General features: G+C 65.1%; 53 protein-coding genes and 1 pseudogene. 32 read left to right on the forward strand and 22 right to left on the reverse strand.

What is annotated here, in order from left to right:
* Positions 1 to 101: 101 nt before the first annotated feature.
* A pseudogene (locus tag ABD654_RS10330) lies at positions 102 to 1,106 on the reverse strand (sodium-dependent transporter); the annotation flags it as partial.
* Positions 1,107 to 1,653: 547 nt separating this feature from the next.
* On the opposite strand from ABD654_RS10330, the gene ABD654_RS10335 reads away from it, so the two are divergent.
* Genes ABD654_RS10335 through aroQ form a run of 3 tightly spaced genes read left to right on the forward strand, consistent with a single transcriptional unit; the run spans position 1,654 to position 2,924 of the window.
* Positions 1,654 to 2,052: a fluoride efflux transporter FluC gene (locus ABD654_RS10335; protein WP_344704806.1), complete on the forward strand. Its 399-nt coding sequence runs from the start codon at positions 1,654 to 1,656 to the stop codon at positions 2,050 to 2,052.
* A complete protein-coding gene (locus ABD654_RS10340) occupies positions 2,049 to 2,432 on the forward strand; it encodes a fluoride efflux transporter FluC (RefSeq protein ID WP_344704807.1) in 384 nt (127 codons plus the stop codon). The genes ABD654_RS10335 and ABD654_RS10340 overlap by 4 nt, the downstream gene beginning before the upstream one ends.
* Before the next feature lie 39 nt (positions 2,433 to 2,471).
* Positions 2,472 to 2,924, forward strand: a complete 453-nt coding sequence (gene aroQ, locus ABD654_RS10345; protein ID WP_344704808.1) for a type II 3-dehydroquinate dehydratase — start codon at positions 2,472 to 2,474, stop codon at positions 2,922 to 2,924.
* On the opposite strand, the gene ABD654_RS10350 is transcribed toward aroQ, so the two are convergent.
* The 5 genes from ABD654_RS10350 to hemC all read right to left on the reverse strand — a co-directional run bounded on the left by ABD654_RS10350 (position 2,921) and on the right by hemC (position 9,223).
* The gene (locus tag ABD654_RS10350) at positions 2,921 to 4,819 is read right to left on the reverse strand and encodes an FUSC family protein (protein WP_344704937.1); all 1,899 of its coding nucleotides are present in this window, start codon (positions 4,817 to 4,819) and stop codon (positions 2,921 to 2,923) included. The genes aroQ and ABD654_RS10350 overlap by 4 nt on opposite strands.
* 112 nt (positions 4,820 to 4,931) lie before the next feature.
* Complete coding sequence (locus ABD654_RS10355) at positions 4,932 to 6,203, reverse strand: heme biosynthesis HemY N-terminal domain-containing protein (RefSeq protein ID WP_344704809.1); 1,272 nt, start codon at positions 6,201 to 6,203, stop codon at positions 4,932 to 4,934.
* Positions 6,200 to 7,489, reverse strand: a complete 1,290-nt coding sequence (locus ABD654_RS10360; protein WP_344704810.1) for a uroporphyrinogen-III C-methyltransferase — start codon at positions 7,487 to 7,489, stop codon at positions 6,200 to 6,202. Before ABD654_RS10360 ends, ABD654_RS10355 begins: the two co-directional genes overlap by 4 nt.
* 46 nt (positions 7,490 to 7,535) lie before the next feature.
* Complete coding sequence (locus ABD654_RS10365) at positions 7,536 to 8,279, reverse strand: uroporphyrinogen-III synthase (protein WP_344704811.1); 744 nt, start codon at positions 8,277 to 8,279, stop codon at positions 7,536 to 7,538.
* Between the two features lie 2 nt (positions 8,280 to 8,281).
* On the reverse strand, positions 8,282 to 9,223 hold the full coding sequence (hemC, locus tag ABD654_RS10370) for a hydroxymethylbilane synthase (protein WP_344704812.1): 942 nt from the start codon (positions 9,221 to 9,223) through the stop codon (positions 8,282 to 8,284).
* A gap of 340 nt (positions 9,224 to 9,563) precedes the next feature.
* On the opposite strand from hemC, the gene argH reads away from it, so the two are divergent.
* From argH to ABD654_RS10405, 7 genes are read left to right on the forward strand one after another with little or no spacing between them, the layout of a single operon-like run.
* A complete protein-coding gene (argH, locus tag ABD654_RS10375; RefSeq protein ID WP_344704813.1) occupies positions 9,564 to 10,967 on the forward strand; it encodes an argininosuccinate lyase in 1,404 nt (467 codons plus the stop codon).
* The gene (gene lptM, locus ABD654_RS10380) at positions 10,964 to 11,122 is read left to right on the forward strand and encodes an LPS translocon maturation chaperone LptM (RefSeq protein ID WP_344704814.1); all 159 of its coding nucleotides are present in this window, start codon (positions 10,964 to 10,966) and stop codon (positions 11,120 to 11,122) included. Before argH ends, lptM begins: the two co-directional genes overlap by 4 nt.
* A gap of 52 nt (positions 11,123 to 11,174) precedes the next feature.
* Positions 11,175 to 12,452, forward strand: coding sequence for a diaminopimelate decarboxylase (gene lysA, locus ABD654_RS10385; RefSeq protein WP_344704815.1), 1,278 nt, complete (start codon positions 11,175 to 11,177; stop codon positions 12,450 to 12,452).
* A complete protein-coding gene (dapF, locus tag ABD654_RS10390; protein ID WP_344704816.1) occupies positions 12,452 to 13,285 on the forward strand; it encodes a diaminopimelate epimerase in 834 nt (277 codons plus the stop codon). Before lysA ends, dapF begins: the two co-directional genes overlap by 1 nt.
* Before the next feature lie 55 nt (positions 13,286 to 13,340).
* The gene (locus ABD654_RS10395) at positions 13,341 to 14,069 is read left to right on the forward strand and encodes a DUF484 family protein (protein ID WP_344704817.1); all 729 of its coding nucleotides are present in this window, start codon (positions 13,341 to 13,343) and stop codon (positions 14,067 to 14,069) included.
* Positions 14,059 to 14,988: a tyrosine recombinase XerC gene (locus ABD654_RS10400; RefSeq protein WP_344704818.1), complete on the forward strand. Its 930-nt coding sequence runs from the start codon at positions 14,059 to 14,061 to the stop codon at positions 14,986 to 14,988. Before ABD654_RS10395 ends, ABD654_RS10400 begins: the two co-directional genes overlap by 11 nt.
* 17 nt (positions 14,989 to 15,005) lie before the next feature.
* Positions 15,006 to 15,740, forward strand: coding sequence for an HAD family hydrolase (locus ABD654_RS10405; protein ID WP_344704819.1), 735 nt, complete (start codon positions 15,006 to 15,008; stop codon positions 15,738 to 15,740).
* A gap of 28 nt (positions 15,741 to 15,768) precedes the next feature.
* Here the strand turns inward: ABD654_RS10405 and yihA are convergent, their stop codons facing one another.
* Positions 15,769 to 16,404, reverse strand: a complete 636-nt coding sequence (yihA, locus tag ABD654_RS10410) for a ribosome biogenesis GTP-binding protein YihA/YsxC (protein ID WP_344704820.1) — start codon at positions 16,402 to 16,404, stop codon at positions 15,769 to 15,771.
* A 299-nt stretch (positions 16,405 to 16,703) separates the two neighbouring features.
* On the opposite strand from yihA, the gene ABD654_RS10415 reads away from it, so the two are divergent.
* The 5 genes from ABD654_RS10415 (at position 16,704) to dtd (ending at position 20,338) form a co-directional block, all read left to right on the forward strand.
* Entirely contained in the window at positions 16,704 to 17,336 is a 633-nt protein-coding gene (locus tag ABD654_RS10415; protein ID WP_344704821.1) for a c-type cytochrome, read from the forward strand.
* 56 nt (positions 17,337 to 17,392) lie between these two features.
* Positions 17,393 to 18,046 carry a thiol:disulfide interchange protein DsbA/DsbL gene (locus tag ABD654_RS10420; RefSeq protein WP_344704822.1) on the forward strand — a complete coding sequence of 218 codons (654 nt, stop codon included), beginning with the start codon at positions 17,393 to 17,395 and terminating at the stop codon, positions 18,044 to 18,046.
* 45 nt (positions 18,047 to 18,091) lie between these two features.
* On the forward strand, positions 18,092 to 18,895 hold the full coding sequence (locus tag ABD654_RS10425; RefSeq protein ID WP_344704823.1) for an endonuclease/exonuclease/phosphatase family protein: 804 nt from the start codon (positions 18,092 to 18,094) through the stop codon (positions 18,893 to 18,895).
* A 135-nt stretch (positions 18,896 to 19,030) separates the two neighbouring features.
* Positions 19,031 to 19,861, forward strand: coding sequence for a bifunctional hydroxymethylpyrimidine kinase/phosphomethylpyrimidine kinase (thiD, locus tag ABD654_RS10430; RefSeq protein ID WP_344704824.1), 831 nt, complete (start codon positions 19,031 to 19,033; stop codon positions 19,859 to 19,861).
* A gap of 27 nt (positions 19,862 to 19,888) precedes the next feature.
* Positions 19,889 to 20,338 (forward strand): D-aminoacyl-tRNA deacylase, encoded by a 450-nt coding sequence (gene dtd / locus ABD654_RS10435; RefSeq protein WP_344704825.1) that lies wholly within the window; start codon positions 19,889 to 19,891, stop codon positions 20,336 to 20,338.
* A gap of 18 nt (positions 20,339 to 20,356) precedes the next feature.
* Here dtd and ABD654_RS10440 read toward each other — a convergent pair whose 3' ends face one another.
* Positions 20,357 to 22,327: an ABC-F family ATP-binding cassette domain-containing protein gene (locus ABD654_RS10440; RefSeq protein ID WP_344704826.1), complete on the reverse strand. Its 1,971-nt coding sequence runs from the start codon at positions 22,325 to 22,327 to the stop codon at positions 20,357 to 20,359.
* Between the two features lie 48 nt (positions 22,328 to 22,375).
* Here ABD654_RS10440 and ABD654_RS10445 point away from each other — a divergent pair, with 48 nt between their 5' ends.
* The 3 genes from ABD654_RS10445 (at position 22,376) to ABD654_RS10455 (ending at position 24,991) form a co-directional block, all read left to right on the forward strand.
* The gene (locus ABD654_RS10445; protein WP_344704827.1) at positions 22,376 to 22,891 is read left to right on the forward strand and encodes a TIGR02444 family protein; all 516 of its coding nucleotides are present in this window, start codon (positions 22,376 to 22,378) and stop codon (positions 22,889 to 22,891) included.
* 150 nt (positions 22,892 to 23,041) lie between these two features.
* Positions 23,042 to 23,623 carry a TRAP transporter small permease gene (locus ABD654_RS10450; RefSeq protein WP_344704828.1) on the forward strand — a complete coding sequence of 194 codons (582 nt, stop codon included), beginning with the start codon at positions 23,042 to 23,044 and terminating at the stop codon, positions 23,621 to 23,623.
* 84 nt (positions 23,624 to 23,707) lie between these two features.
* Positions 23,708 to 24,991 (forward strand): TRAP transporter large permease, encoded by a 1,284-nt coding sequence (locus ABD654_RS10455; protein WP_344704829.1) that lies wholly within the window; start codon positions 23,708 to 23,710, stop codon positions 24,989 to 24,991.
* A 125-nt stretch (positions 24,992 to 25,116) separates the two neighbouring features.
* Here ABD654_RS10455 and dctP read toward each other — a convergent pair whose 3' ends face one another.
* The gene (gene dctP / locus ABD654_RS10460) at positions 25,117 to 26,151 is read right to left on the reverse strand and encodes a TRAP transporter substrate-binding protein DctP (RefSeq protein ID WP_344704830.1); all 1,035 of its coding nucleotides are present in this window, start codon (positions 26,149 to 26,151) and stop codon (positions 25,117 to 25,119) included.
* Between the two features lie 188 nt (positions 26,152 to 26,339).
* Here dctP and bamJ point away from each other — a divergent pair, with 188 nt between their 5' ends.
* Entirely contained in the window at positions 26,340 to 27,017 is a 678-nt protein-coding gene (gene bamJ, locus ABD654_RS10465; protein WP_344704831.1) for a BamJ family beta-barrel-assembly machinery protein, read from the forward strand.
* A gap of 20 nt (positions 27,018 to 27,037) precedes the next feature.
* Positions 27,038 to 28,009 carry a PHB depolymerase family esterase gene (locus ABD654_RS10470; RefSeq protein WP_344704832.1) on the forward strand — a complete coding sequence of 324 codons (972 nt, stop codon included), beginning with the start codon at positions 27,038 to 27,040 and terminating at the stop codon, positions 28,007 to 28,009.
* 28 nt (positions 28,010 to 28,037) lie between these two features.
* Here ABD654_RS10470 and ABD654_RS10475 read toward each other — a convergent pair whose 3' ends face one another.
* Positions 28,038 to 28,544, reverse strand: coding sequence for a hypothetical protein (locus ABD654_RS10475; protein WP_344704833.1), 507 nt, complete (start codon positions 28,542 to 28,544; stop codon positions 28,038 to 28,040).
* Between the two features lie 210 nt (positions 28,545 to 28,754).
* Between ABD654_RS10475 and ABD654_RS10480 the strand changes: the two genes are divergently transcribed.
* Positions 28,755 to 29,657 carry an AEC family transporter gene (locus tag ABD654_RS10480; protein ID WP_344704938.1) on the forward strand — a complete coding sequence of 301 codons (903 nt, stop codon included), beginning with the start codon at positions 28,755 to 28,757 and terminating at the stop codon, positions 29,655 to 29,657.
* A gap of 222 nt (positions 29,658 to 29,879) precedes the next feature.
* On the opposite strand, the gene trmB is transcribed toward ABD654_RS10480, so the two are convergent.
* Genes trmB through thiS form a run of 3 tightly spaced genes read right to left on the reverse strand, consistent with a single transcriptional unit; the run spans position 29,880 to position 31,672 of the window.
* Complete coding sequence (trmB, locus tag ABD654_RS10485; RefSeq protein ID WP_344704834.1) at positions 29,880 to 30,629, reverse strand: tRNA (guanosine(46)-N7)-methyltransferase TrmB; 750 nt, start codon at positions 30,627 to 30,629, stop codon at positions 29,880 to 29,882.
* A gap of 17 nt (positions 30,630 to 30,646) precedes the next feature.
* On the reverse strand, positions 30,647 to 31,441 hold the full coding sequence (locus ABD654_RS10490) for a thiazole synthase (protein ID WP_344704835.1): 795 nt from the start codon (positions 31,439 to 31,441) through the stop codon (positions 30,647 to 30,649).
* 21 nt (positions 31,442 to 31,462) lie between these two features.
* The gene (gene thiS / locus ABD654_RS10495) at positions 31,463 to 31,672 is read right to left on the reverse strand and encodes a sulfur carrier protein ThiS (protein ID WP_344704836.1); all 210 of its coding nucleotides are present in this window, start codon (positions 31,670 to 31,672) and stop codon (positions 31,463 to 31,465) included.
* Between the two features lie 216 nt (positions 31,673 to 31,888).
* On the opposite strand from thiS, the gene ABD654_RS10500 reads away from it, so the two are divergent.
* Positions 31,889 to 32,248 carry a DUF423 domain-containing protein gene (locus ABD654_RS10500; protein WP_344704837.1) on the forward strand — a complete coding sequence of 120 codons (360 nt, stop codon included), beginning with the start codon at positions 31,889 to 31,891 and terminating at the stop codon, positions 32,246 to 32,248.
* A 51-nt stretch (positions 32,249 to 32,299) separates the two neighbouring features.
* On the opposite strand, the gene ABD654_RS10505 is transcribed toward ABD654_RS10500, so the two are convergent.
* Positions 32,300 to 34,480, reverse strand: coding sequence for a malate synthase G (locus ABD654_RS10505; RefSeq protein WP_344704838.1), 2,181 nt, complete (start codon positions 34,478 to 34,480; stop codon positions 32,300 to 32,302).
* 309 nt (positions 34,481 to 34,789) lie between these two features.
* Here ABD654_RS10505 and ABD654_RS10510 point away from each other — a divergent pair, with 309 nt between their 5' ends.
* Both ABD654_RS10510 and ABD654_RS10515 read left to right on the forward strand, forming a co-directional pair.
* Positions 34,790 to 35,794: an alpha/beta hydrolase gene (locus ABD654_RS10510; protein WP_344704839.1), complete on the forward strand. Its 1,005-nt coding sequence runs from the start codon at positions 34,790 to 34,792 to the stop codon at positions 35,792 to 35,794.
* 112 nt (positions 35,795 to 35,906) lie between these two features.
* Complete coding sequence (locus ABD654_RS10515; protein ID WP_344704840.1) at positions 35,907 to 36,575, forward strand: TetR family transcriptional regulator C-terminal domain-containing protein; 669 nt, start codon at positions 35,907 to 35,909, stop codon at positions 36,573 to 36,575.
* Here the strand turns inward: ABD654_RS10515 and ABD654_RS10520 are convergent.
* The 3 genes from ABD654_RS10520 to ABD654_RS10530 all read right to left on the reverse strand — a co-directional run bounded on the left by ABD654_RS10520 (position 36,572) and on the right by ABD654_RS10530 (position 40,105).
* On the reverse strand, positions 36,572 to 37,954 hold the full coding sequence (locus ABD654_RS10520) for an NCS2 family permease (RefSeq protein ID WP_344704841.1): 1,383 nt from the start codon (positions 37,952 to 37,954) through the stop codon (positions 36,572 to 36,574). The genes ABD654_RS10515 and ABD654_RS10520 overlap by 4 nt on opposite strands.
* A gap of 110 nt (positions 37,955 to 38,064) precedes the next feature.
* A complete protein-coding gene (locus ABD654_RS10525) occupies positions 38,065 to 39,576 on the reverse strand; it encodes a YifB family Mg chelatase-like AAA ATPase (protein ID WP_344704842.1) in 1,512 nt (503 codons plus the stop codon).
* A 178-nt stretch (positions 39,577 to 39,754) separates the two neighbouring features.
* A complete protein-coding gene (locus tag ABD654_RS10530; RefSeq protein WP_344704843.1) occupies positions 39,755 to 40,105 on the reverse strand; it encodes an accessory factor UbiK family protein in 351 nt (116 codons plus the stop codon).
* 229 nt (positions 40,106 to 40,334) lie between these two features.
* Here ABD654_RS10530 and ABD654_RS10535 point away from each other — a divergent pair, with 229 nt between their 5' ends.
* The 3 genes from ABD654_RS10535 to ABD654_RS10545 all read left to right on the forward strand — a co-directional run bounded on the left by ABD654_RS10535 (position 40,335) and on the right by ABD654_RS10545 (position 42,227).
* On the forward strand, positions 40,335 to 40,673 hold the full coding sequence (locus ABD654_RS10535) for a P-II family nitrogen regulator (RefSeq protein WP_344704844.1): 339 nt from the start codon (positions 40,335 to 40,337) through the stop codon (positions 40,671 to 40,673).
* Positions 40,674 to 40,802: 129 nt separating this feature from the next.
* Positions 40,803 to 41,231, forward strand: coding sequence for a host attachment protein (locus ABD654_RS10540; protein ID WP_344704845.1), 429 nt, complete (start codon positions 40,803 to 40,805; stop codon positions 41,229 to 41,231).
* Between the two features lie 219 nt (positions 41,232 to 41,450).
* The gene (locus ABD654_RS10545; protein ID WP_344704846.1) at positions 41,451 to 42,227 is read left to right on the forward strand and encodes a ferredoxin--NADP reductase; all 777 of its coding nucleotides are present in this window, start codon (positions 41,451 to 41,453) and stop codon (positions 42,225 to 42,227) included.
* Positions 42,228 to 42,289: 62 nt separating this feature from the next.
* Here ABD654_RS10545 and hemE read toward each other — a convergent pair whose 3' ends face one another.
* Positions 42,290 to 43,402 (reverse strand): uroporphyrinogen decarboxylase, encoded by a 1,113-nt coding sequence (gene hemE / locus ABD654_RS10550; RefSeq protein ID WP_344704847.1) that lies wholly within the window; start codon positions 43,400 to 43,402, stop codon positions 42,290 to 42,292.
* A gap of 278 nt (positions 43,403 to 43,680) precedes the next feature.
* Here hemE and ribA point away from each other — a divergent pair, with 278 nt between their 5' ends.
* Positions 43,681 to 44,316, forward strand: coding sequence for a GTP cyclohydrolase II (ribA, locus tag ABD654_RS10555; RefSeq protein ID WP_344704848.1), 636 nt, complete (start codon positions 43,681 to 43,683; stop codon positions 44,314 to 44,316).
* Positions 44,317 to 44,336: 20 nt separating this feature from the next.
* Here the strand turns inward: ribA and djlA are convergent, their stop codons facing one another.
* From djlA to xseB, 4 genes are all read right to left on the reverse strand, one after another.
* Positions 44,337 to 45,098, reverse strand: coding sequence for a co-chaperone DjlA (djlA, locus tag ABD654_RS10560; protein ID WP_344704849.1), 762 nt, complete (start codon positions 45,096 to 45,098; stop codon positions 44,337 to 44,339).
* An 80-nt stretch (positions 45,099 to 45,178) separates the two neighbouring features.
* On the reverse strand, positions 45,179 to 47,101 hold the full coding sequence (gene dxs, locus ABD654_RS10565) for a 1-deoxy-D-xylulose-5-phosphate synthase (protein WP_425552763.1): 1,923 nt from the start codon (positions 47,099 to 47,101) through the stop codon (positions 45,179 to 45,181).
* Positions 47,102 to 47,229: 128 nt separating this feature from the next.
* The gene (locus ABD654_RS10570; protein WP_344704851.1) at positions 47,230 to 48,123 is read right to left on the reverse strand and encodes a farnesyl diphosphate synthase; all 894 of its coding nucleotides are present in this window, start codon (positions 48,121 to 48,123) and stop codon (positions 47,230 to 47,232) included.
* Positions 48,117 to 48,410, reverse strand: coding sequence for an exodeoxyribonuclease VII small subunit (gene xseB, locus ABD654_RS10575; RefSeq protein ID WP_344704852.1), 294 nt, complete (start codon positions 48,408 to 48,410; stop codon positions 48,117 to 48,119). Before xseB ends, ABD654_RS10570 begins: the two co-directional genes overlap by 7 nt.
* Positions 48,411 to 48,671: 261 nt before the next feature.
* On the opposite strand from xseB, the gene serA reads away from it, so the two are divergent.
* The 4 genes from serA to ABD654_RS10595 all read left to right on the forward strand — a co-directional run bounded on the left by serA (position 48,672) and on the right by ABD654_RS10595 (position 54,527).
* On the forward strand, positions 48,672 to 49,907 hold the full coding sequence (serA, locus tag ABD654_RS10580) for a phosphoglycerate dehydrogenase (RefSeq protein ID WP_344704853.1): 1,236 nt from the start codon (positions 48,672 to 48,674) through the stop codon (positions 49,905 to 49,907).
* 156 nt (positions 49,908 to 50,063) lie between these two features.
* Positions 50,064 to 51,065 carry an oxygen-dependent tRNA uridine(34) hydroxylase TrhO gene (gene trhO, locus ABD654_RS10585; protein ID WP_344704854.1) on the forward strand — a complete coding sequence of 334 codons (1,002 nt, stop codon included), beginning with the start codon at positions 50,064 to 50,066 and terminating at the stop codon, positions 51,063 to 51,065.
* Between the two features lie 152 nt (positions 51,066 to 51,217).
* The gene (locus tag ABD654_RS10590) at positions 51,218 to 52,057 is read left to right on the forward strand and encodes an IclR family transcriptional regulator (RefSeq protein ID WP_344704855.1); all 840 of its coding nucleotides are present in this window, start codon (positions 51,218 to 51,220) and stop codon (positions 52,055 to 52,057) included.
* 97 nt (positions 52,058 to 52,154) lie between these two features.
* A complete protein-coding gene (locus ABD654_RS10595) occupies positions 52,155 to 54,527 on the forward strand; it encodes a mechanosensitive ion channel domain-containing protein (protein WP_344704856.1) in 2,373 nt (790 codons plus the stop codon).
* Positions 54,528 to 54,591: the final 64 nt, after the last annotated feature.

Below are 54,591 nucleotides of genomic sequence, written 5' to 3' on the forward strand. Positions count from 1 at the left end.
TCTGATGGTCATGTTGCCTGCTGGGTGGGGGAGTCGAATGACGGTACTATGCCTGAAGGAACAGCGGGTTGGCGAGTCTCACCCGACGCCACCTGAATAGTTACTTCGACGGTAGGTTCAAGCAGCGAAATCGCCGAGGTCAGCGCGGCAAAGGTCAGCAGCAAAAAGAAGATCAGCCCCAGCACGGTGCCGCCGGCCATGTTGCCAAACGCCAGCGGCAGGGTGACAAAAATAAGCCCCGGCCCTTCGCCCGGGCTCAGCCCGTTGGCAAATACGATAGGAAAGATGGCAAGCCCGGCGAGCAGGGCAATCACGGTATCGAGGATGATCACCGTGCGCGCGGTGCTGATCAAATTGACGTCCTGGCCCAGGTAGGAGCCGTAGGCCATCATGATGCCCATGCCCAGCGACAGGGTGAAAAACGCCTGGCCCATGGCGGCCAGCACCACCCCGCCGCTCAGCGCGCTCCAGTCAGGGCGGAACATGAACGCCACGGCCTCGCCGAAGTGCCCGGTGGTCATGCCGTAGCCCACCAGCACCAGCATGAGAATCACCAGCGCCGGCATCATCGAGCGCACAGCGCTTTCCAGGCCCTTGGTGACGCCCCGGGCGACGATGGCGATGACCAGCACCATAAAGGCGGTGTGCCAGCCCAATAGCTCTCCCGGGCTTGCCAGCATGGCGCTGAACATACCGCCGATGCTGTCTGCGTCGCCGCCGCTGAAGGTGCCAATCACCGAGCCCAGCGTATAGTTGAGCGACCAGCCGCCGATGACGCTATAAAACGATAGAATCAGAAAGGCGGCCAGCACCCCGCTGACGCCGATTCCCAGCCAGGCGGCAGGCTTGCCGTTCTGGCGTGCCTGCTCGGCCATGGTGTCAATGGGGTTTTTCTGCCCCCGGCGGCCAATCAGCCATTCTGCGACCAGTATCGGCAGGCCGACCAGCGCTACGCAGGCCAGATAGACCAGCACGAAGGCAGCGCCGCCGTTTTCCCCGACCATGTAAGAAAAGCGCCAGATGTTCCCAAGGCCTACGGCCGATCCCGCAGCCGCAAGCACAAAGGTCATGCGCGATGACCACTGTGCGTGAGCGAGTTTTGCCATACATCACCTGTTATTCCATGCGTTGTCGTAATTGCGTTTGTGTAATCGCGTTTGCGTACTTGCGCTATCGTCATTGCGTTTATTGTCGCCGCGCTATGGCAATGGGCGTGGTGCCCAAGGCGGATCGCGTATCCGTTTTGAAGACGAACGCGCCCAACACGCCGTGCTGCGAAGATCGTGCAATTTATCCGATCAGTACAGACTGTACCAGCTGGGCATGGCAAAACGCGCGTTGATGGGCCATTTTATGCACCTCACACAAAGCAGGCCGGGGTTTTCCCCTGAACTATCCACAGGCTGCCAGCCCTTGATGAGCCGGCAACGCCGCCGCTGCCGTTCAGCCGGCCGGCTGCGTGGAAAGCCCGTGAAACCGGCTTTTCCGATATATCATGGTATAAAAACCGGCAACGGCGCCAGCGCCGGGCCGTTTTCCCGGGCGCATCGATATGGCCGGGTTAAACAAGTTATCAACAGAATGTCAAGACGCGTCTTGCTTGTGGATAACCTTTTGCAAAAGGCGTAATGCCGGCCCGTTCAAGGAGTCTGTATGTTCAGCACCACGCTACTGATGGGCGTTATGGCGGGCGGCGCCCTGGGAGGCGCGCTGCGCGCTTTTATGGCCAGGGCGGGGGCGCGCTACTGGGGCGACGCCCTGCCCTGGGGGACGCTTGTGGCTAACTATACGGCGGCGCTTGTGCTGGGGGCGCTGGCCGGCGGCATGGCACAAAGCCAGGCGGCCGGCCTTTTCTGGGCCTTTGCGGCCACCGGGGCGCTGGGCGGGCTGTCCACGGTGTCGTCACTTGCCCAGCAGGCGCTTTCGCTGTGGCAGGAAAGCCGCCGCCGGGCGGCGTGTGCCTACCTCGCGCTTAGCGCAGGCGGCGGTATCGTTCTGGCGGCGCTGGGCTATACGCTGGGCGATGCCGTCGCTCTGGGAGGCGGCGTATGACGGCGCTGCGCTTTTATCTGAGCGTGGCCGCGGGCAGCGCGCTGGGCGCGGGCGCACGCTATGCGATCACGCTGGCAGCGGCGGCGATGATCGGCTCAGCGTTTTGGTTGGCAACGCTTGGCGTCAATCTGGCCGGTGCGGCGTTGATGACCGCCTACTCCACCCGGGCTGCGCAGTCGCCGGGCGGCGCGCTGGCGCGCTGGCACGCCTTCTGGACCACGGGCTTTTGCGGCGGCTTTACCACCTTTTCCCTGTTCAGCGTGGATGCCGTGGTGCTCTGGCAGCGCGGACAGCCGGGGCTTGCGCTGGGCTACGTGGCGGCAAGCGTTGCCGGCTGGCTGGCGGCCGCGCGGCTGGGCCAGCGGCTGGCCCGGAGTTGAAACCTGAATGTCCCCACCGCTATTACAAGGAGAATGACCATGTCGGATTCGCTCAAGGTGCTGGTACTGCACGGCCCCAACCTGAACCTGCTGGGCACGCGCCAGCCGGAGATTTACGGCAGCGAAACCCTGGCCGACGTCAACCGCGCCCTTGAGCGTCGGGCCGAGGCGGCCGGCGCGGTGCTTACGCACCGGCAAAGCAATCACGAGGGCGAGCTGATCGACGCTATTCAGGCGGCCCGCAGCGACGGCACTGCCGCTATCATCATCAATCCGGCGGCCTATACCCACACGTCGGTGGCAATTCTGGACGCGCTCAACGCCTTTGACGGCACGGTCATCGAGGTGCATCTGTCCAACGTGCACAAGCGTGAGGCGTTTCGCCAGCACTCCTACGTCTCGTTACGCGCCGACGGGGTGATCGCGGGGCTCGGCAGCCAGGGCTATTACGCCGCGCTGCAGGCCGTGGTGGCCGAACACGGCAGCGCCTAGCGTTGAAAGCGCAACGCTCGGCGGCGCAGGGCGGCGGTGTCGTCAAGGGCGTGGCGCAGCTGGGCCGCAAGGCCGGCCAGGGCGGAGTCTTGCTTCTCCGACGGCAGTTCGGCAAGGGCCCGGGTAACGCCGTCGGGTGCCCGACGCAGGTGGCGCAGCGCTTCCAGCAGCTGCCGGGCGGTTCGATGCTCGGCGTCGGTGAGGGCCGCGGTCTGCAGCAGCGTGCGCAGCCGGATCACACCGTCGGCCAGATTAAGCATTCCCAGCGTGCCGGCATGGCCGGCGCTGCCGCTTTCCTGTGCCCGTCCCACGTGGATCATCAGGCGCAGCAGGCGGCGATACATGCGCCCGTACCAGCCGTCATCCGGCGGCGGGCTGTTGTGCCGGCCGCACAGGCGCTCGATGTCGCGCAGCATCTCCCACGCAAGGTGGCCGGCGCGGCGCCCGGGGTCCCGGGGCAGCAGCCGGTAGGCCAGCGCCACCAGGGCAATGCTGGCGATCAGCGAGCCGGCGTCCTGAAGCACGCTGCCCAAAGCGGTGGGGGCCTGCAGAAACGGCTGGCTGGCGAGCATGAAGCACATGTTGCCGTCCAGCGCCGGTATTTTGGTGATGCGGCTGGCCCGGGCCAGGCCGCCAAACAGCATGAAGGGGGCCAGCATCAGCAGGATATCCCCGAGCCCCTGGGCGTGGGGCATCAGCCACAGCCGAAACGCCGCCGCCAGGCTGACGCCGACGATAATGCCCTGCAGCATGCGCGGTGCAAGCGCCTGGGGCACGTCCATGCTCGACAGCACCATGGTAAAAGTGCATAGCCCCATGGCCGGCAGCCAGGCGTTGTCCCACCCCGAATAGGCCACCAGCAGCCCGGCGAACAGCGTCACCACGCCGCCGGCGGCGCCGGCAATCAGCGCCGAAGGGGTATCCCGGCGCGTGGGCAGGGTAATGCGCGGCGGGCGGCGCGAAGGATGCGGTTCGAGCCAGGCAGCCGCGGCGTTTTCGGCATCGACCAGCTGGTCGAGCAGCCGCGCCAGCCGCGGCGAGAACGCCTGAGCCTGACGGGCGGCATGCTCAAGCGCCGCGCTCGCACTTGCGTGCCGGGCAGGCCTGTCGAGGGCGTCGGCGGCGCTTTCCAGCGCGTCTCTGAGCGGTGCCGGCAGGGGCTGCCGGCCGGTGAGCCGGGCCATGGCCAGCAGGCTTAGCGTGGCGGCAACGAAGGCGCCGCTGACCTGCGCCCCGGAGGAGCCCCGCAGAGGGCCGGCGTGGCTGGGAGCCAGCTGCTGCTCCAGCCGGGTCAGGGACAAAAGCAGCTCATCGTCTGCCGGCCGGGACTCGTCCCGGGCCAGCTGCCTGAGCGCCTCGCCGCCCAGGCGGCGGACTCGGCCGAGCAGCTCGCGCCGGGGCGGCGCGGGGAGCAAAACCATGCCCATGGCCATCACACAGACAACGCCGATCAGCGTGCAGACCACCCGCGCCAGGGCAATGGCCGCGCTGGCGCTGCCGGCGGCGAGACTGGGCAACAGCACCACGCTTGCCGTGAGTCCGGCCATGAGCGCGGCGTAGCCGAACGAGGCTCGGGTCAGGTGGGTGAGTGCCGCACAGCCGCCGGCCCAGCCGGCCAGCAGGGCGAGCGCCAGCGCCAGCGGCAGGGGAGCGGCGAGCAGCGCAAACCCCACCGCGGCGCCGGCAAGCGTACCCAGCAGGCGGTAGACCCCGCGCTCCAACAGCAGCCCCCGGGAGGGCTGCGCTACGATCCACACCGCCATGGGCGCCCAGAAGGCGTTGGGCAGGTGAAAAAGCGAGGCAATGGCAAAAGACGCCAGCGCCATGGCGGCAGTGCTGGCGCCGAAAACGGCGGCTTGGCGGGTCAGGCCCAGGGCCTGGGCGATACGGGTCATGGTGAGCACGGCGGTCGTTTGGCGTTGCAAGCGGTGAACGGCGTACGGGGCCGAACGTAAAAGGGCGCCCGCAGGCGCCCGTCAGGGTAGAAACAAAGCCGGCAAGGCGGCATCAGGCGCTTTTTGCGCCCTTGGCGTCTTGTTTGTCGGCCGCGTCGTCTTTGCGCTGCTCCGCACTGGGCTGGGGCAGCGACGGTAGCGACTGGGCCAGCATGTCGACGCTGTGGCGGTAGTAGAGCTGGCTTTTGTTGTGATCGCCAAGGCTTGCGTAGAGCCGCGCCAGTTCGGCACAGACCATGCCGTTGGGGCGCTGGCGCTGGCTGGTCTCGAAGTACTCCTGAGCCTTGGCCCAGGCGCCGGTGCGCAGCGAAAGCCGCCCGCAGGTGAGCAGCAGCTCCGGATCGTTGGGGCGTTCCTTGAGCCAGTCTTCGGCCTTGGCCAGCTGGCGGCGGGGATCGACGTTGAGCAGACCGTAGCGCTTGACCAGCCGCGCGTCCCAGTGGTGGTCCAGCGAGTAGCTGAGCAGGCGCTCGGCAATGGTGTCTTCGCCGGCGTGCACCAGTGCTTCGGTGTACAGCACGATCAGCTCGGTATTGGCGCGCAGGTAGTCGGGCATGTCGGCCCAGAGGCTGCGCACGCGCTCGATATCGCCGGGGTTTTTGGCCTCGAAAACAATCAGCTCGCGGTAGGCACGGCTTTCCAGCTGCTCGCGCTCGGCGGTGGAAATCAGCTTTTGCCGGGCCAGCCGCGGGATCAGCCGGCGCAGGCCGTCCCAGTCGTTGACGCTTAGATGCACCTGCTTGAGCATCTTGAGCACCTGGGGGTGGTTGGCAAGCTTTTTATCCAGCCGGTTGAGAATCGCCAGGGCTTCCTCGGGCTGCTGACGGTCGATCATCAGCTGGGCCTGCATCAGGCCGATGGCCGCATCGGCGCCGTCGGTGGTGAGCTGGGCCTGGTTGAGATGCTCCTGGGAGGTTTCGTAGCGGCCCTGGTAGTGCGCGGCGAGTGCGGCCGAGAGGTGGTTGACCAGCGGCGTGCTGGAATCGGCAGCGGCGTGGGAAAGGGTTTTCTCCGCTTTTTTCCAGCGCCCCTCGGTCAGCGCCACCAGTCCGCGCACGGTATGTTTCATGGCGCGGCGGTTACGCGCCCGGCCGCTCCAGCGGCGAAAGCGCCCTACCGGGCGCACAATGCCGCCGAGCAGGCGCAGCGCAAAGTGCAGGGCAATAAACGCGCCGAGCAGCACGACCAGGCCAAACCAGAACGACGTCTGCACCGAGGTGTCGCCGACGCGAATCAGCCAGTAGCCGGGCACCGACATCATCAAATGGCCAAACAGGGCGCCGACGGCCAGCCCGGCTACGATCAGCAATACGAGCTTTCTCATGCGTCACCTCCGCCGGCGCGGCGCGCGTTGAACCGCTTGTCGATGAACTCGGCAAGGGCTTGCTGGGAGCCGCTGATGTCGGGCAGTTCCGGTGTGATCTGCTTTTGCTTGAGTTCCTTGAAGCGTGCCATCACGCTTTGGGTATCGGCGCGGTCGGTGTCGAAGTAGCCGTTAATCAATTCAAGCGCGTCATCGATGCTGCCGGTATAGAGCGTTTCTTCCTGCTTGAGCAGGGCCAGCTGGGCCTGCTCGGTGATCAGCCGCAGGCTCTGGCGCAGGTAGGCCTCTTGCTTGGGGGTCACCAGCGCTTCCAGGGCGTCGTCGTGCTTGCGCACGACCACCAGATCCTTGAGCTCTTGGCCAAAGCGGGCGAGCTGGCGCTGGAAGGTGCCGCTGGGGGCTTGCTGCATGCCGGATTCGACTTTTTGCGCCTCAACGTCCTGATCCAGACGCAGCGTCTGAATGCGCTCCTGCTGGGCATCCAGTGCCAGATAAAGCCCGCTTACGTCCACGTCAGGCACGGCCTGTAGCGCGGACAGATCGCGGGCGATCTCGCGGCGTACCGCGGTCAGCGCAGGGTTGTCGGCATCTTTCAGGCGCGCATCGGCCGAGCGCAGCAGCGCGGCGGCGCCCTGTACGTCGCCTTCCAGCTGCAGGCGCTGGTTGGCCAGGCGCAGCAGGTAGGCGGCCTCGGCGTGGAGCCAGTCGCGCGCGTCGGTGTCCTGCTCCTGGGAGAGCTGGGTGAGCACTTTATCCAGGGTTTTGTTCACGCTTTGGCGGTAGTCGGAGAACTCGCTGCGTAGCGAGCCCAGGGCGCTTTCAAGCGACTGATCGCGGTCTTTTTCACCGCTTTCCAGGCGCGCTGCCAGCGCATCAACGCGCTGCTGGGAGGCGCGGCCGTCGACGCTTGCGGCCAGCGTGTCAAGGCGCTGCTGCTGGCCTTGCAGCCGCTGCCAGCCCTGCCAGGCCAGCAGCGCCAGGGCCGCGGCGACGATCAGCGCCAGCACAATGGCGGCGGTGCCTTTAGCGCTGCCACCGCCGCTTTGTGCCGGCGCGTTGCCGGCGCCGGGTGGCTTGCCGGGCTTCGAGGCGGCGGCTTTACCGTCGGCGCCGGACGCTGCCCTGCCGGCGTTTTTGGCCGGCTTGGCACCGCTTTCCGGCGGCTTGGTGTTTTTGGCCGGCTTGGCGCCGCTTTTATTGCTGCCCTTGCCGGCGGCGGCATCGTCGCGCTTGGCGTTGGCGGCCGCCTTCGGCACATCGCTTTGCTCGTTGTCGTGTTGGTTCATGTATGGCTAGCCTTTGTGAGAATCCTTGGTCGACATCGGCGCCCGGTCAGGAAACGCGCGCGAGCGCGGCGGTCAGTGCGGGCGGTGTTGCCCCCGGCGCCACCGTGGTGGCGGTAAAGCCCAGCGTGTCAGCCAGTGTAGCCAAACGTTGGCTGGACACGATTAGCGGTTGGTGCAAGGCGCTCGGTGAGCACCATGGTGCCAGATGTTGCAGCATTTCGCCGCTGGTGACGATCAGCGCCCGATAATCGCCGGCGTCAAGCCGCCGGCGCGCGCCGGCCGGCGGTGGGCGGTACTCGCGGCGATAGACTTCGCTGCGGGTCACCCGGGCGCCGCGCTCGGCCAGCGTTTCGGTCATCATGATGCGCCCGCCTTCGCCGGCGATCAGCAGGACTTTTTCGCCGTCCAGCCGGCGCAGCGAAGGCAGCGTGAGCAGCGCCTCGCTGGTGTCCTCACCGGCGTCCGGCGGCGGGGTACGTACGCGCACGCCGAGCCGTGCGTGCAGCGCCTCGGCGGTGGCGGTGCCGACACTATAGTAGCCGATGCCTACGGGCAGCTGCGGCCAGTAGCGATCCAGCGCCTCGGCCAGGCAGTGGGCGGCAAAGGGGCTGACCACGATGATTTTGCCGTACTGGTCGATATTCAGCCAGATGCTGCGCTGGCCGGGCGTTTCAATGAGCGGAACAAGCTCCATGATGGGCAGCTTCTCCACCGCATGGCCGTGTTCGCGCAGCGAACAGGCCAGCGCGTCGCCGCGCTCGCCGGGCCGGGTGATCAGCACCGGCTGCATGGTCACTGGCGGCCGTATACGTCGGCAAGAATATCGCCGGCGCCCTGGTCGAGCAGGTCGTCGGCCACGCGAATACCCAGCGCTTCGGGCTCGTGCATGGAGCCCCGGCCTTCGGCGCGCAGCACCTCGGTACCTTCGGGGTTGCCCACCAGGCCGCGCAGCCACAGGGTTTCGGCGTCCTTGTCGAGAATCGCGTGGCCACCGATGGGTACCTGGCAGCCGCCGTCCAGGCGGGTGTTCATGGCGCGCTCGGCGCGCACCCGGGTGGCGGTGTCGGCGTCGTCAAGCGGGGTCAAAAGGCTGATCATTTCCGGGTCGTGCAGGCGGCACTCGATGCCCAACGCCCCCTGGCCGCAGGCGGGCAGGCAGACTTCCGGCGGCAGCGCCTGCGCGATGCGCGCTTCAAGCCCCAGACGGATCAGCCCGGAGCTTGCCAGAATAATGGCGTCGAACTCGCCGGCGTCGAGCTTGCCCAGACGGGTCTGGACGTTGCCGCGCAGGTTGAGAATCTCCAGGTCCGGACGCGCTTCGCGCAGCTGCAGGCCCCGGCGCAGGCTGGCCGTGCCCACTCGGGCGCCTTCGGGCAGCTCGTCGACGCGGTGATAGTGGTTGGAGACAAAGGCATCGGTAGGATCGGAGCCGTCGAGAATGACCGAAAGCCCCAGGCCTTCGGGAAAGCTCATGGGCACGTCTTTCATCGAGTGCACGGCAATGTCGGCGCGGCCGTCGAGCATGGCCTCTTCCAGCTCCTTGACGAACAGCCCCTTGCCGCCGATTTTGGCCAGCGGCGTATCGATGATCTTGTCGCCCTTGGTGGAAATGGCCACCAGCTCGACTTCCAGCTCCGGATAGGTGGCGATCAGACGGTCGCGCACATGCTCGGCTTGCCACATGGCCAGTTGGCTTTTGCGTGTGGCGATACGCAGCTTGGTAATGGATGGCACGTTATTCTCCCTTGGGCCGGCAAGCGGCCATATAAACGGTGATGAGCGCTATCATAAAGCACCTGAGCGGTTAGGAAAAATCGCGGCCCGGGCGTGCGCGTGGCCCTGACGACTCTGGTACACTTTTGCGCTGCCGGTACACACAAGCAAGCCTCTATTATACCTTTGCCTATATACTATCTTTGCCCGGCTGTATTCTCTGCCCGGCTGTATCGTTTTCTCTGCCCGGCTGTATCGTTTTGCCCGGTGAACCGTGGCCGTATGCCACGCTGGCGGCGCCCCGGCCGTGCCGCCGATACGGATGCTGTGATTTTATCTGCTTATCTAAGGGACGTCTGCCATGAGTCAAGCCACCAACCAGTCCTGGGGCGGTCGCTTCAGCGAGCCCACCGACGCTTTCGTCGAGCGCTTTACCGCCTCGGTCGACTTTGACCGGCGCCTGGCCCGTCAGGATATTCAGGGCTCCATTGCCCATGCCACCATGCTGGCCCGGGTAGGCGTGCTCAGCCGCGACGAGCGCGAAGCCATCGTGACCGGACTCAACGAAATCCGCGACGAGATCGAGCGCGGCGAGTTTGCCTGGTCGGTGCCGCTGGAAGACGTCCACATGAACATCGAAGCGCGGCTGACCGAAAAAATCGGCATTACCGGCAAGAAGCTGCACACCGGCCGCTCGCGCAACGACCAGGTGGCCACCGATATTCGCCTTTATCTGCGCGACGCCATCGATACGATCGAAGCCGAGCTGATCCGCCTGCGCGAAGGCCTGGTCGAGCTTGCCGACCGCCAGGCCGACACCATCATGCCCGGCTTTACCCATCTGCAGACCGCCCAGCCGGTGACCTTCGGCCACCATCTTCTGGCGTGGCAGGAAATGCTCGCCCGGGATCACGATCGTCTGCTCGACTGCCGCCGGCGGATGAACGTGCTGCCGCTGGGGGCGGCGGCGCTGGCCGGCACCACCTATCCCATCGACCGCCACGTGACCGCGGACCTGCTGGGCTTTGAGCGCCCGGCGGAGAACTCGCTGGACGCGGTGAGCGATCGCGATTTCGCCATCGAATTCGCTGGCTTTGCCAGCATTTTGCTGATGCATATGTCGCGGATGAGCGAGGAGCTGGTGCTGTGGAGCAGCGCCCAGTTTGACTTTATCGATCTGCCGGACCGGTTCTGCACCGGCTCGTCGATCATGCCGCAGAAGAAAAATCCCGACGTGCCGGAGCTGGTACGCGGCAAGTCCGGCCGGGTCTACGGCCATCTGGTCAGCCTGTTGACGCTGATGAAATCCCAGCCGCTGGCCTACAACAAGGACAACCAGGAAGACAAAGAGCCGCTTTTTGACACCGCCACCACGGTGCTCGACTGCCTCAAGGCGTTCGCCGACATGGTGCCGGCCATTGAGCCCAAGGCGGCCCACATGTTTGAAGCCGCCCGCCAGGGCTTTTCCACCGCCACCGATCTCGCCGACTATCTGGTACGCAAGGGGGTTGCCTTCCGCGACGCCCACGACATCGTCGGCCAGTCCGTGGCCTACGGCCTGCAGCAGGAAAAAGACCTCTCGGAGATGACCCTGGGCGAGCTCAAGCGCTTTTCCAGCGTCATCGAGCCGGACGTGTTCGATGTGCTGACGCTTGAGGGCTCGGTGGCGGCGCGCAACCACATCGGCGGTACCGCGCCGGATCAGGTCCGCGCCGCGGCCGCCCGCGCCCGGGCCACGCTGGTCGAAATCAAGGCCACCACATGAGGCGCATGACCGCCAGGGCGCCGAGTGTTGCCGCGCTGCTGCTGAGCCTTTCTGTCATGCTGGCCGGCTGCGGCCAGAAAGGCCCGCTGTATCTGCCGGAAGACGGTGCCGCCGAGCCAGCGACCGACAAGACACCTGCCGCCGAGCGCGAATAAACCACGTCCCGGGGCCGGTTGCCTGCCGCCGCCCGGGCTCAAGAGGACGTCAATGGATCATTTCAATTACCGAGACGGCGCGCTGTTCGCCGAAAACGTGGCGCTTTCGCGCATTGCCGAAGAGCACGGCACGCCCTGCTACGTGTATTCCCGCGCCACTCTGGAGCGCCACTACCGCGCCTATACCCAGGCGCTGGGCGAGCACCCGCACCTGATCTGCTACGCGGTCAAGGCCAACGCCAACCTGGCGGTGCTCAACGTGCTGGCGCGGCTGGGCGCGGGGTTTGATATTGTCTCGGTGGGCGAGCTTGAGCGCGTTTTGCAGGCCGGCGGCGACCCGGCCAAGGTGGTGTTTTCCGGCGTGGCCAAGCAGCCCGCCGAGCTTGCGCGCGCTCTGGAAGTCGGTATCAAGTGCTTCAACGTTGAATCTCGCCCGGAGCTTGAGCAGCTCAATGCCGTGGCCGGCGAGCTTGGGGTTACCGCACCGGTGTCGCTTCGGGTCAACCCCGACGTGGACGCCGGCACCCATCCGTACATTTCCACCGGCCTGAAAGACAACAAGTTCGGCATTGCCATCGGCGATGCGCCGGCCGTCTACGCCCGGGCCGCTGAGCTTGCCCACCTGAACGTAGTGGGGCTGGATTGCCATATCGGCTCCCAGCTCACCGAAACCGCGCCGTTTCTCGACGCCCTCGACCGTTTGCTGCTGCTGATGGAGCGGCTGCGCGAAGACGGCATCGAGCTTTCGCATCTGGATCTCGGCGGCGGGCTGGGCGTGACCTACCGCGACGAAACCCCGCCGCACCCGTCGGACTACGCCCGCCAGCTGCTCGAACGGCTGGCGCGCTGGGACGGCGCGGAAAACCTCACGCTGCTGTTCGAGCCGGGGCGCTCGATCGCCGCCAACGCCGGCGTGCTGCTGACCCGGGTGGCGTTTTTAAAGCCCGGCGAAAGCAAAAACTTCGCCATTGTCGATGCCGCCATGAACGACCAGCTGCGCCCGGCGCTTTATGATGCCTGGCAAGCCATTGTGCCGGTGGATGCGCGCAAGGAGCGGGAGTCCGCGGTGTACGACGTGGTCGGGCCGGTGTGTGAAACCGGCGACTTTCTGGGCAAGGAGCGCAAACTGGCCGTGGCCGCCGGTGACCTTTTGGCCATGCGCTCGGCCGGGGCCTACGGCTTTGTCATGGCGTCGAACTACAACAGCCGCCCGCGCCCGGCCGAGGTGATGGTCGACGGCGACGCCTGCCACCTGGTGCGCCGGCGCGAGCGGATGGAAGACCTGTGGGCCGGCGAGGCGCTTTTGCCCGAGCGCGGAGCGTCGCGCTGATGCTTGTGCACTTCACCAAGATGCACGGGCTGGGCAACGACTTTGTGATGATCGACCTGATCACCCAGCGCGCCCGCATCGACGCCGCCCAGGTGCGCCGCCTGGCGGACCGGCGCTTCGGCATCGGCTTTGACCAGCTGCTGGTGGTGGAGCCGCCGCGCGACCCGGACATGGACTTTCGCTACCGCATCTACAACGCCGACGGCAGCGAAGCGGAGAACTGCGGCAACGGCGCGCGCTGCTTCGCCCGCTTTGTGCGCGACCAGCGGCTGACCCACAAGCGCGAGATCCGCGTGGAAACCGCCGGCGGCCCGCTGATGCTGGCCGTGCAGCACGACGGCCGGGTGCGGGTGGACATGGGCCAGCCGCGCTTTACGCCCTCGGCGCTGCCCTTTGACGCCCCGGGCGACCGGCCGCTGCACGCGCTGGAGGTGGACGGCGCGCGTTTGGAAATCGGCGTGGTATCCATGGGCAACCCCCACGCGGTGCTGCAGGTGGCCGACGTGGACAGCGCACCGGTGGCCGAGCTCGGGCCGCTGATCGAGGCGCATCCGCGTTTTGCCTGCAACGTCAACGCCGGCTTTATGGAAGTGGTCGCGCCGGACTATATTCGCCTGCGCGTATTCGAGCGCGGCACCGGCGAGACGTGGGCCTGCGGCACCGGGGCCTGCGCGGCGGTAGCCACCGGCATTCGCCAAGGGCTTTTGAAAAGCCCGGTGACGGTGGCGCTGCCCGGCGGCGAGCTGTCCGTCGAGTGGGCCGGCCCTGACGCGTCGCTGGTGATGGTCGGCCCCGCCGAGCGCGTGTTCGACGGCCGCGTGGCGCTGCGCTGAGGGCATGCCCGACGGCCGGGCAGGGCTTTACTGGTTTGACAGGGAGAATATGGCGATGACCCGGACCCCGGAACCCCGCAAAACGCTGGAACCGGATCAGGTGGCGTTCTGGCTGGCGCGCCACCCCGACTTTTTCGTCGGCCGCGAGGGGCTGTTGCAGCAGCTCAAGGTGCCGCACCCGCACATCGACGGCGCGGTATCGCTGCTCGAGCGGCTGGTGCTGGATTTGCGCACCCGGGCCGAGCGCGCCGAAGGCCGGCTCGATCACCTGCTGGACACCGCCCGCCACACCGAAAGCCAGTACCGGCGGCTGCGCGATACCCTGCTGGTGCTGCTGGAAGCACCCGACCGGGACGCGCTGGCCCAGGCGCTGGCCACCCAAATGAGCGAGCGCTTTGCCACCCCGGCGGTAGCGCTGTGGTGCGCCCCCGAGCTCAGCGACGCCGAACCGGCCATGCCCCAGCCGCCGCGCCAGGTGCTGGATCACCACGCCGGCACCCGGCTCAACGCGCTGCTCGACGGCCGCACCAGCCGCTGTGCCCGGCTGGGGCTGAGCGACTGGAAGCGCCTGATCCCCCACGCGCCGGCCCCCGAAAAGCCCGGCTCCTGCGCGATTACCCGGCTTGCCGCCGGCGATACGCTGGGGTATCTCGTGCTGGCAAGCCCCGACGCCGAGCAGTACCGTGCGAGCATGGATACCCAGTTCAGCGAGTATCTGGGCGACGTGGTGGCCCGGCTGCTGACCCGGCTGGGGCCGGTGGAAAAGGCCTGGCATGAGCGCTGAAGACGTGAGCGCCGAGGCGGAAGGCCGCTCGTCGCTGAACGACGGTATCGCAGCCTTTCTGGCCGACCTTGGCCGGCACGCAAGCCCGGCGACCGTGGACGCCTACCGCCGGGATTTGGCCGCGTTCGAAGCGTTCGCCCGGCGGCGTGAGGCCAGCGCTGTCAAACAGATCGACACCGCCCTTGCCCGGGGCTTTTTATCCGCCGAACGCACCCGCGGGCTGGCCCCGCGCAGCCTCGCCCGCCGCCGTGCGGCGCTGTCGCGGTTTTGTCAGTACGCCGTGGCCGAAGGCCTGCTGGCAGATAACCCGGTGACGCTTCTGCGCACCCCCAAACAGCCCGATCATCTGCCGCGCCCGGTAGACGTGGACGTGCTGGCGCGCTTTCTCGACACCCCTCACGACGGCTCGGCGCTGGCGCGGCGCGACCAGGCGGTGCTGGAGCTTTTCTATACCGCCGGGCTGCGCCTGGCCGAGCTTGCCGCGCTGGACACGGGCGATATCAAGGCCACGCACGCCCGGGTGCTGGGCAAGGGCGGCAAGCCTCGGCAGGTGCCGGTGGGCCGGCGCGCCGGCGAGGCGCTGGATGCGTGGTACCGCGTGCGCGGCGAGCTTGCCGCGGCGGGGGAGACGGCGCTGTTTGTCAGCCGCCGGGGCGGGCGGCTTGGCCACCGGGCGATTCAAAAGCGCCTGGCGCGTCTTGCCCTTGAGCGCGGCCTGCCCGAGCACCTGCACCCCCACCGGCTGCGCCACTCCTTCGCCAGCCACCTGCTGGAGTCCAGCCAGGACCTGCGCGCGGTGCAAGAACTTCTGGGCCACGCCAACCTGTCCACCACCCAGGTGTATACCCGGCTGGACTGGCAGCACCTGGCAGAAAGCTACGACGCCGCCCACCCCCGGGCGAGGCGGCGCGATACTTGAGCAAAAAGGCCGGTTTCATGCTTGATGCGATGACCTTTGATCTGGACGATACCCTGTGGGACAACGCCGGTGTGATGGCGCGCACCGAGCACGGCCACTATCGCTGGCTGCGCGAAGCCCTTGCCGCCTGGTGCCGGGCCCGGGGCGAGCCGGAACGGATGCCGAGCCATGAAAACGGCTTGGCCGACTACGCCGAACGCCGCCGGCGGCTGGCCCGGGAAGTGCCCGAGCGAGGCGGGGACTTTACCTGGCTGCGCCTGCGCGCGCTGGAAGAGCAGCTGCAAGCCTGCGGGCTCAACCGCAGCGCGGCGCTGATGTGGGCCGGGGCGGCGATGAACGAGTTTCACCGCCTGCGCCTGGGCGTAACCCCGCACCCGGAGGCCGATGCGCTGCTTGAAGCGCTGGGCCGGCGCTATCGGCTGGCGGCGATCACCAACGGCAACATCCAGCTGGCCCGTCAGCCGCTTGCGCATCGTTTTCCCGTGGCGATTGCCGCCGGCGAGCTGCTGATCCCCAAGCCTGACCCGCGCGCGTTTCTTACCGCGCTTGAGCGCCTTGATGCTGCGCCTGCGCGCGCCATGCACGTAGGCGATTCCTGGGAAGAGGATATTCTTCCGGCCGCCGAGCTTGGCATGTACGCCGCCTGGGTGTCCGAGCGCGATGACCGGGCGCTGCCTGCTGGGGTGGCGCGCATTGCGCATATCAAAGAGCTGCCGGAGCTGCTTGAGTGGCGAGAAAGGCGCGGCAGGTAAAGGCGCTGCGCGGCCCGCCCGGCCTTAGTTAGAGCATGGCGTCCGGGTGGGCTCCCAGCCACTGATCCAGCCGGTGGGAAAGCGTGTCCAGGCCGTCTTTTTTCAGCGCCGAAAACAGCTGCACTGTCACCAGGTCTTCCCATTCAAACAGCTGGCGGCGGACTTTTTGCAGGGTGGCCTTGGCCGGGCCTTTTTTCAGCTTGTCGGCCTTGGTCAACAGAATATGCACCGCCAGGTCACGCTCGTCGGCCAGCTCCAGCAGCAGCTGGTCAAACTCGGTAAGCGGATGGCGTACGTCCATCAGCAGCACCAGGCCACGCAGGCTCTGGCGACGGCGCAGGTAGTCGGAAAGGTGCGCCTGCCACTCGCGCTTGACCGCTTCCGGTACTTTGGCATAGCCGTAGCCGGGCAGGTCAATTAGCCGCAGGGCATCGTTGCCCATCAGGCTAAAGCTGTTGATAAGCTGAGTGCGCCCGGGCGTGCGCGAGGTGCGCGCCAGGGCCTTTTGCCGCGTCAGGGTGTTGATGGCGCTGGACTTGCCGGCGTTGGAGCGCCCGGCAAAGGCCACCTCGGCGCCGCTGTCCGGCGGGCACTGGGCAAGGGTCGGGGCGCTTTTCATAAAGTGCGCGGTGGCGTAGTTCAGCGTCTGGGGCGATGCGGGCATGGTGTGGGTCCTGGGAAACGGTCTCCGGCAAAAAGCCGGCAAGCGGTGGTGATACAGGCGACGAATCCGCCGATCACAGGCGTATCGCCGGCGGTCAGCACGTTTTAGGATAGTTGTCAGCGTGAACGCGCATTCCCGCAGCCTGGGGGATTCGTTATACTCGGGCGAGTTTATACCTGCGCTCCGGGGCGCTAGTCTAGCACTGTGCGTCCGTCTTGGTGCACGGCCGACTCCGGGGAGCGCCCAGGGCATATTCGCCATCGATCAACGGGATTACACAACGAGATAATGGAAGCGCAATGAGAAAGTTACTGGCAAGCCTGGCAATTATCATGGGTGCCGCGGGCACCGCTCATGCACAGTCGGCAGAGCTCTCCGCCAATGCCGACGCGGCGGCAGGCGAGGAGATGGCGCAAGCGTGCGCAGCCTGCCACGGGGACGGCGGCGTAAGCCAGATGGGCATGTTCCCCAATCTCGCCGGCCAGCAGGCGTCCTATCTGGCCAAACAGATCATGGATATTCGCGACGGTGATCGCGTGGTCGCCCAGATGGCCGGTCAGGTAGACAACTATTCCGATCAGGACGCCTGGGACGTAGCGGCGTACTTCGCCAAGCAGACGCCCAGCCGCGGCCAGGCCGACGACGCCGATTCCGAAATGCTGGAACGGGGGCAAAACCTGTACCGGGCGGGGGATCTAAGCCAGGGTATTCCCGCCTGTGCGGCTTGCCACACGCCCACCGGTAAGGGCATCGGCAGCGCGGTGTATCCGGCGCTTTCCGGCCAGCATCCGCAGTACGTGGTCTCGACGCTTAGCGACTTTGCCGCCGGTGAGCGTGCCAACGATCCGGGGGCTGTGATGCGCAACATCGCCGACAAGATGCGCGACAGCGATATGGAAGCGGTGGCCAACTACGTGCTGGGCCTGCACTGATTGCTTGGCCGCGCCGCCACGGCGGGCGAACGGCTTTTTTCAAGGAGAATCAGCGTATGTTCAAATCCGCTATCGTGGCGCTGGCAGGCTTGGGCCTGTCGGCGGCCGTCAGCGCGCAAACCCTGACCGAGGGTGAGGACTACACGCGGCTGGAAACGCCGGTCACGACCCAGGCGGCAGACGACCAGATTGAGGTGACCGAGGTGTTCTGGTTCGGCTGCCCGCACTGCTATCGTCTGCAGCCGGCGGTGACCGAGTGGTACTCGACCCTGCCCGACGACGTTGTGGTCGTGCAGCAGCCGGCCACCATGGGCGGGGCCTGGAACGTGCATGCCGGGGCGTTTTATGCCGCCCAGGCGCTGGGCATCGAAGACGAGCTGCACGCAGATTTCTTCGACGCCCTCCATGAGCAGGGCCGTGAACTGACCGATACCGACACGCTCGCTGCGTTTTTTTCCAACTACGGCGTCAGCCAGGACGCGGCTCGCAAGGCGCTTGATTCCTTCGGCGTGAAAGCCCAGGTCAACAAGGCCCACGCTCGGCTGCGCAACATGCGCCTGAAAGGCGTGCCGGCGCTGGTGGTCGACGGACGCTACGTCGTTACGCCGCAAAGCGCCGGCAGCCTTGCCAACATGCCCAAGGTGGCCGAGGCGCTGATCCAGCGCACGCGAAAAGAGCAAGGCGGCGGTAGCGACAGCGACGACGCGTAGCGGCGCCCGGGCCAACGTTATTTTCTCAAACAGGCGGTCATACCCATGTCGGATACTCTCACCTCACCGTTGAGCAGCGGCCATTTGCGGCTGCTGACGTTCAACCTTCAGGTGGGTATCCAGACCTCGGCGTATCACCACTATTTCACGCGGGGCTGGCAGCATTTGCTGCCGCATCCGCACCGAACCCGCAGGCTTGCGCTGATGAGCCGGGTGCTGAGCCGCTATGACGTAGTGGGGCTGCAGGAAGCCGACGGCGGCAGCTTTCGCTCCAACAGCGTCAACCAGGTGGAATACCTTGCCGCCCAGGCGGGGTTTGCGCACCACTATCAGCAGCTCAATCGCAATCTGGGCCGCGTGGCCCAGCACAGCAACGGGCTGCTTTCGCGGCTGGCGCCGGACGCCGTGGAGGAGCATCGCCTGCCGGGTATGCTGCCCGGGCGCGGGGCGATACACGCGCGTTTCGGCACAGGGCCCGAAGCGCTGCACATTTTTGTTGCCCATCTGGCACTCAGCCAGCGCGGGCGCAGCCGCCAGTTCGACTACCTCAGTGAGATCATCCGGCCGCTGCGCCATGTGGTGGTGATGGGGGATCTGAACACTACGCCGGAGCAGATCCACGCCCACAAGCGGTTTCGCACCTCTCTGGATCTGCATCCGGTCAAGCCGCTTTTAAGCTATCCGGCCTGGCAGCCGCGCCGAGCGCTGGATCATATTCTGGTCTCGCGCAGCATGGAGGCAACCGAGGTGCGCGTGCTGAACCATCTGTTTTCCGACCATCTCCCCATCGCGGTAGATCTGCCGCTGCCGCTTGCCTGCCTGGATGTGATACGCAACGCCCGGGCCTGATCCCTCGATTGATAATGCCACGAGACTTCGCTATGCCCCGACCCACCCTGCCTCCTTGGCTGAGCGCCGCTGGACCGGTGATCAGCGCCGGCTCGCGCCCTTGCTTTTTCGTCCCTTTGTTCATCAAGGAGCGTCATGTCTAGCCCCTCTTTCATCCCCCGCGTGCTGACCGTTGCCGGGTCGGACCCGTCCGGCGGTGCCGGCATCCAGGCCGATCTGAAGGCGTTTTCGGCGCTGGGCGGCTACGGCGCCAGCGTAATAACCGCGCTGACCGCCCAGAACACCCAGGGCGTGCGCGGCGTTCACCCGGTACCGGCGGCGTTTATTGCCCAGCAGCTGGAGGCCGTGCTCGATGACATTCGCCTTGACGCGGTAAAGATCGGCATGGTGGCAAGCCTTGAGGTGGCCGAAGTCATTGCCGAGGCGCTGCGTGCGCGCCGCCCGCGCTGGATCGTGCTCGACCCGGTGATGGTCGCCAAAAGCGGCGATGTGCTGGTGGACGATGCCGGCATTCGCGCGGTGCGCGACGTGCTGGTGCCGCTGGCTGATGTGATCACTCCCAACCTGCCCGAAGCCGCCGTGCTGCTGGATGCGCCCACGCCCACGACGACCGCGGAAATGGCGTCGCTGGTGAAGCCGCTGACGGCGCTGGGCGCGCCCTATGCGCTGCTCAAGGGCGGGCATCTGAAAGGCGAGCAGTGCTCGGATCTTCTGGCCACGCCGGCGCGCTACGAGTGGCTATCCGCGCTGCGGGTGGCCACGCACAACCTGCACGGCACCGGCTGCTCGCTGTCCTCGGCCATTGCCGCCACCCTTGCCCGCCTGCCGGCCGCCAGCACGGACGCCGACGCCGTGGCCGCCATTGGCAAGGCCAAGCGCTGGCTGCACGCAGCGCTTGAGGCAAGCGAGCGGCTGAACGTGGGCCAGGGTTGCGGCCCGGTGCATCATTTTCATGCCTGGTGGTAGGCGCTATTCGCTCAAGGAGAGCGGCCCATGAAAGCATTGATTCAGCGCGTGCGCCGCGCAAGCGTTGAGATTGACGATGAAGCCGGACGCCGCACGGCAGGCGCTATCGGTAGCGGGCTGCTGGCGCTTGTCGGCGTGGAGAAAGGCGACACCGAGCAAAGCGCCGATAAGCTTTTGCACAAGCTTTTGCACTACCGGGTGTTCAGCGACGAGGCCGGCAAGATGAACTGCAACGTGCAGCAGGTCGAAGGCGAGCTTTTGCTGGTATCGCAGTTCACCCTGGCGGCGGACACCCGCAAGGGCCTGCGGCCGAGCTTTTCCAGCGCCGCGCCGCCCGCTGACGGCGAACGCCTGTTTGACTATCTGGTGGCGCAGGCGCGCCGCCATTCGCTTGCGGTGGCCACCGGCGAGTTCGGCGCGAACATGCAGGTGGCGCTGGTCAACGACGGGCCGGTGACGTTTTTGCTGGAAAGCTGACGTTGCCTTGCGGTTGCGCTACGCGCCGCTGTTCTCAAGCGCTTCCTCTGCTTCCAGCCACGCCTGCTCGGCGGCGTTGAGCCGGCTCTGGGCCTTGGCCTGCTCGGCCAGCGTCTGTTCCAGCTCGGCCTTGCGCGCGGCGTCGGTGTAAAGTGCAGGGTCGGCCAGGGTTTGTTCCAGCGCGGCCAGCGAGCGCTGTTCTTTCTCTACGGCTTTTTCTGCCCGGTCGCGCTGCTTTTTCAGCGGGCGCAGCTTTTCGCGCGCCTCGGCGGCGGCCTTGCGCGCCGCTTTTCGCTCATCGGCGGTGGCGCCGGCGGAGGCGGCCGGCTCGGAGCGGGTTTCCGCTCGGGGGGCCGGCTCGGCCTTGGCGCTCTGGCTTTTACGTTTGGCCTCCCGGCGCTGGGCGTCCAGGCGGGTTTTCAGCCAGACGTGATAGTCGTCCAGATCGCCGTCGAAGGGCTCGACTCGCTGATCGGCGACGACCCAGAAGTCGTCCACGCTTGCGCGCAGCAGGTGGCGGTCGTGAGAGACGATGATCACGGTGCCGTCAAAGCCGGCGATGGCCTGGGTCAGCGCCTCGCGCATTTCCAGATCCAGGTGGTTGGTGGGCTCGTCGAGCAGCAAAAGGTTGGGTTTTTGCCAGGCGATCAGCGCAAGCGCCAGCCGGGCTTTTTCGCCGCCGGAGAAGTTGCCCACGGTGGCGAAGGCATCGTCGCCTTTAAAGCCAAAGCCGCCGATGAAGTTGCGGATGGCCTGATCGCTCGCCGTGGGCGACAGGCGCTGCACGTGAACAAACGGCGTGGCGCCGGTATCCAGCCCTTCGAGCTGGTGCTGGGCGAAGTAGCCGATGGACAGGTGCTCGCCGGGCACGCGCTCGCCGCCGAGCAGGGCAAGCTCGCCGGTGAGTGATTTGATCAGGGTGGACTTGCCCGCGCCGTTGGGGCCCAAAAGGCCAATGCGGCTGCCGGGCAGCAGCGTGAGGTTGACGTGGTCAAGCTGGGTGCGCTCGCCTGAGTCGGTGACGTAGCCCAGCCTGGCCTGATCCAGCACCAAAAGCGGGTGGGAGGTCTTGTCTGCGGCGGGCAGAGTGAAGTGAAACGGCGAATCCACGTGGGCCACGGCGATGTCTTCCATGCGTTCGAGCATCTTCACCCGGCTCTGGGCCTGGCGGGCCTTGGTGGCCTTGGCCTTGAAACGGGCGATGAAGCGCTCGATCTCTTCGCGCCGGGCCTGCTGTTTTTCAGCTTCGGCCTGCTGCAGGGCGAGTTTTTCGGCCCGGGTGCGCTCAAAGCGCGAATAGTTGCCGCGGTAGAGCTCCACCGTTTTATGGTGCATGTGGACGATGTGATCGCACACCGCGTCTAAAAAATCGCGGTCGTGAGAGATCAGCAGCAGCGTGCCCGGGTAGCGCTTGAGCCACTGTTCCAGCCACAAAAGGGCGTCGAGGTCCAGGTGGTTGGTGGGTTCGTCAAGCAGCAAAAGATCCGACGGCATGAACAGCGTGCGCGCAAGGTTGACGCGCATGCGCCAGCCGCCGGAAAAGTCCGAAAGCGGCCGGTCCAGATCAGCCTGAACAAACCCCAGCCCCACCAGCAGCTGGGCGGCCCGGGCCTCGGCGGTGTAGCCGTCGAGGGTGTCGATCATGCCGTGCAGCTCGGCTTCGCGATGGGCATCAGCGGCGGCCTGTGCGGCTGCCAGCTCGGCCTCGACCCGGCGCAGGGCGTGATCGCCGTCCAGCACGTAGTCGAGAATCGAACGCTCAAGCGCCTGGATTTCCTGGGCCATGTGGGCAATGCGCTGGCCGCCGCTGATGACCACCTCGCCCTGATCGGTGCCGATTTCACCCAGCAGCAGCTTGAAAAGGCTGGTTTTACCCGTGCCGTTAGCGCCGATGATGCCGGCCTTGATGCCGTCGTGCAGGGTCAGCTCGGCGCCGTCCAACAGCGTTTGCGTACCGCGTTGCAGCGCGACTTCGCGCAGTGCGATCATGCGTTCTCCCGTAACCGATTGGCGTGTTTTGTGAATAGGGCAACCATGATGGCCGATTCTACCCGATTGACCGGCGTTCAGCAGGATGCGCTGTGGGCGTTTGCGCGGGATTTTTATGCGCGCCCCGGCGTGGCCGGCCGCCTGCTCTTTTTGCAGGATGAGGCCGGCATGGACGTGTGCGTGCTGCTGTGGCGTTTGTGGCTGTGCGAACGCGGCCTGATGCCTGCCGCCTGTGCCGAGCGCGACCTGGATGGCCTTCATGCCTGGCAGCGTGACTATACTCGCCCGCTGCGCGAGCGCCGCCGCTGGCTGAAGCCGGCGGCGGCCAGTGATCCGGCGCTTGCCCGGCTGCGCCAGACCCTCAAGGACGCCGAATTGCAGGCGGAAAAGCAGGCGCTTGCCCGGCTGCAGGCCATGGCCTGCAGGCCCGGCGGGGTAGTCAAAGCGAGCGCAGGAGAGCCCGTTTCCTGGCTGGCCCCGGGCATGGCGCTGACCCCGGCACAGCGTGAAGCGCTGGAGGCATTGGCCGAAGGGCTTGAGGCCTGCGGCGCGCAATCGCGTTGAAGCACCTGCCCGGGTACGCTACCGTTAAAACGTAGAGTGAGGATTTTTCGTGTTTGCCGCGCTATGTCCCAACGGTGGCCGTCGGCAGCCGTTTCAAACATCTGCCGACATTGATGCCGCGCTTTGGCGGCAAACCAGAAGGTAGCTTCCATGACCGATAAGCCTGCAACGCAACACTTGTCACAAAGCGGCCTGCTGCGCGCGCTAAGCGCGCTCGATACGGCGCTGGGCGCCGTGGAGAAATGGATCATTACCGTTTGTATCCTGGGCATGGCGCTTTTGATGAGCACCCACGTGGTCAGCAACCTGGTGTTTCAAACCGGTATACCCGGCACCTACGAGGTGACCGAAATGCTGATCGTCATCATCACCTTCGTTGGCGTGAGCTATGCCGCGCGCCATGCACGCCATATCAGCATGTCGGCCATTTACGAGCAGCTCAGCGGCCGGGTACGCAAAGGGCTTTTGATCATTATTTGCCTTGGCAGCGCGGCACTGATGTTTTACTTCGCGTATCAATCGGTGGGCTATGTGACGACGCTGCACGACCGGGGGCGCACAAGTTCATCGCTGCATATTCCGCTGTGGATGGTCTACACCGCGCTGCCCGTCGGCTTTTCGCTGGCCGGCGTGCAGTATGTGTTGACCGCCGTGCGCAACATGATCAGTGGGGATATCTATCGCAACTTCCGCGAAAAGGAAGGGTTTGCCGAAACGCCGGTGGAAGAGTAACGCGGCGGTCGTCTACCGAAGACAGCTGCTGCCACGCTGTTTGGCAACCGATATGGAATCAATAACAACACTGAGGATACGCGCATGCTAGCCGGACTGGGTATTTTAATGCTGGTGCTGCTGCTGATGGGCTTCCCGATGATGGTGCCGCTGGCGGTGGGCACGTTTTACATGATGTTCACCGACATGACCTTTTTCGGGCCGGATCAGGCGGTGAGCTGGATGATCAACGGCGTCGGCAGCTGGGTGCTGGCGGCGGTGCCGATGTTTATTTTTGCCGCCGATATCTTGACCAAAGGGCATACGGCCAACCGCCTGCTCGACGTGGTGGATGCCTTCACTCGGCATATTCGCGGCGGTTTGCCGATCACCACGGCGGCCTCCTGTGCGCTGTTTGGCGCCGTATCAGGGTCTACCCAGGCAACGGTGGTGGCCATGGGTGGCCCCATGCGCCCGCGGCTTTTGGCCAAGGGCTATACCGATAGCTTTACGCTTGCGCTGATCATCAACGCAAGCGACATTGCGCTGCTGATTCCGCCGAGCATCGGCTTTATCATCTACGGCGTGGTGATGAAGGAATCCATCGGTGATCTGTTTCTGGCCGGCGTGCTTCCCGGCGTGATGATCCTGATGCTGTTTTCCGTTTACTGCTACATCGATGCCCGCCTCAAGGGTATCGAGCCCGAAACGCGTACGAGCTGGGCCGAGCGCGCCACGGCGATTCGCAAAGTGCTGTTGCCGATGGGCTTTCCGGTGCTGGTGGTCGGCGGTATATACGGCGGCTTTTTCAGCGCGGTAGAAGCCTCGGCGGTGGCCGTGGCCTACGCGCTGGTGCTGGAAGTTATCATCTATCGCCAGGTTTCCATCCGTGACCTGGGAGGGTTGGCGCTGTCGACCGGCATGATCACCGCGGTGGTGTTCATTCTGGTGGCGATCGGCGCGGCGTTTTCCCAGACGCTGGGCACCGCCGGCGTGCCCGAGCAGGTGCTGGGCCCGCTGATTGACGGCATAGGCGATAACCAGCTGCTGGCGCTGATGCTGATTGCCGCGGCGTTTTTCATCGGCTGCATGTTCGTCGACCCCATCGTGGTGATTTTGATTCTGGTGCCGATCTTCAAGCCGCTTATTGTCTCTACCGGGCTTGATCCGGTACATGTGGGCGTTATCGTCACGCTGCAGGCGGCGATCGGTTCGGCCACGCCGCCGTTTGGCTGTGACATCTTCACCGCGATTGCCGTATTTCGCCGGCCGTATATGGACGTGATTCGCGGCACGCCGCCGTTTATCGTGATTATGCTGCTGGCCACCATACTGCTTATTCTCTTCCCGCAGATCTCGCTGCTGCTGCCCTCGCTGGGCGGCGAGTAACGCGCACCCAGGCCCGCCGGGTAACATGGCAGGCCTGGGTGCGGGGCCAATACCGGCGCAAAAAAGCCGAGCGGAACGCTCGGCTTTCTATTGCGCAGGCTGCATGGCTTTCAGGCTGCGTGGCTTTACTGCTCGCTGCTTTCTTCGCCTTCGGCGCTGTCAAACGCTGTCAGCAGCTTGTCCAGCGCTTCGCCGCCGCGTTCACCGACGTCGTCGACAAAGCTTTGGCGTACCGGCTTGGCCAGCTTGCGGAACTCGTCGCGCTGCTCTTCGGTGAGCTCGATGATTTCGATGTCGCTTTTGTCCTTGATGGTCTGCAGGCGCTCGGAGTTGAACTGCTCCTGGATGCGGTAGCCCTTCTCGACGAGCTCGTCGGTCACGGCATCAAGCATGGACTGCTGATCGTCGCTGAGGTCTTCGTACCAGTTTTCGTTGGCCATGAGCGTGGCAACGAACTGGGCCTGCTTGGCAAAGATCATGTAGTCCTGCACTTCGTAAAAGCCCATTTCCTCGTGGGCGAATACCGGCTGAATGTTGCCTTCTGCCTGGCCTTGCTGCAGCGCGCTGTAAAGCTCGCCGTAGGCAATGGAGATCGGCGCTGCGCCGTAGGCTTTGTAGCCTTCACGCAGTAGGCTGTTATCCATTACGCGAATCTGCAGGCTTTCCATGTCCTCGGGCTTGTTGATGGCCTTGTTGGTCGTCCACACCTGGTAGCCTTCCGCGAGCTCGGCAAGCGGCACCAGGCCACGCTGGCGAAACGATGCTTGCCAGGCGTCGCTTTTGAGAAATGCGTCGGAGTTGAGCACCTCGGCCGTTTTCATCTGGTCGGCCGGCATGACGAAGTTAAGGCTCAGCAGCTGGCTTTCCGGTACGGTGCCGCCCAGCGCCCCGGAGCCGAAGCCCAGCTGAATAGCGCCGCTTTGTACGGCGTCGTAAAGCGCGGTATACGAGGAGCCCCAGGTGCCGTAGGGCAGCAGGTTGACGGTAATGTCACCGCCGGATTTTTCTTCGATGAGCTTTTTGAACTCCACGGCATAGCCGTGCTGCACGCTGCCTTCGATTTCTTCCAAGCCAAAACGCCATGTTTCCGCGTTTGCCGCGGCGGCGGCGCTGAGCAGGCCACATGCGGTAATACCGACAACCAGTTTGTGCAGTTTCATGATGTGCTCCTTTTTGTAATGACATGTGTAGAGAAGAGGAATCCTGCCGCTGTGTCAAGGCTGCGGCATCGGGCTGTGCCGGTGCGTCAGGCGCGCAGATGCGCTGGACGGACTGCCCTGTTAAGGTAGCGTGGAGCGCGTACTTTCCGTGTAGTTGCCCTCTACGTTGCAATAAAAAAGGTGCCCCGATGAAAACATTGCTAACCGCTATTCCGTTTGCCGCCCTGGTAGCGGCACCGCTGGCGCTTGCCGCGCCGCAGACAGACGACGAGCGTCTGGCGTATAGCCTTGGCGTCACCCTGGGAAAAAGCATGCATGCCGATATCGAAGAGCTGGATATCGATACCTTCAGCCAAGGGATGCGCGATGTCTTCGAGGGCAGCGAGCTGGCCCTTGGCGAAGACGAAATGAAAGAGGCGCTGGCGGCCTTTCAGCAAAACGCTATGCAGGCCCGCCAGCAGGAAGCCGCCGCGCTGGCAGCGGAAAATCTTGAGCAGGGCGAAGCCTTCCTGAAAGAAAACGCCGAGCGTGAGGAGGTCACCGTGACCGACTCCGGCCTGCAGTACGAAGTGCTTGAATCAGGCGATGGCGCAACGCCGGCCGCCGATGACAGCGTCAAGGTGGACTATGAAGGCACGCTGCGCGACGGCACCGTGTTTGACAGCTCCATCGAGCGCGGCGAGCCGGTCAGCTTCAAGGTCAATCAGGTGATCAAAGGCTGGCAGGAGGCGCTGCAGCTGATGAGCGAAGGCGACGTGTGGAAGCTTTACATTCCCGCCGATCTGGCCTACGGCGAGCGCGGCCAGGGCCCCATCGGCCCCAACAAGGTGCTGATCTTCCACGTTGAACTGCTGGACGTCGAATAGTCATGCAGGCCCCGGCGAGTGTGAGCCACAGCGTGCCCCGGCTGTTAGCAGCGGCCGGTCTGGCGCTGCCGCTATCGGTAATCGCAGCAGAGGAGGTATCGCCGCCCCCGGCGCTGCCGGCGCTGGGCACGATAAGCGAGGCGGCAAGCGCGGTGGGCATGGGATCAGGCGGCTATATGGCGACCCAGCTGGCGGTGGCCTGGCCCGAGCGCTTTCACGGCCTGGGAGCGCTGGGGGCCGGCCCCTGGGGCTGCGCCCAGGGCAAGCTCAGCCTGGCGCTTAACCAGTGCATGATGGTCCGGCGCGGCGAGCCGTCGCTGGCCGCGCTTGACGCCCGCCGCGCGGACTATCAGTCTCGGGGACAGGTGGGAGACGACGCCGCCCTTGGCCGGCTGCGTGGCTATGTCTGGCACGGCCAGCAGGACGACGTTGTGGCCCCGATACTGGGTGATCTGCTGGCCGAGCAGCTTCAGGGCTGGCTGGGTGACGCCCGAGTCAAGAAGGTGAATGACGCTGACGCCGGCCACGGCTGGCCGCCGGCGCCGGTGGCCGGCGAGATGATGAACTGGCTGTACCCGCAGCGGGCGTTACGCAGCGCGCCCGAGGCGGGTGCGCTGCGCGCCTTCGATCAGCGCGATTTCAACGCCCGGGGGCTTGCCGATACCGGCTACGTCTACGTGCCTGAGGCCTGCACGGACGGCGGCTGCGGGGCGACGCTTGCCCTGCACGGCTGTAACGCGAACGCGGCCACGCAAGGAAAAGCCTTTGCCGGGCAGACGGGGCTCAACGCCTGGGCCGATGCCCATAACGAGGTAGTGCTCTATCCTCGGGCCGAAAGCACTCTGGCTAACCCGCAGGGCTGCTGGGACTGGTGGGGGTTTGCCGAGAGTTCCTGGCAGCTTTACCCGCTTCACGATACCCGGGAGGGTACCCAGGCCGGCGCGCTGCTGGCCATGCTTGAGCGCCTGCAAGAGGCCGTCGCACGCGACTAGCTGCTGTTTGACCTGTGCACTGCGCGGGTCAGCTTTTGACCACGTCAAAATCAAACCAGCTGCCGATGCGCCCATCCGGTGTATCCACCACGACCCGGGCACGCCAGGGCATCACGTCGTGAACGCAAAGGCCCACCTGCCCCTGGCCGGTAAAGCGATCTTCGCGGCGCGCCTGCAGCACAAAGCGATGAAGGCCCATGTCCATCTCGCGGCCGATAAAGTCCACCGTGGCGCTGCGGGCGTCGATGCCCTGAACGGTCACTTCCAGCGGCAGCATTTCCAGCGCCTCGATGCGCCCGTCCGCGGTGGCGACGGTAAAGGTGAGCTGACCTTTTTCGCCGAGCACGGCCGTACAGCTTTCCTGATGCAGATTGCAGCCTTTTGCAGGCGGGTACCAGGCGGTTTCCTCGCTACCGTGCAGCCAGTGGGACAGGGCGTACCAGCCAAACGCGGCCAAAGCGAGGCCGGTGACCAGGATCAGCGTTGGCAGTACGGGAAAAGACGGCCGGCCGGCAGGATCGGACGTCTTTTTCATGGCAGAGCACGTGGTAGCGTGCATGACGGATATAACATTCACAGCGACCTGAGTCGTGGGACGTAAAGGCGCCCGGAAGGCAGCATGGATACCGGCATGATAGCAGCTATTATGGCCGCTCCCCTGTGCTGGGATGTCGCAGGGCCAGCGTCCGGGAGCTAAGCGCCAAACAAGACGGCAAAAGCCAAGGAGAGACGGGTGAGCGAAATTATGGAGGCCCTGCTGCCGCTGTTTGCGCTGATCGCCCTGGGCGCTGTGCTGGGTGCCGGCCGTTTTCTGCCGGCGGCTTTCTGGCCGCAGCTTGAGCGGCTGGTGTATTTTGTGCTGTTCCCCGCCATGCTGGTCGCGACGCTGGCCACGGCCGATATCCGCCAGGTGCCCGTAGTGCGCCTGGCCGCCGTGCTGCTGGGAGCGATGGCGGTGTTTGCCTGGGGGCTATGGCATCTGCGCCAGCGTTTGGGCCTGGAAGCGGCGGCGTTCACCTCGGTGTTTCAGGGCGCGCTGCGTTTTAATAGCTACGTAGGCGTCGCCGGCGCGGCGGCGCTGCACGCAGGCCCGGGGGCGACGGTGGCGGCGGTGGCACTGGCGCTGATGGTGCCCACGGTCAACGTGATCTGCGTGGCGGGCTTTGTGGCCGCCGGCACGCTGGGGCGCGGCGGTGTGAAAAAAAGCGCGCTGGCGGTGATGAAAAACCCGCTGATTCTCGCCTGCCTGCTGGGCGTGGGGCTCAACCTTGCCGGCCCCGGGCTACCCGGCTGGAGCGAGCAGGCCGTCTCACTGGTGGGGCGCGCGGCGCTGCCTCTTGGGCTGTTGGCGGTGGGGGTGGCGCTGCGCCTGTCAGCGCTGATGCGGCTGAACCCAGGGGTGCTGGCAGCGCTTGCCATTAAGCTGGTATTGATGCCGGGGCTTGCGCTGGCGCTGGCCTGGGGGGTGGGGCTGGACCCGGTTGCCCGGGATGTGGCGCTGTTGTTCGCTGCGCTGCCCACCGCCACGTCGGCCTATATCCTGGCGCGCCAGCTCGGCGGCGATGCCGAGCTGATGGCCGCGATTATTACCGGACAGACGCTGCTGGCGATGGTGACGCTGCCGCTATGGCTGCGGCTGGTTGCCTGAAAAGTAAATAAAAAGCGTTCGCATTTGTATTGACGTATAAAATGCGACGTTTTACAGTAAAGGCGTGGCACGTAATGAGGCGCCACGGCCACGGCAGCCACCGCCAGTTGGCTGCCACGGATTCTCCCTCTCATTGCTATTCAAGATAGCGATTCACGGCTTTGCACCGCTCCTCCGGGAGCGGTTTTTTTTGTGCCGCCAAGCGCTGCGGCAAAGCCAGATTCAGCCGATGCGGCGGTAGATCAGATCCCAAACGCCGTGCCCCAGCTTTTCGCCGCGCTGTTCGAACTTGGTCAGCGGGCGAAACGCCGGGCGCGGCACGTAAGGCGCGCTATCGCCGCTGGCGGTGTTGGTAAAGCCGGGTGCTGCATCCAGCACCTCGGCCATCCACTCGGCGTAGGGCTCCCAGTCCGTGGCCAGATGAAACTGCCCGTTGATGGCCAGCCGCGAGCGTACCAGCGCGACAAACGCCGGCTGCACGATACGCCGCTTGTGATGTTTGGTCTTGGGCCAGGGATCGGGAAAAAACAGCTGCAGCGTGTCGACGCTGTCGGCGGGCAGGCATTGCTCCAGCACGGCCAGGGCATCTTCGCGGTAGACGCGAATATTGCGCAGGCCGCGCTTGTCAGCCTCGTCGAGCAGCTTGCCCACGCCCGGGGCGTGGACCTCGATGCCGATAAAGTCGGTCTGGGGGTGGCGCTCGGCCTGTTCAATCAGCGAGGTGCCCATGCCAAAACCGATCTCCACCACCCGCGGGGCACGGCGGCCGAAAAGCGCGTCGAGATCCTGGCAGCCGTCGGCAATGGATAGCCCCAGCCGTGGCCAGATGTCGGTTAGCCCGCGCGTTTGCGCTTGGGTCATGCGCCCGGCGCGGGTGACATAGCTTTTAATGCCGCGCCGGTGCAGCGGGGCATCTGCGCTTTCCGGGCCGGTGGTGCTGTGAGGCGGTGCGTGTGTGTCTGTGTCTGTCATGTTGCGCTGGGTGTCCGTCAGCCGTTGATACGGCCGGCAAAAGGGGTGGAAGGATCGGCGCTCTGGCGCCGCGGCATGCGCCCGGCAAGAAAGGCGTCGCGCCCGGCCTGTACCGCCTGCTGCATGGCGCGCGCCATGCGTACCGGGTCGTTGGCCTGGGCAATGGCGGAGTTGAGCAGAACGCCGTCGCAGCCCAGCTCCATGGCCATGGCGGCGTCCGAGGCGGTGCCGATGCCGGCGTCAATGAGCACCGGCACGCGGCTGCGCTCGACGATCAGGCGCACGTTATGCGGGTTTTGAATGCCGTGGCCGGAGCCGATCAGCGAGCCCAGCGGCATGATGGCCGCGCAGCCCATGGCCTCAAGCTCCCGGGCGACGATGGGGTCGTCGCTGGTGTAGACCATGACATCGAAGCCGTCGTCGAGCAGCGTCTGTGCCGCTTTAAGGGTTTCGCTGACGTTGGGATAGAGGGTCTCATCGTCGCCCAGCACTTCAAGCTTGACGAGGCTGTGGCCGTCGAGCAGCTCCCGGGCCAGCCGGCAGGTGCGCACGGCCTCCCGGGCGCTGTAGCAGCCGGCGGTATTGGGCAGCAGGGTGTAGCGTTTTGGCGATATGTGATCGAGCAGGTTCGACGCGTCGGCGTTTTGGCCCAGGTTGGTGCGGCGCACGGCAAAGGTGACGATCTCCGCAGCGCTCTGCGTGATGGCGGCACCGGCCTCGGCGAAGTCTTGATACTTGCCCGTGCCGACCAGCAGGCGAGAGCGGAATTCGCGGCCGGCAACGGTCAGCGGCGCGTCATGCAGTGTGGTCATAAGCCTTCCTTTGTGTACGTGCTAGCCGCCGCCGATGGCATGCACAATTTCGACCTTGTCGCCGCTGGCCAGGCGCGTTTCGGCCAGCCGGCTGCGAGGGACGATTTCTTCGTTGATCTCAACGGCAATGCGACGCCCGCCAAGGCCAAGCTGCTCGACCAGATCGGCTGCGCTGGCCCGGGGCTTTACGGTGTAGGGTTCGCCGTTAAGCGCGATGGTATGCTGTGTCATGGCATTATTTTCCTACCGCTTGGGTGAGTATCGCAAGCGCCGGGCGCGAAAAACCGTCAACGCGCCCGGGCCGCCCTGACGGGGTGCTATTGTAGCCGTTTTCCAGACGTGTTTTTTCAGGAGTGTCTTATGCCCGTAAACGATGATCGGCCTGGCTTGGATAGGCCGCCTGCGAGCGGCGCGCTGGGGCCGTGGCACAAAGCGGCGTGGGGCTTGGTGGCATTGCTGGGTGCCACGGCGGTGGGGCTGGGAGCGTATGCCGCCCACGGCATGGCGTCCTGGGCGGAGCAGTCGACCATTGCCACCGTTAACACCGCCGTGCGCTACCAGATGTGGCATACGCTTGCGCTGATGGGGGCGCTGGTCTGGCAGCAGCTGGCCCCGCGCCTGCCCCTTTGCCCGGTGATTGCGCTGTGGCTTGGAGGAACGGCGGCGTTTTCCGGCTCGCTCTACGCCCTGGCGCTGGGCGGGCTCAGCGTTGGGCTGGTGACGCCGCTGGGCGGCCTTTTGCTGATCGCCGGATGGCTGGCGCTGGGCGTAACGGCCTGGCGCTCCGGGCGCTGCCGGCAGGCATAAAAAAGCCCCCTCAGGGCAGGGCCTTGAGGGGGCTTTGGCGATTGATGACGTTTACTGCGCCTTGGCTTTTTCCACTTGGCGCCACTGATGAAGCAGCGGTTCGGTGTAGCCGGAGGGCTGTTCCAGACCCTTGAAGATCAGATCGGACGCGGCCTTGAACGCGGTGGAATCGTCCAGGTGCGAGGTCATCGGCGTGTAATTCGGGTCACCGGCGTTTTGCTCGTCGACGACCTTGGCCATACGCTTGAGCGTTTCCTCGACCTGGGCGTGTTCCACAATGCCGTGATGCAGCCAGTTGGCAATGTGCTGGCTGGAGATGCGCAGCGTGGCGCGGTCTTCCATCAGGCCGACGTTGTGGATGTCGGGCACCTTGGAGACGCCTACGCCGTGTTCCACCCAGCGGACCACGTAGCCGAGAATGCCCTGGCAGTTGTTGTCCAGCTCCTGCTGGATAGCGTCAGCGCTCCAGCTCGGATCGGGCTCGACCGGGATGCTCAGCAGATCGTCAAGCAGGTCGGTCTCTTCCTGGCTTGCCAGCTCGTGCTGTACGGCGTCAACGTCTACCTGATGATAGTGCAGCGCATGTAGCGTTGCCGCCGTTGGCGAGGGCACCCAGGCGGTATTGGCGCCGGCCTTGGGATGGCCGATTTTCTGTTCCAGCATGTCGTGCATCAGATCGGGCATGGCCCACATGCCCTTGCCGATCTGGGCGCGGCCGCGCAGGCCGCAGGCCAGGCCCGTCTGCACGTTGTTTTTCTCATAGGCGTTAAGCCAGGCGGTGGCTTTCATATCGCCCTTGCGCACCATCGGGCCGGCTTCCATGACGCTGTGCATTTCATCGCCGGTGCGGTCGAGAAAGCCGGTGTTGATAAAGACCACCCGAGAGCTTGCGGCGTTGATGCAGGCCTTGAGGTTGGCGCTGGTGCGGCGCTCTTCGTCCATGATGCCCATTTTCAGCGTGTCGCGCGCCAGGCCGAGGAGGTCTTCGACGCGGCCGAACAGCTCGTTGGCAAAAGCGACTTCCTCCGGGCCGTGCATTTTCGGCTTGACAATGTACACCGAGCCGGTGCGCGAGTTGCGCGGCTGGTCGGCGGGTTTTTGCAGGTCGTGCATGGCGATCAGAGACGACATCACCGCGTCAAGAAGGCCCTCGGGCACTTCGTTGCCCTGGTCGTCGAGGATGGCCGGGGTGGTCATCAGGTGGCCGACGTTGCGGATAAACATCAGCGCGCGGCCCTGAAGCGTTACGTCGCTGCCGTCAACGCCCTGCCAGGTGCGATCCCCGCGCAGCTCGCGAATAAAGGACTTGCCGCCTTTTTCGACGGATTCCTGCAGGTCGCTTTTCATCAGGCCAAGCCAGTTGCGGTACACGCCGACCTTGTCTTCGGCATCTACCGCGGCGATGGAGTCTTCGCAGTCCATGATGGTGGACGTGGCGGCCTCCATGACCACGTCTTTGACGCGCGCCGGGTCGGTTTTGCCGATGAAGTTGTCGCCGTCGATCTGGATTTCCACGTGCAGGCCGTGGTTGACCAGCAGAATAGAGCTTGGGTCGGCGGCGTCGCCGTTAAAGCCGACCAGCTTGTCGGCCTCTTTGAGGCCGGTCTCACCGCCGCCGTCCAGCGTGACGACCAGCTTGCCGTCGCGGACGGCGTAGCGGGTGGCGTCGCGGTGAGAGCCGTCGGCCAGCGGTGCCACCTGGTCGAGCACGCCGCGGGCATAGGCGATGACCTTGTCGGCGCGCTTGAAGTTGAACTCGCGGGTGATGTCAGCGCCGTCGTCTTCGGCGATGACGTCGGTGCCGTAGAGCGCGTCGTAGAGGCTGCCCCAGCGGGCGTTGGCGGCGTTGAGCGCGTAGCGGCCGTTGTTGACCGGCACGACCAGCTGCGGGCCGGCCTGGGAGGCAAGCTCGGGGTCCACGTTGGCGGTGGTGGTGGTGACGCTTTCGGGGACATCGGTCAGATAGCCGATGTCGGTAAGAAAGCGGCGGTAGGCCGGCATGTCCGTAATCGGGCCGGGGTTGTCGCGGTGCCAGGCGCTGAGCTTTTCCTGCAGCGCGTCGCGCTTTTCAAGCAGCTGACGGTTTTTCGGCGTCAGGTCGTGAAACAGGGCATCGACGCCTTCCCAGAAAGCGTCCTGGTGAACGCCTGTTCCCGGCAGTGCCTGCTCGTTGATGAAGCGGTCCAGGTCGGCTGACACCTGTAAACGGTGACGCGTGATACGCTCGCTCATGAAAACTCTCCCTTAGCGTGCCCGTGGCCCGCTGTGGTACCCAAGAGTACCGAGGCCTGCCACGGCCATGGTGAATGCAAGTGCTGCCCTATGCCGGCCGGCGTGGCCATGGCGACACGGCCCCGAATACCGGCAAATCCATTTGCGGAAAATAATTCCACAAATGCGCAGGCATGTAAATAGCGCGGCCCGGAAGGGGGCGTGACCCTCGACTAAATGACGATGAACCACCGTATTTGACCGTTGTTTTTGACCGTTTTGACCGCTGTTGCCCGGCCTGTGCGGGCAGCGTTTGGAGAGGAGAGGCGGATGGACGAGTTTAGTGCGCTGCGGGCCGCGTTTGGCGCGACGGCCGGCGAAGGGTTGGCAGCGCTGGGGCAAAAGCGTGCCCTGGCGGATGCCGTGGCACCGTATCTGCAGCGCTATGGGCTAACGCCTTGCCGCCATCAGGCCCGCGAGGTGTATGCCGGCATGGTGCCGGCAGGGCGGTTTGTGCTGTGGTGTCAGGTGTGGGCGCCGCCGGCGCCGCGGGGCACGGTGTTTGTGGTGCACGGCTACTTTGATCACGCGGGGCTTTATCGCCACCTGCTGGCGATGCTGCTGGCCCGGGGCTTTCAGGTGGTGCTGTGGGATCTGCCCGGCCACGGGCTTTCCAGCGGTGAGCACGCAGCGATCGATGATTTTGCCGCGTACGTTGCGTGTTTGCGCACCGTGCAGGCGGCGGTGCAGGCCCAAACGCTAGCCCCCGGCCCTTGGCTTGGTATCGGCCAAAGTACCGGCGCGGCGATACTGGCAACCGATGCGCTAGAGCGCCCGCGCGTCGCGCCCTGGGCGGGGCTTGCGCTGCTGGCCCCGCTGGTGCGCCCCTGGGGCTGGCACCGGGCCAGCGCCCTGCATCGTCTGGTTCACCCGTTTACGCGCACGATAGCCAGACGCTACCGGCCCAACTCCCACGATGCGGCCTTTGTGGCCTTTATTCGCCGGCACGATCCGCTGCAGCACTGGCAGCTTAGCCTTGTGTGGGTGGCGGCGATGCGGCGCTGGATGGCCCGGTTCAAGCGGTATGCGCCCTGCGAGCTTCCAACGCTGATGCTGCAGGGCGAACAGGATCGCACCGTTGACTGGCGCTATAACCTGGCGGCTATGGCGGAGAAGTTTCCCCGGGCGCAGATCTACCGCCATCCCCGGGCGTGCCATCACCTGGTCAACGAAGCCCTGCCGATACGCGAGGCGCTGTTTGCCGAGCTGGGGGGCTTTTTGGAGCAGCGGGCCACACCGCAAGCAACGCTCGCCGGCGAGCGCGGCCGGCGGTAGCGCCGTGGCCCGCTTCGCAGGGCGTCTGCATTGCCTTGGCGACGGCTTTTCAGGCAAGCTTTGGCTTTTCTTTGGCGCGCCCACGGGCGGGCCGCCTAACAAAGCGAGAACCATGGCCAAGGCGGATTTCCCCCACGAACAGCAGGCCGGTGCCATTCGCCGGCGCAACGAGCAGGCGATTTTGCAGGCGGCCGAGGGCGTATTTGCCCGTCACGGCTACCGCGGTGCCAGCCTTCAGGACATTGCCCGGCAGGCCGGTCTGCCCAAGTCCAACGTGCTGTATTACATGGGCAGCAAGCGCACGCTGTACGTGCGCCTGCTTGAGCGCATGATGGCCCGCTGGAACGCGATGCTCGATCGCATCTCTCCCGATGATGACCCGGTGGAGGTGGTTTCGGCCTTTATTCGCGCCAAGATTCGCCTGGCGCGCAGCCACCCGGAAGGCTCGCGGCTGTTTGCCAGCGAGATTCTCGGCGGCGCGCCGTTTTTGCAGGAGTATCTGGCAGGTGATCTGCGCGCGTGGGTCAAAGACCGCGCGGCGGTGTTTCGCCAGTGGACCGAGCGCGGCCTGATGGATCCGGTAGATCCGGTGTGGCTGATCTTTTTGATCTGGTCGTCGACCCAGCACTACGCCGACTTTGAGTCCCAGGTGCTGGGCATTACCGGCCGCCAAACGCTTGACGATGACGACCTGGAGGAGATCACGCAGTTTCTCATTCAGATTGTGATCAAAGGCTGCGGCATCAAACGCCCGGAGTGGCCCGATCGGCCGCGCGCTTAGGTGGTGAGCAGCATCACCACCGACAGCGCGGCGGTGATCCACATGGCCGGTTTGATCTCCACAAAGCGCCCGGTGAGCACCTTGATCAGCACAAAGCTGATAAAGCCAAAGGCAATCCCCAGGGTGATCGAATAGGTCAGCGGCATCAGAATGATTGCCAGAAACGCCGGGAAGGCCTGGTCAAAATGCTCCCAGTCGATCTTGCGGATCGGCGCCATCATGAAAAGCCCCACCATCACCAGCGCGGGGGCTGTGGCAATGGCCGGCACCAGCGAGAGCAGCGGTGAGAGAAACAAAAACGGCAGAAACAGCAGCGCGACCACCAGCGCCACCAGGCCGGTGCGCCCGCCCTGGGCCACGCCGGCGCCGGATTCGATAAACGTCTGTGCCGCGCTGGTACCCAGCGGCGCGGCAATGATCGAGGAGAACGCATCCACGGTCATGGCGCGCTTGAGGTTGTGCGGGTTGCCGTCTGCGTCTTTGAGATCGGCCGATTCGGCCAGCGCCATAAAACACGACATGGCATCGAAGAAGTTGGTGAACAGCATCACAAAGATAAACGGCAGATAGGCGACCTTCAGCGCGCCCATGACGTCGACCTGCATCACCGCGCTGAAGTCCGGCCAGGCGGCAAGGCCGGTCCAGGCGACCATCACCTCCTCGCCCCACAGCCGGCCCATGGGCGCAGCGGCCAGGGTGGTCAGCGCAATGCCCATCACCAGCGCGCCGTTAAAGCGCAGAATCACCAGTACGGCGGTGGCGATCAGCCCCAGGAAAAACGTTGCCAGGTGGGCGTCGATCTCGCCAAGGGTGACCACCGTGGCCTCGCTTGACACGATAAAGCCGGCGTTTTGCAGCCCGATAAAGGTGATAAACAGCCCGATGCCGCAGGTAATCGCATAGCGCAGCGACAGCGGAATCGCCTCGATTACCGCCTTGCGCACGTTGAACAGCGCCAGCACGGCAAAAAGCACCCCGGACCAGAACACGCAGCCCAGTGCCACCTCCCAGCTAAGCCCCGCGCCCAGCACCAGGGTATAGGTAAACAGCGCGTTCATGCCCATACCCGGCGCTACCAGAATCGGATTGCGGGCGTAGAGCGCCATGGCCAGGCTGCCCAGAAAGCTGATGATGACCGTCGCGGAGAGTGCGGCGGTGAAGGGGATGCCGGCGTCGCTGAGCACGGCGGGGTTGACCACAATGATGTACATCCCGGCCAGAAAGGTCGCAATGCCGGCAAGGATTTCCGTTTTGACGGTAGAGCCGCGCCGGGAGACGTTGAAAAAGCGGTCAAGAGACGGCGGGCAGCGCTTCGCCCCGGCGGCGTCGGTACGGTCGCCACGCAAGCGCGGCTCGGAGGAGCGGGGGGGCTCGTTCATGTCTTGGTCTTTCGGTCCGGTCGTGAGTTCAGCCCGGCCACCCGCCCGGCGCCGGCCAAGGGGAGGAAAAACGCCGCAGGAAGTGTTGCAAAAACGCCTTTCCCACAGCGCTAACCGCCCTTCAGCATGCGATCAAGCTGGCGGTAGCCGATAGCTTCAATAAAGTGTGGCTGGACGGGCTTGGGCGCGCCCTCCAGGTCGGCAAGCGTCAGCGCGACGCGCAGCACGCGGTGATAGGCCCGCGCTGACAGCCTGAGTTTTTCCAGCACGCCGGCAAGCCAGGCGCGCTCGTCGTCGTCCAGCGCGCAGGCGGCTTCCAGTGCTTTGCCCGAAAGCCGGCTGTTGAGCGCGCCGCGCTGTTGCTGGCGCTGGCGCGCGGCCAGCACGCGCCGGCGTACGCTGGCAGAATCTTCGCCCTGGGTGTGCGCGGTGAGCTGCTCCGGCGGCAGCGCCGGCACCTCTACCTGCAGGTCGATACGGTCCAATAGCGGGCCGGAAAGCCTTGCCTGATAGCGCTGAATCTGGCTTTGGGTGCACTGGCAGCGGCTGCGCGGATCGCCCAGATGCCCGCAGGGGCAGGGGTTCATGGCGGCCACCAGCTGAAAACTGGCCGGGTAGCGGCGCTCGTGGCTGGCGCGTGCCAGATGAATCTCGCCGGTTTCCAGCGGCTGTCTGAGCACCTCCAGCACGTGGCGGGAGAACTCCGGCAGCTCGTCGAGAAACAGCACGCCGTGGTGGGCCAGCGAGATTTCCCCAGGCTTGGGCTTGGAGCCGCCGCCCACCAGTGCGGCGGCGCTGGCGCTGTGGTGGGGCTGGCGAAAGGGGCGCTGGCCCCAGTGGGTTTCCAGCGCCATACCGCATACCGAGCGCACCGCCGCGACCTCCAGCGCATCGTCGTCGGCAAGCGGCGGCAAAATGCCCGGCAGGCGGCTGGCCAGCATGGTCTTGCCGGTGCCGGGCGGGCCGGCAAAGATCAGGTTGTGGCCGCCGGCGGCGGCGACTTCCAGCGCCCGGCGGGCCTGCTGCTGGCCGCGCACGTCGGCAAGGTCGGCCATGGGAGCGCTGGCCGCAGGCGGCGTGGCCAGCCGATGCGGGGCAATGGGCGTTTGGTCGAGCAGGTGGGCGACGACTTCCCACAGCGAATCCGCCGGCAGCACGGTGAGCTCGCGGCCGGCAAGGGCGGCTTCGTCGGCGCACGCCTGCGGGATAATCAGCCGGTTGCCGGCGGCCTTGGTGGCAAGCGCCAGCGGCAGTACGCCGGGCACCCCGCGCAGCTTGCCGTCCAGCGCCAGCTCGCCGGCGCACTCGATGCCTTCAAGGGCCTCTACCGGCAGCTGGCCGGAGGCGGCAAGAATGCCAAGGGCAATGGGCAGATCAAAGCGCCCGCCTTCCTTGGGCAGATCCGCCGGGGCCAGGTTCAGGGTGATGCGCCGGGTATTGGGAAAATCAAAGCCGGCGTTGACCAGCGCGCTGCGCACCCGTTCGCGGCTTTCCTTTACCGCCGCCTCGGGCAGGCCTACCAGGGTCAGCCCCGGCAGGCCGTTGGCCAGGTGGACTTCTACCTGCACCGGCGGGGCCTCAAGCCCCAGCCCGGCCCGGGTCGTCACAATGGCAAGCGTCATGGCGTTCCCTCGCAGTTGACGTGTGTTTTTTCGACGCGACTACGCTAGCGGATTTCCGCGACGCTGGGTAGCAGACGCCGCCCCGGGATAGCGCCGTTGAAAAAAGCAGCCGGTGACGGCCGGGCGCAAAAACCCCCGGCACGGCGTACCGGGGATGCGCTCGGCGCCTGGCCCTTGCTTAGCCCTGGGCCGTATCGTCCTTGCTGCCGGCCGCCGGGCCGTCGTCGGCCCGAGGAAAAGTGCTGTCGGCGTCGTGGTGCTGTGCGGGAGCGTCGTCCTTGGTGTCGGGGTCGACGGCGGATTCCAGCGCGGCGACCTGGCTTTCCAGCGCCTCTACCCGGGCGCGGGTGCGCTGGAGCACGTCCATGAGGATGTCGAAGTCTTCCCGGGAAACCAGCTCCAGGCGGTCAAACGCGCCGCGCACCGCCTGCTGTACGCCTTTGTGGATGTCTTCCGGCGCCTGGGAGGCGTTTTGTAGACGCTCGCCGATCTGCTGGGCAAGCTGGCTGATGCGGTCTTGTGCGGCCATGGCATTCTCCTTGATGTTGCAAAAAAGCGGGGTCTTCCCCCGCAGGATACCCAACCCATCGCCGATACGCATGCACGAAACAAGCGCCGCCCGGCCGCGGTGCGGTTTTTTCTTCGCGCTCGATGGCAGTGTATGCTTGACGCTACCGTATCGCCGGGGTGACAGGCCTCGCGCTGCGTCGCTCTCGCATCAAGTCAAAAGTTCTTGCATCAAGTCAAAGGAAGCTGTCATGAAACTGATTTCTGCCATTATCAAGCCGTTCAAGCTTGATGACGTGCGTGAATCGCTCTCCGATATCGGCGTGCAGGGCATTACCGTCACCGAGGTCAAGGGTTTTGGCCGCCAGAAAGGCCACACCGAGCTTTATCGCGGTGCCGAGTACGTGGTGGATTTTCTGCCCAAGGTCAAAATCGAAGTAGCGGTAGACGATGTGCTCACCGAGCAGGTGATCGAGGCCATTACCCAGGTGGCCAACACCGGCAAGATCGGCGACGGCAAGATTTTTGTCATGCCGCTGGAGCAGGTCATCCGCATTCGTACCGGCGAGACCGGCAAGGACGCGGTTTAACCCACGCGGCCGTGTTGACCGGCGCCAGGACGCTTGCCATGGTGAGCGAGTCGCCAACGGTTTTGTTTTTCGTCTGTGATACCCAGGGCCACTTGGCAAGGCCCGCTTTCAACAGGAGAAAACCCAACGATGACAACGTATATCGTGGTAGCCGACACCGCGCGTGCGCGCCTTTTTACCCGCGATGCGCTGACGCTCATCGAGCAGGAAGACCTGGTGCACGCCGCCGGGCGTTTGCACGAGGGAGATCTGGTAACCGACAGCCCCGGCGCCTCGGTGCAGGAGTCTGCGTCAAACGCACCGCGCGCCTCGGCGGAAGGAGCCGCGCTGCAGCGCGAAAACGAACTGTTCGCCAAGCAAGTGGCCGAACGCTTGTACACCGCCCGCATCGACAACAGCATGGAAAAGCTGATTGTGGTGGCCCCGCCCAAGTTTTTGGGGCTGCTGCGCGAAAAGATCGACGGCGCGACGCAAAAGCTGATCATCCACACCCTGACCAAAAACCTGACCAAGTCCACCCTGGCAGAGATTCAGGACGCCGTAAGCGAGCTGCGCTGACGGCCTGACAGCGGCAGCGCCTGGCGGCCGTAGCCCCGGCGCCGCGCAAGGCCCGCAGTGCCGGGGCTTTCCGGCGAAACGCCAAGGGCTTGAGCCTGCGCCGGCCTGCCGCACCTCGGCGGCGGCGCGAAACGTTGCGGGCAGTGGTAAAGTAGGCGGCCAGAAAAGCCGGGCCGGCCCGCGGGCCGGCCGTGTACTGCCATTGTCAAAGGAGCCGTCATGAGCAAGTTCGCCAAGGCCGAAGTGCTAAGCGTTCACCACTGGAACGACACGCTGTTCAGCTTTCGCACGACCCGAGAACCCAGCCTGCGTTTCAAGTCCGGCCAGTTTGTGATGATCGGGCTGGAAGTCGACGGCAAGCCGCTGGTGCGGGCCTACTCCATCGCCAGCCCGCACTACGAAGAGCACCTGGAGTTTTTCAGCATCAAGGTGCAAGACGGCCCGCTGACTTCGCGCCTGCAGCACCTGGAGGTGGGAGATGAAATCCTCGTCGGGCGCAAGCCCACCGGCACCCTGGTCACCGATGACCTGCTGCCCGGGCGCAACCTGTATTTGCTGTCCACCGGCACCGGCATGGCCCCGTATTTGAGCCTGATCCAGGACCCGGACGTCTATGAACTGTACGACAAGGTCATTCTGGTCCACGGCGTGCGCTACGTTTCCGAGCTGGCCTACGCCGACTTCATCACCCAAGAGCTGCCCGAGCACGAATACCTGGGCGAGGAAATCCGCGAAAAGCTGGTCTACTACCCCACCGTGACCCGGGAAGACTTCCACACCCAGGGGCGGCTGACCGACCACATCCGAAGCGGCAAGCTGACCGAGGACAAGGGCCTGCCGCCCATTGATCCGGCCCACGACCGCGCCATGATCTGCGGCAGCCCGGCGATGCTCGACGATACCAGCGCGCTGCTCGACGAGCTGGGTTTCAAGATCTCGCCGCGCATGGGTGAGCCGGGCGACTACGTTATCGAGCGTGCCTTCGTGGAAAAGTAAGCGTCACACAAAAGCGCCCGGCCCGCAGAAGCGGCGCCGGGCGCCTGTGCGCAGCCGGTGGATCAGGTGTTTTGCCGGGCCGGAATGCCGCGATGGTATTGCGGGCTCAGCTCGTGCAGCGCGTCGATGAAGGCGCCGACGTGATCCGGGTCGGTGAACTGGCTGACGCCGTGGCCCAGGTTGAACACGTGGCCCGGGCCCTCGCCGTAGCTTTCCAGAATGCGCGCGACCTCGGCGCGAATGGCGCTGGGGCGGGCGAACAGCACGTTGGGATCAAGATTGCCCTGCAGCGCCACCCGGTGGCCTACCCGAGCGCGCGCGTCGGACATCTCGGTGGACCAGTCAAGGCCCACGCCGTCGGCGCCGACGGCTGCGATATGCTCAAGCCACTGGCCGCCGTTTTTGGTAAACACGATCACCGGCACTTTTCGACCGTCGTGTTCGCGGATCAGCCCCGAGATGATCTGCTCCATGTAGCGCAGCGAAAACTCCAGATAGGCCGGCGTGGACAGCGCCCCGCCCCAGGTGTCGAAAATCTGCACCGCCTGGGCGCCGGCGCGGATCTGGGCGTTGAGGTAGTCGGTAACCGCGTGGGCGAGCTTGTCGAGCAGCTGGTGCATGGCGTCCGGCGTGTCATAAAGCATTGACTTGACGTGGCGGAAGTCTTTGCTCGAGCCGCCTTCCACCATGTAGGTGGCCAGCGTCCAGGGGCTGCCGGAAAAGCCGATCAGCGGCACCCGGCCGTTGAGCTCGCCGCGAATGGTGGACACCGCGCGCATTACGTAGTCCAGGTCGCGCTCGGCGTCGGGCACCTTCAGCGCCTCGACTTCTTCAGGGGTGCGCACGGTTTTTTTGAACTTGGGCCCCTCGCCGGTGACGAAGTAAAGCCCCAGATCCATGGCGTCGGGGATGGTGAGAATGTCCGAAAACAGGATGGCCGCGTCCAGCGGGTAGCGCTCCAGCGGCTGCAGCGTAACCTCGCAGGCCAGATCCCGATTGCGGCACAGATCCATAAAGCTGCCCGCCACGGCGCGCTTTTCGCGATACTCGGGCAGGTAGCGGCCGGCCTGGCGCATCATCCATACCGGGGTGCGGTCCACCGGCTGGCGCGCAAGCGCCCGCAAAAAGCGGTCGTTGTGTAGCGGTGAAGCGGATGCCACAGATGCTGAAGTCATAGAATACAAGCTCTTGAAAAATAGCCTGCCTGATAGGCATGCCAAGGGTGTAAAATGGATTGTATGGCATGGAAGGTGTTTTGCTAAACTTGTCTGTCACCATCCGGCGCCCGTAGGGTCATGCGCCCGGCAGATGCCGCCCTGATTATACCTGTCCTGCGCCGGCGGTGCTGCCGCGGCGAGCGGCGGTGAAAACGCTGTTAAAACCCGGAAAGCGCACCTGCGCACCGTATCCGCAACGCTGGATCCGCAAGGGTGTCCGATTATCGAGGTAACCTGTGACAATTCGCTTCATTGCCGCATCCCGGCTGCCCACCCCCTGGGCAACATTTACCCTGCACGGCTTCGAGGATGAAGCCACCGGCAAAGACCACGTGGCCCTGACGCTGGGCGATGTCAGCGGCGAGGCGCCGGTACTTGGCCGGGTGCATTCCGAGTGCCTGACCGGCGATGCGCTGTTTTCCATGCGCTGCGACTGCGGCTACCAGCTGCAGGAGGCGCTTAAGCGCATCGCCGGCGAGGGCCGCGGGGTGCTTTTATACCTGCGCCAGGAAGGCCGCGGCATCGGCCTTTTGAACAAGATTCGCGCCTACCACCTGCAGGATAACGGTGCCGACACCGTTGAGGCCAACGAGCGCCTGGGCTTTGGTGCCGACATGCGCCGCTATGATCTCTGCGTGCCGATGCTCGATCACCTGGGCGTCCAGGCTCTCAGGCTGATGACCAACAACCCGCGCAAGGTCGATGCGCTGACCCGGGACGGCGTTAACGTCACCCAGCGCGTGCCGCTGACGACCGGGATCAACCCGCACAACGAAGGCTACTTGGCCACCAAGGCCGGAAAGCTCGGCCACATGATGGCGCTGGGGGATTTTACGCCCGTCAACCGGGTAGACGTAGAGCGCAAAAGCTGAGCGATGCATGACGGGGCGGCTTACTTGTTGCCCCGGGCCTTTTGAATCTGCTCGTAGGCGTTGCCGATTTCCGCTGTGCGCTCCTTGGCCACTTCGCGCATGCTCTCGGGCAGGCCCTTGGCGGCGAGCTTGTCGGGGTGGTTGTCGCTCATCAGCTTGCGATAGGCTTTTTTCACCTCCGCGTCGCTTGCGTTTTCTGAAACGCCTAATACCTGATAGGAATCTTCAAGCGATGGCCCCTCGTTGGCCGCTGTGTGGGCGCCGCCGCGCAGCATGGCCTCGACCTGTGCGATTTCCGCTTCGCTGCAGCCAAGTCCGCGCACCACGCGCATGATCATGTCGCGTTCGGCCGGATGCAGCTCGCCGTCGGCGGCCACGGCGGTAAGCTGCACCTGCAAAAACAGCTGGCGCAGCGCCGGCTGGCTGCTGGCCATCTGGCGCACTCGGGCAAGCTCGGCGTCCAGGTCAAAGTCCGCGCTTTTGCCGCGGTTGAAGTCGGTGCGCGCCCGGGCTCGCTGCGCTTCGTTCAGGCGCAGCTTGTCCCATAGCTGGCGCGAGGCTTCCAGCTCGTTTTCGGAGACCCGCCCGTCGGCTTTGCACAGACAGCCCATCACCGCAAAGATGGATGACAAAAACTGCTGCTGGGTACCCAGCAGCTTTTCGACCATTTTCCGGCGCAGGCGCCTGGCCAGCCAGTAGCCTGCCCCGCCGCCGATCAGCAGGCCGATAAAGCCGCCGAACTGGTAGCCGATGAAGGCGCCGATTAGCGTAAGAATCAACATGGCGTCTCTCTTGCAAGTAAGCAGTGAATAAAAAAGCAGCGCTGAGTACGTTCGGTGAGCGCGGCGAGTACGCCATGCGCTTACGCCCGGGCGGCCAGGCGCCGGCGCACGGCACGTTCGATGCCCGGGGCATCCAGTCCGCAGTCGGCCAAAAGCTCGGCCGGGGTGCCGTGTTCAACAAAGGCGTTGGGCAGGCCCAGGTGCAGCACCTCGGCGGCTACGTGCTCGGCGGCAAGAAGCTCGCTGACCGCACTGCCGGCCCCGCCGGCTACCACGTTTTCTTCTACGGTGACCAGCAGATCGTGCTCGGCGGCGGCGTCAAGCACCGCGTCGCGGTCCAGCGGGCAGACCGAGCGCATGTTGAGGTGCGTGGCGTCCAGTGCCCCGGCTACCTGGGCGACCGGGCCGTTCATGCTGCCAAAGGCCAGCAGGGCAACGCGCGGCTCGGCGCTGCCACCGGCCGTACGACGCAGCTCGGCCCGGCCGATCTCCAGCGGTTCCAGATTGTCGGCGACGGCTACGCCGGGGCCGGTGCCGCGGGGGTAGCGTACCGCCGCCGGCCCCGGGTGGTGATAGGCCGCACTCAGCATGGCGCGGCATTCGGCCTCGTCGGCCGGGGCCAGAATCACCATGCCCGGCACGCAGCGCAAATACGAAAGATCCATGCTGCCGTGGTGGGTAGGGCCGTCTTCGCCAACGAGCCCGGCGCGGTCGATGGCGAAGGTCACGTCCAGCGCCTGCACCGCTACGTCGTGAATCAGCTGGTCGTAGCCGCGCTGTAGAAATGTCGAGTAGATCGCCACCACGGGCTTGGCCGCCTCGCAGGCCATGCCGGCGGCCAGCGTTACCGCGTGCTGCTCGGCGATCGCCACGTCGAAGTAGCGCTCGGGGTATTCCTGGGAAAAGCGCACCAGGTCGGAGCCTTCGCGCATGGCCGGGGTAATGCCGATCAAACGCGGATCGGCGGCGGCCATGTCGCACAGCCACTCGCCGAACACCGCGCAGTACTTGCGCTTGGCCGGTGCCGGCGGGGCGGGCCTGGCGGGCGCTTTGCCGGCATCGCCGGGCTTTTCCAGCTTGGTAATGGCGTGATAGCCGATGGGGTCGGCCTCGGCGGGCAGAAAGCCCTTGCCCTTGCAGGTCTTGATGTGGAGAAACTGCGGCCCTTCGGCCCGGGAGAGGGCGTCGACGGTGCGGGTCAGCGCTGCCAGATCGTGGCCGTCTACGGGGCCTGTGTAGCTAAAGCCCATTTCTTCAAACAGCGTGGCGGGGCTGACCATGCCTTTCATGTGCTCTTCGGTGCGCTTGGCGATTTGCAGCGCGCCGGGCAGATGCGACAGCACCTTTTTGCTTTCTTCGCGCATTTTCAAATACGGCGGGCTGGAAAATATCCGTGCCAGATAGGTGGCCATGCCGCCGACGTTTTCTGAAATCGACATTTCGTTGTCGTTGAGAATCACCAGCATGTTGGCGTTGACGTGGCCGGCGTGGGCCAGCGCTTCAAACGCCATGCCGGCGGTGAGCGCGCCGTCGCCGATGATGGCGCAGACCTTGCGCGCTTCGCCCTTGGCGCGCGCCGCCAGGGCCATGCCCAGCGCGGCGGAAATCGAGGTGCTGGAATGGCCCACGCCGAAGGTGTCGTACTCGGACTCGGCCCGGCGGGGAAACGCCGCCAGTCCGCCGTAGCGGCGGATGCTGAGCATGGCCTCGCGCCGGCCGGTGAGCACCTTGTGCGGGTAGGCCTGATGGCCCACGTCCCACACCAGCCGATCGTGGGGCGTGTGATAGACGTGATGCAGCGCCACGCTGAGCTCAACCACGCCAAGCCCTGCACCGAAGTGGCCGCCGGAAACGCCGACGCTGTAGAGCAGGTAGGCGCGCAGCTCGTCGGCCAGCCGTGTCAGCTGATCCGGCGACATCGCGCGCAGCGCCGCGGGATGGTCAAAGGTATCGAGCAGCGGCGTGGCCGGGCGCTCGCGGGGGATCTCGTCGAACAGCTTCATGGGCATAACTTTGTGGGCGACCGTTTCGTGAACGACCGTTTTGTGAACGACAGCGTTGTGAACGATAGCTTCGTAAACGACAGCTTCGTAAACGACAGCTCTGTAAATAATCGCTTCATGGACATGGCCTAATGGTCGCGCTCGATGATGTAGTGGGCAAGGTCGGCAAGCGGGGCGGCCGGCTCGCCCAGCGGTGCCAGGGCGGCGATGGCGTCGTCGATCAGCGCGCGGGCCTTGCCTCGGGCGGCGTCCAGCCCCAGCAGGCCGGGGTAGGTGGGCTTGTGCCGAACGGCATCGGCGCCGGTGATCTTGCCCAGAGTGGTGCTGTCGCCGATGACGTCAAGCACGTCGTCGTGCACCTGAAACGCAAGGCCGATGGCCCGGGCGTAGCGCTCAAGCGCCTCAAGGCGCGGGTCGTTTTCGTCCACGGCGGCAAGCCCGCCCAGGCGCACCGAGGCTTCGATCAGCGCGCCGGTTTTGTGCGCGTGCATGGTGGCAAGCGCGGCGGCGTCGGCGGGCTGGCCCACGGCGGCCATGTCCAGCGCTTGGCCGGCAACCATGCCGTTACGCCCGGAGGCGCCGGCCAGAGCGCGGATCATAGCGCCCAGACGCGGATGATCATCGGCGGCGATGAGCTCAAAGGCCAGCGCCTGCAGGGCATCGCCGGCAAGAATCGCGGTGGCCTCGTCAAAGGCTCGGTGCACCGTGGGCTGGCCCCGGCGCATAGCGTCATCGTCCATGGCCGGCAGGTCGTCATGAATCAGCGAGTAGGCATGGATCAGCTCTACCGCTGCCGCCGGGGCGTCAAGGGCGGCGTCGTCAGCGCCCAGCGCCCGGCCGGCGAGATACACCAGAAGCGGCCGCAGGCGCTTGCCGCCTCCCAGCAGGCCGTGGCGCATGGCCGCTTCAAGCCGGGGCGAGGCGGCCGGGCGGGCATCGAACAGCGCGGCGAGCGTAGCTTCCACGCGGGCAATGCTGGCTTGGCGGCGCGCGTCAAGCGTTGCGGCGTGAACGGCTACCATGGCGGGGTCTCCTCACTCGATGGGTCGTTATCCGCGTCGGCGCTGCTTTGCGACGGCGAAAACGGCGTGACGGCAAGCCCGCCGGCGCCGTCTTCGCCCAGGGCGCGCACCTTGAGCTGGGCATCGTCCAGGCGTTGCTGCGCCTGGCGGGCCAGGCCCACGCCCTGTTCAAACGCGGCGAGAGCGTCTTCAAGCGACAGCGTGCCGGACTCCAGCCGCTCGACCAGCGTTTCCAGCTGCTCCACCGTGGTGGCGAAGTCCGGCGCCGGCGTGGATGTATCACTCATGGGTAAAAGCCTGCTGCGTCAACATGGAACAAAACATAAAACCGACGGACAAGGCAGAAGTATACACCGACCACCCGGGGGCGCGTCTGCCCGGCCGGGCGAATATGCGCCGGCTTCATGGCCGGAAGGCGCACTTTTCATCTGCCCCGGCCCGCCCGAGCGGTGCGCTGTGCTACGATAGACGCCTTTCTCCATGCACTTTCCCGTGCTTGTTCACCGATTGATACGCGGCGCGCGCCGTTTATAGAGGTTGATTCCGCCATGGCTAAAACGTCCCTGGACAAGAGCAAGATCAAGATCCTGCTGCTCGAGGGGGTTCACCAGAGCGCAGTGGATACGTTCCATAATGCCGGTTATACCAACATTGAGCACCTGCCGACATCGCTTGACGAAGCCGCGCTGATTGAAAAAATTCGCGACGTGCATTTTGTCGGGCTGCGCTCGCGCACTCAGCTCAACGAGCGCGTGTTTGCCGCCGCGGAAAAACTCGTCGGCGTGGGCTGTTTTTGTATCGGCACCAACCAGGTCGATCTTGATGCGGCGCTCAAGCGCGGGATTGCGGTGTTCAACGCGCCGTATTCCAACACCCGCTCGGTGGCCGAGCTGGTGCTGGCCGAGGCCATCATGCTGCTGCGCGGCATTCCGCTGAAAACCGCACGGGCCCACGAAGGCGGCTGGTTAAAGTCGGCGAAAAACGCCCACGAAGCGCGCGGCAAGACCCTGGGCATTGTCGGCTACGGCAATATCGGCGCGCAGCTTTCCGTGCTGGCCGAGTCGACGGGCTTTAAGGTGCTGTATTACGACGTCGTCGCCAAGCTGGGCATGGGCAACGCCACCCAGGTGGCAAGCCTGGATGAGCTGCTGCGCCGTGCCGATGTCGTCAGCCTGCACGTGCCGGATGTGCCCTCTACCCGCTGGATGATCGGCGAGCGTGAAATCGCCACGCTCAAGCCCGGGGCGATTTTCATCAACGCCTCGCGCGGCAGCGTGGTTGAGATCGAGCCGCTGGCCGAGGCGCTCAAGGCAGGCAGGCTGCACGGTGCAGCGGTGGATGTGTTTCCGGTAGAGCCCAAAAGCAACGATGAGGAATTTCACAGCCCGCTGCGCGGTTTGGAAAACGTCATTCTTACCCCGCACATCGGTGGCTCCACCCTGGAAGCCCAGGAAAACATCGGCGTGGAAGTGGCCGAAAAGCTGGTCACCTACTCCGACAACGGCACCACCGTCACCTCGGTGAACTTTCCGGAAGTGGCGCTGCCGGCCCACCCGGAGCGCCATCGCCTGCTGCACATCCACCACAACGTGCCGGGTGTCATGTCGGAGATCAACCGCGTGATGTCGGAAAACGGCATCAACATTGCCGGCCAGTACCTGCAGACCAACGAAACCGTGGGCTATGTGGTCATGGATGTGAACAAGGCCTACAGCCAGGCCGCCCTGGAAGCTTTGCGCAAGGTAGAAAACACCCTGAAAGTGCGCGTGCTCTACGCGCCGTAAGGCGCACTCGGTGCCTTGAAGAGCGCCAACCGGCGGCCGGCGTTGGCTGGTCGCCGTGGCGACGCTGGGGTAAAATGCGCGGTTTTGACGCTATGTTCGTTGAGCCATTTTACTGACCCGGGCCGCCCTTTACGCGGGCGAACCCCAGGAGCCTCCATGACCGCCTCTATTTCCCCCGTCTCTGCCTCCAGCGCAGCGCCGACCGTCGTCGCTGCGCTGTACAAGTTTGTCACCCTTGACGATTTCGAAGCCCTGCGCGAGCCGCTGCGCCAGGCGATGCTGGACAACGGCGTGAAAGGCACGCTGCTGCTGGCGCGCGAAGGCATCAACGGCACCGTGGCCGGCAGCCGTGAAGGCATTGACGCGCTGCTTGCCTGGCTTGCCGCCGATTCGCGTCTGGCCGATATCGACCACAAGGAGTCGCACTGCGACGCGCCGCCGTTTTATCGCACCAAGGTCAAGCTCAAGCGCGAGATCGTGACCATGGGCGTTGACGGCATCGACCCCAACGATACCGTGGGCACCTACGTCGAGCCCGAAGACTGGAACGACGTTATCCGCGATCCGGAAGTGCTGGTGATCGATACCCGTAACGACTACGAGGTTGAAATCGGCAGCTTCAAGGGCGCGATGGACCCCCAGACCGCCACGTTCCGCGAGTTCCCCGACTACGTGCGCCGCCACTACGACCCGGCGAAACACAAAAAAGTCGCGATGTTTTGCACCGGCGGCATTCGCTGCGAAAAAGCTTCAAGCTTTATGCTCAAGGAAGGCTTTGACGAGGTGTTTCACCTCAAGGGCGGGGTGCTCAACTACCTGGAAAAAGTGCCCGAAAACGATTCGCTGTGGCAGGGCGAATGCTTTGTCTTTGACAACCGCGTCACCGTGCGCCATGACCTCTCCGAAGGCGAGTTTGAGCAGTGCCACGCCTGCCGCCGGCCGATCTCCGCTGAGGACATGCGCGATCCCGCCTATGAGCCCGGCGTTAGCTGCCCGCACTGCATAGATGCACTGCCCGAGAAAACCCGCGCCAGCGCCCGGGAGCGCCAGCGCCAGATTGCGCTGGCCCGTGCCCGGGGTGAGCCCCATCCCATAGGTCGCCATCCGCGGGATTTCCGTGCCGGCAAGCGTGACGTGCCGGCAGACGCGGACCGCTGAGTGGCGCCTGCTGACGCCGCCCGCTGCTGCAACTTTTGTGGAAATTATTTCCATAATGGCGACAGCGGCGGCCGATGTACGCTACCCTGACCGCCTTTGCGCATGGCGTTTGGCCATCGCGTTTGCCCAACCAGGATTGAGGAGGAACTCGGGTGACTGAGGTAAAGCGCCGAACCGCTGGCCGGCCGGCCGGCACAGCCAAAACCAGCGGCGGCCATAGCCAGTCGCTGGTGCGTGGTCTCAAGCTGATGGAGCAGATTTCGGCCAGCCCCCAGGGGCTTTCGCTGTCAGAGCTTGCCGATATGGCGGGGCTGGCGCCGTCCACCGCTCACCGCCTGCTACAGGCGCTGCAAAGCCAGGGCTTTGTCACCCAGGAAAACGAGCAGGGCCTGTGGCGCATCGATGTCAAGGCGTTTCGCATTGGCAACAGCTTTCTGGAAGCGCGCGATGTGATTGCCACCGGCCGCCCCTACCTGCGCCAGCTGACCCGCATCACCGGGGAAACCGCCAACCTCGGTATTCGCGATGGCGCCACCGCGGTGTTTCTCGCCCAGCAGGAATCCCCGCAGATGATGCGCATGATTACCCGGCTGGGCTCACGGGCACCGCTTCATGCCTCGGGTGTGGGCAAGGCACTGCTCGCCTGGATACCCGACGACGAGCGCGCCCGGCTGCTGGCCGGGCGCGAGCTCACTCGGGTAACGCACAACACGCTGTACACCGCCCCGGCGCTGAAAGAAGAAATGGCCCGCATTCGCGCCCAGGGCTTTGCCTGTGATCGCGAAGAGCATGCCATCGGCCTGCACTGCGTTGCCGCCTGCGTGTACGACGAGCGCGCCACGCCCTTGGCGGCCATTTCGGTATCCGGCCCGATGGCGCGCATTCCCGAAGCGCGGCTGATCGAGCTTGGCGCTCTGGTGCAGGACACCGCCGCTGAGATTACCGCTCAGCTGGGCGGGCGGGTGCCCAATCCAGACGTTGCGCGCGTCTGAAGGATGGCGCATCGCTTGATTCTCCCGGGCACAGCAAAGATCATCAGCACAAGCTGTAAAGCCTGTTTGCTTTTATCTGACCCAAGGAGACAACGGTGTGACGCCATTACGACTGCTACCCAAGCTCGGGGGCTGGCTCGGCCTATGGCTGCTGGCCGTGCTGATGCTTGCCGCCCCGGCGCTGGCCCAGCAAACCCCCGACAGCGCGGCCGGTGCCAAAAACGGCGAGACAACCTACACCGCGCTTGCCAACCTGCTGGAAAACGACACATCCCGCCGCCAGCTCATTGAGCTTCTGCGCGATCAGGCCGGCGAGCTGCCCCAGAGCGCGCTGGCGCGTGAGCTGCCTGACAGCCTGCCGGCCGAGGCCGCCGCGGGCAGCGATATTGCCGCCGAAGAGGTCTCTCTGCCGCGCCAGGTAGCGGAGATCACCAGCCGTATTGTCGGCGACGTGGGCCGCCACTTTCAGCAGCTGGTTGAAATTGGCGGCGCTCTTTTCAGCGGCCAAAGCGCCGGGCGCTTTGATACCGCCGCCTTTATCCGCGCTGCGATCAACCTGGGGCTGGTGATCGCCGCCACCTTTTTGCTGTTCACGGCCTGCCGCCGGCTGGCCAAGCCGCTGTTTCGTCGCATCAGCGCCTGGTCCCGCCGGGGGGATTACACCCCGGTGATGCGCCTGGTCGTCTGCGTGGCGGTGGCTGCGCTGGTGGATGCGCTGCTTGTCGCGCTGGCCTATGTCGGGAGCAACCTGATTGCGACCTTTGCGGTAGGCGAGACGGGGGATCTGTCGACCCGGGCTTCGCTTTTTTTAAACGCTTTTCTGGTCATCGAGCTGATCAAGGCGGCGGTGCGCATGCTGTTTTCCTCGCGCTATGAGGGGCTTCGCCTGCTGCCTATTTCGGCCGCCGAGGCGTCCTACTGGAACCGCTGGATTGCCCGGCTGGTGGGCATGGTCGGCTACGGGCTGATGGTGGCCGTGCCGCTGGTCAACTATTATCTGGCCGCCTCGCTGGGCAGTGCGCTGGGCACGCTGATTACCGTTGTGGCGTTTATCTATGCGGTTGTGGTGGTGCTGAAAAACCGCCTGCGCCTGCGTAAAAGCATCAGCGCGACCGCTGCCCGGTCTACTCTGGCGCCAACCCGCCTTTCCTTGCAGCTGCTGGCACGTACCTGGCACTTGCTGGCGCTGCTGTATTTTACCGGGGTGTTCGTCATTACGCTGTTGAGCCCGGTGGAAGCGCTGCCGTTTGTGCTGTTTGCCACGCTGCAAACCCTGGCGGCGGTGGTGGCAGGGCTGCTGGTGTCGTCGTTTCTCACCCAGACCATCGGCCGGCGCATTCGCCTGTCCGCGGAGGTCAATCGCAAGCTGCCCATGCTGGAAAAGCGCTTGAACAGCTACGTGCCCATGGCGCTATTGGTGCTGCGCGGGCTGACCCTGATCGGGGTGGTCATGACGATACTCGACGGCTGGTATCTGTTTGATATCGCCGCCTGGTACGCTTCCAAGCAAGGGGTAGTGCTGATCAGCAAGCTGATTCACGTAGCAATTATCCTCACTGTGGCGCTGGCGATATGGCTGGGCCTTGCCAGCCTGATCGAGCACAAGCTCAATCCTGACACCGGCAAGGGCCAGCCCACGGCTCGGGCCAGAACGCTTTTGAGCCTGTTTCGCAATGCGCTGATCATCACCATGATCACCATGACGGGGATGATTGTCCTGGCCGAAATCGGCATCAATATCGGCCCGCTGATTGCCGGTGCCGGGGTATTGGGGCTGGCGATCGGCTTTGGCGCGCAAAAGCTTGTGCAGGATGTGATCACCGGCGTGTTCATTCAGATTGAAAACGCCATGAACACCGGCGACGTTGTGTCTGCCGGCGGCGTCACCGGCACGGCAGAGCGCTTCAGCATCCGTTCGGTAGGGATTCGTGATCTGTCCGGCACCTATCACATCGTGCCGTTTTCAAGCGTGGATACCGTGGCCAACTACATGCGCGATTTTGCCTATCACGTCGGCGAATACCGCATTTCCTATCACGACAGCATTGACCATGCGGTAGAGACGCTGCAGCGGGCCTTCAACGACCTTCAGACAAGCGATGAGTACGGTCCTAAGCTGCTTGAAGAGCTGACCGTGGCCGGGGTGACCTCGCTTGACGACAGCTCGGTCAACATCCGCGTGATGATCATGACCACGCCGGGCGATCAGTGGGCGGTGGGCCGCGCTTACAACCGTCTGGTCAAGCTGCGCTTTGATGAGGCCGGCATTGAGATGCCGCGCCCGCATACCACGCTGTCCTTTGCGCAGCGCAAGGACGGCAGCGCTGCGCCGGCCAATATCCGCGTGCTTGACTCCAGCGTGGTAGAGCGCACCGGGCCCCGGCGTCGTGACGACCCCAGCCAAAGCATTCAGTCGGGCAAGGGAGCCGATTATCTGCGGCCGTCGGAAGACGAGGTGGACGACACCTGAAGGCGTCGCAGAAGTTGCCACTGAAAACGCCAAGGGGCCGCTAAAAGCGGCCCCTTGGCGTTGA

It is taken from the genome of Halomonas cibimaris (genome assembly GCF_039537045.1).
Lineage (GTDB): Bacteria > Pseudomonadota > Gammaproteobacteria > Pseudomonadales > Halomonadaceae > Vreelandella > Vreelandella cibimaris.

Excerpts from the sequence above, each read along its gene's own strand:
- ABD654_RS10335 (WP_344704806.1), top strand. The coding sequence starts at position 1,654 with ATGTTCAGCACCACGCTACTGATGGGCGTTATGGCGGGCGGCGCCCTG.
- ABD654_RS10340 (WP_344704807.1), top strand. The coding sequence starts at position 2,049 with ATGACGGCGCTGCGCTTTTATCTGAGCGTGGCCGCGGGCAGCGCGCTG.
- aroQ (WP_344704808.1), top strand. The coding sequence starts at position 2,472 with ATGTCGGATTCGCTCAAGGTGCTGGTACTGCACGGCCCCAACCTGAAC.
- ABD654_RS10350 (WP_344704937.1), bottom strand. The coding sequence starts at position 4,819 with ATGACCCGTATCGCCCAGGCCCTGGGCCTGACCCGCCAAGCCGCCGTT.
- ABD654_RS10355 (WP_344704809.1), bottom strand. The coding sequence starts at position 6,203 with ATGAGAAAGCTCGTATTGCTGATCGTAGCCGGGCTGGCCGTCGGCGCC.
- ABD654_RS10360 (WP_344704810.1), bottom strand. The coding sequence starts at position 7,489 with ATGAACCAACACGACAACGAGCAAAGCGATGTGCCGAAGGCGGCCGCC.
- ABD654_RS10365 (WP_344704811.1), bottom strand. The coding sequence starts at position 8,279 with ATGCAGCCGGTGCTGATCACCCGGCCCGGCGAGCGCGGCGACGCGCTG.
- argH (WP_344704813.1), top strand. The coding sequence starts at position 9,564 with ATGAGTCAAGCCACCAACCAGTCCTGGGGCGGTCGCTTCAGCGAGCCC.
- lptM (WP_344704814.1), top strand. The coding sequence starts at position 10,964 with ATGAGGCGCATGACCGCCAGGGCGCCGAGTGTTGCCGCGCTGCTGCTG.
- lysA (WP_344704815.1), top strand. The coding sequence starts at position 11,175 with ATGGATCATTTCAATTACCGAGACGGCGCGCTGTTCGCCGAAAACGTG.
- dapF (WP_344704816.1), top strand. The coding sequence starts at position 12,452 with ATGCTTGTGCACTTCACCAAGATGCACGGGCTGGGCAACGACTTTGTG.
- ABD654_RS10395 (WP_344704817.1), top strand. The coding sequence starts at position 13,341 with ATGACCCGGACCCCGGAACCCCGCAAAACGCTGGAACCGGATCAGGTG.
- ABD654_RS10400 (WP_344704818.1), top strand. The coding sequence starts at position 14,059 with ATGAGCGCTGAAGACGTGAGCGCCGAGGCGGAAGGCCGCTCGTCGCTG.
- ABD654_RS10405 (WP_344704819.1), top strand. The coding sequence starts at position 15,006 with ATGCTTGATGCGATGACCTTTGATCTGGACGATACCCTGTGGGACAAC.
- yihA (WP_344704820.1), bottom strand. The coding sequence starts at position 16,404 with ATGCCCGCATCGCCCCAGACGCTGAACTACGCCACCGCGCACTTTATG.
- ABD654_RS10415 (WP_344704821.1), top strand. The coding sequence starts at position 16,704 with ATGAGAAAGTTACTGGCAAGCCTGGCAATTATCATGGGTGCCGCGGGC.
- ABD654_RS10420 (WP_344704822.1), top strand. The coding sequence starts at position 17,393 with ATGTTCAAATCCGCTATCGTGGCGCTGGCAGGCTTGGGCCTGTCGGCG.
- ABD654_RS10425 (WP_344704823.1), top strand. The coding sequence starts at position 18,092 with ATGTCGGATACTCTCACCTCACCGTTGAGCAGCGGCCATTTGCGGCTG.
- thiD (WP_344704824.1), top strand. The coding sequence starts at position 19,031 with ATGTCTAGCCCCTCTTTCATCCCCCGCGTGCTGACCGTTGCCGGGTCG.
- dtd (WP_344704825.1), top strand. The coding sequence starts at position 19,889 with ATGAAAGCATTGATTCAGCGCGTGCGCCGCGCAAGCGTTGAGATTGAC.
- ABD654_RS10440 (WP_344704826.1), bottom strand. The coding sequence starts at position 22,327 with ATGATCGCACTGCGCGAAGTCGCGCTGCAACGCGGTACGCAAACGCTG.
- ABD654_RS10445 (WP_344704827.1), top strand. The coding sequence starts at position 22,376 with ATGGCCGATTCTACCCGATTGACCGGCGTTCAGCAGGATGCGCTGTGG.
- ABD654_RS10450 (WP_344704828.1), top strand. The coding sequence starts at position 23,042 with ATGACCGATAAGCCTGCAACGCAACACTTGTCACAAAGCGGCCTGCTG.
- ABD654_RS10455 (WP_344704829.1), top strand. The coding sequence starts at position 23,708 with ATGCTAGCCGGACTGGGTATTTTAATGCTGGTGCTGCTGCTGATGGGC.
- dctP (WP_344704830.1), bottom strand. The coding sequence starts at position 26,151 with ATGAAACTGCACAAACTGGTTGTCGGTATTACCGCATGTGGCCTGCTC.
- bamJ (WP_344704831.1), top strand. The coding sequence starts at position 26,340 with ATGAAAACATTGCTAACCGCTATTCCGTTTGCCGCCCTGGTAGCGGCA.
- ABD654_RS10475 (WP_344704833.1), bottom strand. The coding sequence starts at position 28,544 with ATGAAAAAGACGTCCGATCCTGCCGGCCGGCCGTCTTTTCCCGTACTG.
- ABD654_RS10480 (WP_344704938.1), top strand. The coding sequence starts at position 28,755 with ATGGAGGCCCTGCTGCCGCTGTTTGCGCTGATCGCCCTGGGCGCTGTG.
- trmB (WP_344704834.1), bottom strand. The coding sequence starts at position 30,629 with ATGACAGACACAGACACACACGCACCGCCTCACAGCACCACCGGCCCG.
- ABD654_RS10490 (WP_344704835.1), bottom strand. The coding sequence starts at position 31,441 with ATGACCACACTGCATGACGCGCCGCTGACCGTTGCCGGCCGCGAATTC.
- thiS (WP_344704836.1), bottom strand. The coding sequence starts at position 31,672 with ATGACACAGCATACCATCGCGCTTAACGGCGAACCCTACACCGTAAAG.
- ABD654_RS10505 (WP_344704838.1), bottom strand. The coding sequence starts at position 34,480 with ATGAGCGAGCGTATCACGCGTCACCGTTTACAGGTGTCAGCCGACCTG.
- ABD654_RS10510 (WP_344704839.1), top strand. The coding sequence starts at position 34,790 with ATGGACGAGTTTAGTGCGCTGCGGGCCGCGTTTGGCGCGACGGCCGGC.
- ABD654_RS10515 (WP_344704840.1), top strand. The coding sequence starts at position 35,907 with ATGGCCAAGGCGGATTTCCCCCACGAACAGCAGGCCGGTGCCATTCGC.
- ABD654_RS10520 (WP_344704841.1), bottom strand. The coding sequence starts at position 37,954 with ATGAACGAGCCCCCCCGCTCCTCCGAGCCGCGCTTGCGTGGCGACCGT.
- ABD654_RS10525 (WP_344704842.1), bottom strand. The coding sequence starts at position 39,576 with ATGACGCTTGCCATTGTGACGACCCGGGCCGGGCTGGGGCTTGAGGCC.
- ABD654_RS10530 (WP_344704843.1), bottom strand. The coding sequence starts at position 40,105 with ATGGCCGCACAAGACCGCATCAGCCAGCTTGCCCAGCAGATCGGCGAG.
- ABD654_RS10535 (WP_344704844.1), top strand. The coding sequence starts at position 40,335 with ATGAAACTGATTTCTGCCATTATCAAGCCGTTCAAGCTTGATGACGTG.
- ABD654_RS10540 (WP_344704845.1), top strand. The coding sequence starts at position 40,803 with ATGACAACGTATATCGTGGTAGCCGACACCGCGCGTGCGCGCCTTTTT.
- ABD654_RS10545 (WP_344704846.1), top strand. The coding sequence starts at position 41,451 with ATGAGCAAGTTCGCCAAGGCCGAAGTGCTAAGCGTTCACCACTGGAAC.
- hemE (WP_344704847.1), bottom strand. The coding sequence starts at position 43,402 with ATGACTTCAGCATCTGTGGCATCCGCTTCACCGCTACACAACGACCGC.
- djlA (WP_344704849.1), bottom strand. The coding sequence starts at position 45,098 with ATGTTGATTCTTACGCTAATCGGCGCCTTCATCGGCTACCAGTTCGGC.
- dxs (WP_425552763.1), bottom strand. The coding sequence starts at position 47,101 with ATGAAGCTGTTCGACGAGATCCCCCGCGAGCGCCCGGCCACGCCGCTG.
- ABD654_RS10570 (WP_344704851.1), bottom strand. The coding sequence starts at position 48,123 with ATGGTAGCCGTTCACGCCGCAACGCTTGACGCGCGCCGCCAAGCCAGC.
- xseB (WP_344704852.1), bottom strand. The coding sequence starts at position 48,410 with ATGAGTGATACATCCACGCCGGCGCCGGACTTCGCCACCACGGTGGAG.
- serA (WP_344704853.1), top strand. The coding sequence starts at position 48,672 with ATGGCTAAAACGTCCCTGGACAAGAGCAAGATCAAGATCCTGCTGCTC.
- trhO (WP_344704854.1), top strand. The coding sequence starts at position 50,064 with ATGACCGCCTCTATTTCCCCCGTCTCTGCCTCCAGCGCAGCGCCGACC.